The sequence below is a fragment of the Streptomyces sp. UF-297 genome (assembly GCF_058245575.1).
Genome location: NZ_JBSIBZ010000024.1, coordinates 55,042 through 104,554, shown reverse-complemented (window position 1 = coordinate 104,554; position 49,513 = coordinate 55,042). Strand labels below are relative to the sequence as shown.

Sequence of the window (49,513 nt, the reverse complement as noted above, 5' to 3'; positions counted from 1 at the left end):
GGGCCCCACTGCCCGGCGGGGGGCGCGGGCGGCGCGGCGGGCGCGGCCGGGGGAGCCTGCGGGGCCGCCGGCGCGGCGGCGGGCTCCTCCTCGACGCTCACCCCGAAGTCCGTGGCGATCCCGGCGAGCCCGTTGGCGTACCCCTGGCCGACCGCGCGCACCTTCCAGGCGCCGTTGCGGCGGTAGACCTCGATCACCACGAGAGCGGTCTCCGCACCCAGCTGCGGCGGGGTGAAGCTGGCGATGACGCTGCCGTCGTCGGCGTTGCGGACCGTGCCGGTGGGCTCGGTGCCGGCGAAGGTGGCGCCGGGGGTGTCCAGGCTCGCGGTGACGACGATCTTCTCGATGTCCGCCGGAACGGCGGCGGTGTCGACGGTGATGGTGTCGGCGCCGGCCGCGGAACCGTGCGTCACACCGGGCCCGCTGGGCTGGTTGTAGAACACGAAGTCGTCGTCGGAGCGCACCTTGCCCTGGGCGGTGAGCAGCAGGCCCGACACGTCCAGCCGCACGGGGGCGGTGACGTCCACCGCCACCCGCCGGGCAGAGAGCGGGAGGTTCGAGCCAGGTGTCATAGCGGTCATGCCAGGGGTAACGAACGGCCTGCTTTTACGGTTCCATTACCCGGGCTCTTTACCGCCATCTTTACCGCGGCTTGCCCGCGGCCTCTCCCGCCCCGCCCGTTGCTGCGTCGACCGGCGGCCGTACCGCGGCCGCCGCCCGGCAGCCGCGAGCGTCAGCGCCGCTCGCGGGAGTTGCCGAACAGCAGGCGGTAGGCGATCAGCAGGACCAGCGAGCCGGCGATGGCGGCGATCCACATCGAGGGCTCGAAGAAGTCCTTCGGTATCGGCTTGTCCAGGATCTTGGTGGAGAGCCAGCCGCCGATGAAGGAGCCGGCGATGCCGATGAGGGTGGTGCCGACGAGGCCGCCCGGGTCCCGGCCCGGCAGCAGGACCTTGGCGATGACGCCCGCGATCAGGCCCAGTACGAGCCAGCTGACGATGCCCATGATGCGTTCCTCGTTCCCGAGCAGAAGGTTGGTACGCACTCAAGGACGCCGTGTGGTGATCGAGGGTTGCGTGACGTGGCATGGGCCACGTCACCTTCGGTGACCTGGTGTTTCTGCTGAGGTACGGGCCGGTGTCAGTACGGCCACTGGGGCGGGTCGGTGCAGAACGAGCCGCCGAGGTGGGCGTGTTCCGGGTCGGCCGGGTCGAGGGGGCCGTGGGCGGCGAGCAGTTCGGCGGCGTACCGCTCGGAGTCGTCCTGGGGCTCGTACCCCAGGGCGCGGGCGCTGGACAGGTCCCACCACAGGCGGGTGTTGGCGGAGGAGCCGTAGGCGACGGTGTGGCCCACGCCCGGCGCGGACAGGGCGGCGTGCAGCAGCCGCGCGCCGTCGGCCGGGCTCAGCCAGAGGGAGAGCATCCGTACGGTCGTGGGCCGCGGGAAGCAGGAGCCGATGCGCAGCGAGACGGTCTCGATGCCGTGCACGTTCCAGTACAGGGAGGCGAGGTCCTCGCCGAAGGCCTTGGACAGACCGTAGAAGGTGTCCGGGAGGTGCGGGATGTCGACGGGGAGGGCGGCGGAGCCGTCCGCCGGGCGCGGCGCGAAGCCGACGGCGTGGTTGGAGGAGGCGAGGACGACACGGCGTACGCCCTCCTCCCGCGCGGCCTCGTAGAGGTGGTAGGTGCCCTCGATGTTGGCGCGCAGGATCTTCTCGAACGGGGCCTCCAGGGAGATCCCGGCGAGGTGGACGACGGCGTCGACGCCGCGCACCGCCTCGCGCAGCGCGTCCTTGTCGGCGAGGTCGGCGGTGACGGCGTCCGGCGCGTCCTCGATGGGCCGCTGGTCGAACAGGCGCAGCGCGTATCCGTACGGAGGCAGCAGCCGGCGCATCTGGGTGCCGATGCCGCCTGCGGCGCCGGTGAGCAGGACGGTGCGGGGTGCTGCGGTCATGGGCGGTGCTCCTCCGACGGGCGGCAGGGGGCCGGATGCGCGGCGGTCATTCAGAACCGTGAACTGTGGACGCTGAGGACACCGTAGGGAGCGGTCCGAGAGGCGGTCAAGACGGTTGGCCGGGGGCGGTCGACAGTGGCGGTGGTCGGGTCAAATGCCGTGAGGGGAGCGGGGTTTGGGGCTCTTGACCGGTGGCTCGGGGCTGCTCTAGCGTGGCCGCGTTCAGGAATATGGACACTGATCACAAACGTGCACCCGCATGCCAGGGAGAGCCCGTGACCGGAGCGCCGCCGCTCGCCGAACGCCTCGACGGACTGCTGTTCTTTCCCGTGACCGCCTTCGCGCCCGACGGCGCGCTGGACCTGGACGCCTTCCGCGCCCATGTGCGGGCCGGTGTGGCGGCGGGCGCGGGCGCCGTCTTCGCGTGCTGCGGCACCGGCGAGTTCCACGCGCTCACGCCCGAGGAGTACGCGGCCTGCGTCGCCGCCGCGGTCCGGGAGACGGCAGGCCGGGTGCCCGTGGTGGCGGGTACGGGATACGGCACCGCGCTCGCCGCCCACCTCGCCCGCCTCGCGCAGGACGCCGGCGCCGACGGACTGCTCGCCCTGCCCCCGTACCTCGTCCTGCCCGGCCAGCAGGGGCTGCTGCGCCACTACACCCGACTCGCCGCCGCCACCCGCCTGCCCGTCATCGTCTACCAGCGCGACAACGCCGTCTTCGCCCCGCGCACCGCCGTCGAGCTGGCCAGGACCCCGGGGATCATCGGCCTCAAGGACGGCCTGGGCGACCTCGACCTGCTCCAGCGCATCATCAGCGCCGTGCGCACCCAGGCACCCGGCGTCCGCTTCGGCTACTTCAACGGCCTGCCCACCGCCGAAGTCACCGCCCTGGCCTACCGGGGCCTGGGGGTGCGCCTGTACTCCTCCGCGGTCTTCGCCTTCGCCCCCGAGATCGCCCTCGCCTTCCACCGGGCGCTGACCGGCGGGGACGACACGGCCGTCGCCCGCCTGCTGGACGGCTTCTACCGCCCCCTGGCCGAACTGCGCGCGCAGGGCCGCGGTTATGCCGTATCGCTGGTCAAGGCGGGCGTACGGCTGCGCGGCGCGGACGTGGGCGAGGTACGGCCACCGCTGAGCGAGCCGTCCCCGGACCACATCAAGGAACTGGCGGAGCTGCTGGAGCGCGGCCTGGACCTGGTGGCGCGGGGCCCGCACACCACCGCGGCGGCCCGAGGCGGCGCGTGATGCGCGCGGCCGCCTTCCTCTACCCCTGGGACGTGGCCGGCGACCCGGACGCCGCCCACCGCCTGGCCGCCCTGGGCATCCGGCAGGTCACCCTGGCCGCCGCCTACCACTCCACCCGCGCGCTCACGCCCCGCCACCCCCTGCACCGCGTCGTCACCGCCCGCCACTCCGCGGTCCTGTACCCACCGGACGCCGCACGCTGGGCGGGCCGCGCGCTGCGCCCCTTCCCCCAGGACTGGACCGGCGGCGCCGACCCGTACGGCGAGGCGGCCCGCGCCCTGACGGAGGCCGGCATCGAGGTGCACTCCTGGGTGGTGCTGGCCCACAACTCCCGCCTGGGGGAGGAGAATCCGGCTGTCCGCGTCCGCAACGCCTACGGCGACGGGTACCCCTGGGCCCCGTGCATCGCCCGCCCCGAGGTCCTCGCCTATCTGACCGACCTGGCCGCCGAGGCCGCCGTCCGGCCCGGCACTTGCGGCACCGAGCTGGAGTCCTGCGGCTGGTACGGGTTCGCGCATCTGCACGCCCACGACAAGACCGGCGGGGTGCCGCTCGGCGGCGCGGGCGGGTATCTGATGTCGCTGTGCTTCTGCGAGGTCTGCCGGGAGGGGTACGGCCGACTCGGCGTGGCGGCAGAGGAGTTGAGGAAGGCCGTACTGGCGGCGCTGGAGCCGCTGTGGGCGGGGGCGGGCCCGGGCGCGCCCGGCGGGGACGGCGGCGAAGGCGGGGAACGGGCTCGCGAACGGGCGGACATCCAGGCGCTGTTGGGCCAGGAGCGCTTCGCCGTCGTACGGGCCTGGCGCGAGCGCGCCGCGCGCACCCTGCAGCATGCGGCGGTCGCGGCGGTACGGGCCGCGGCCCGGGACGCCTGCGGCGCGGACCGCGCCTTCCCGGTCCTGCTGCACGCCGACCCCGCGGCCCACCGCTGCGGCGCGGATGCCGGAGTGGATCCGGCGGACGTCCTCGCGCACGCCGACGGCGTGGTGGTGCCCTGCACGGGCGGCGCGGCGGACCGCGCCGACGCGCTGGCCCCCTTCAAGGGCCTGGGCGGCACGGTCGCGGCCAACCTCACCGTCGTGACCGGCCTGGGCGGCAGCCCCGCGACCCTCACCGCCGACTCCGCGCACGCCGCGTCCCTGGGCGCCACCGAGGTCCGCCTCTACCACGCGGGTCTGGCGGGCGCGGCGGACCTGGCGGCCGTCGGCGACGCGCTGCGCGCGGCCCCGCTCGCCTCCCGCGCGCTCGCCGAACGCCGGTGCCGCCGCTTTCGGGAGGGCCGGCCAACGGGCCGGCTGCGGTGAACGGGTGAGGACGGCCCGGCCCCGAGGGGCGCGCCGCGCCGCGTCCTCAGCCCGGCCGTACGAACCCGCACTCGTACGCCGCGATCACCGCCTGGGTCCGGTCGCGCACCCCCAGCTTCGCCAGCACCCCCGCGACATGCGTCTTGACCGTCGCGGGGCCCACCCCCAGCCGCCCGGCGATCTCCGCGTTCGTCAGGCCCGCCGCCATCAGCCGCAGTACCGCCGCCTCGCGCTCGGACAGCCGCGCCCGCAGCGCCCGCGCGCCCTCGTCGGCCGCCCGTTCCCCCGCGTGCCGCGCCGCCAGGGCCCGTACCGCCGCCGGGAACAGCAGTGAATCGCTGCGCGCCACCATCCGTACGGCCTGCACCAGGTCCTCCGCCCCGGCCCGCTTGAGCAGGAAGCCGCTGGCGCCCGCGCGCAGCGCGTCGTACACATAGGAGTCGTTCTCGAAGGTGGTCACCACGATGATGCGCGGCGGCTCGGGCATCGAGGCCAGCACCTGCTCGGTGGCGCGGATGCCGTCGATCTGGGGCATCCGGACGTCCATCAGCACGATGTCCGGGCGCAGTTCGCGGATCAGCGGCACCGCCTCGGCACCGGTGGAGGCCTCGCCGACCACCTCCATGTCCGGCTCGGCGCCCAGGATCGCGCGCAGGGCCGTACGCACCATGCGCTCGTCGTCGGCGAGGACGATACGCAGCGGTGCGGCCTCCTGCGGGCCGCCGCTCTCCCGCCGCTGCCCCTCGTCGTGGCCGGTCATCCGCCGCTCCCCACCGGAATGCGGACGGCCAGGCGCCACACGCCCTCGTGGGGCCCGGACTGCGCGCCGCCGCCGAGCAGCGCGGCCCGCTCGGCGATGCCGCTCAGCCCGTGGCCGCCGCCCGGGCGCGCCGCCCCGGCGCCGGTCATCCGGTTCTCCATGGTGATCCTCAACTCCTTGCTGTGCACGGCGATGGTCAGCTCCACCGGCACCCGGCCGGCGTGCCGCAGGGCATTGGTCAGCCCCTCCTGGACGATGCGGTACGCCTCGCGGGAGGCCACCGGGGGCAGCCGGTCGCGCTCGCCGGTGACCTTCGCCCGCACCTCCACGCCCGCCGCGCGGGTGCGCTCCAGCAGTTCCTCCAGCGCCTGGAGGGTCGGCGCGGGGGAGGCGGGCCCGCGGGCGTCGTCCTGCCGCAACAGGCCCAGCACCGTGTCCAGTTCGGACACCGCGGCCCGGGTGGTCTCCTCGATGGCCGCCAGCGCCTGCCGTACGAACTCCGCGTCACTGTCCAGCAGCCTGCGGGCCGCGCTCGCCTGGAGCGTGACCGCGCTCAGCGCATGGCCCACCGAGTCGTGCAGCTCGCGGGCGAGCCGGTTGCGGGAGGCCAGATCGGCGGCCCGGCGCTCGGCGGCGGCCAGCCGGTCGGCCGGGGTGGGCCCCAGCAGCGCGGGCGCACAGCGGGCCAGCAGCGCCCCGGCGCCCCATGCGGTGCCCACCACCAGCGCCAGCAGGCCGAGCCCGAGACCCGTGACGGCCACGGCGTGCAGATCGCGCACCCAGGCCCACTCCACGTCCCGCAGCGCGGGCACGAAGGGCATCGCCAGCAGTGCCACGGCGGCGGGCGGCGCCGCGAGCGTCATCCCGCTGACGATGCCGCCGGCTCCCAGGTGCAGGACGAACCACAGCGCCGTACGCCGCTTGGCCGCCCACGACTCGGCGGGCCCCTCGGCCAGTTGCTCCTTGGGGGTGCCGCACAGCGACCGGGCCGCGGCCGCCTCCAGGGGCCGCAGTACGGGCGCGAGGGCGGTGACCGCGGCCAGCGGCAGGGCGGCGGCCAGCGCCACGAACTGCAGCGCGGGCTCCTGGAAGGGGTTGGCGTCCGGGAGCGCCAGCGGGATCAGGACCAGCATCAGCAGGTGGTACGGCATCAGCAGCGCGCCGCCCAGGACGAGGTGCACCCAGCGCAGCGCCATGCGCCGCACGGCTACCCCCACCGCACGGCCCCTGGCCCGGCCGGGCGCGCCGCGGCGACGGTGTCGGCGAGCTTCCCCGTGATCATCTGCACAGCGTAGGCCAGCGCGGGGGCGGACGGTCGGGGCGGCGGTCTCATGCGTCCCAGCCTCCCGCCGATGATCACCGGCGGCCTCCTCCGCGCTGAGGATCCGCCTCCGCCGCGCGGGGGAGGGGGGTCCTGCGCAAGGGCGCGCGGGGCGCAAGAGCGCCGTAGGGCAGGTGGGCGCTCTACAGCCGCCGCGTCGCGAGCGTGAGGCGGTCGCGGGCGTCGAAGAGGGCGTCCTTGATCGTCTGCTCGTGGCCGGGGGTGAGGCGGGCCACCGGGACCGAGCAGCTGATCGCGTCGCGGGCCGGGGTGCGGTACGGGATCGCGACACCGAAGCAGCGCAGGCCCAGGGTGTTCTCCTCGCGGTCCACCGCGAAGCCCTGCTCGCGTACCGCGCGCAGCTCCTCGATGAGCTGCTCGCGGTCGGTGATGGTGTTCTCCGTAAGGGAGGTGAGGGTCTCGGGCAGCAGTTTGCGCACCTGCCCGTCGGTGTACGTGGCCAGCAGGGCCTTGCCGAGCGCGGTGGAGTGGGCGGGCAGCCGGCGGCCGACGCGGGTGAAGGGGCGCAGGTAGTGCTGCGACTGGCGGGTGGCGAGATAGACGACGTTGGTGCCGTCCAGGCGCGCGAGGTGGATGGTCTCGGTGGTGTCGTCGGAGAGCCGGTCCAGGGTGGGGCGGGCGGCGGCCACGACCTCGTCGCCGTCGATGTAGGAGGTGCCGACGAGCAGGGCGCGTACGCCGATGCCGTACCGCGTGCCGGTGGCGTCCGTCTCGACCCAGCCGAGGTCGACCAGGGTGCGCAGCAGCATGTAGAGGCTGGACTTGGGGTAGCCGACGGCCTCCTGGACGGAGGCGAGGCTGTGCATGCCGGGGCGCGCCGCGAAGTACTCGAGCAACTCCACCGTACGGACAGCGGACTTGACCTGCGATCCACCACGTTCGGCAGCTGACATCGCCCTTGACCCCCCAGTTCGGACCGCCATAGAGTCCCCGGTGATTCACCAGCCGGGACGGCGTTCAGCATAACGAACACCGGCCGTTCGGCGGCGGCCGGTTCAACCGGCCCGTACGGCCCGCTCAACGCAGGGGATTCGCTCCGTTCGCTCGGTTCCTCGGGAGGAATGCGCGGTGGAAGCAGCACCAGTCTGGAGTGTCGACCCCCGCACCGGGAAGCGGCGCGAGCGGGTTGCCGTGGAGGCCACGCGCCAGGAGGTGGACGCGGCGGTACGCGCGGCGCACGCGGCCCGCGGGGCGCTGGCCGGCCGGGAGGTGCGCGCCGAACTGCTGCGCACCGCCGCCCGCCTGCTGGAGGAGGCGGGGCCGCAGGTCGTGGACAGTGCCGACGCCGAGACCGCGCTGGGGACGGGCCGCCTCACCGCGGAGCTGGCCCGCAGCGCCCACCAACTCCGGTCGTTCGCCGGGGTCGTGACGGACGGCGCCTTCCTGGACATCCGTATCGACCACCCCGACCCCGCGCTCACCCCGCCCCGCCCCGACCTGCGCCGCTACAAGATCCCGCTGGGCGTTGTCGCCGTGTACGCCGCGAGCAACTTCCCGCTCGCCTTCTCCGTACCCGGCGGCGACACCGCCAGCGCCCTGGCGGCCGGCTGCCCCGTCGTGGTCAAGGCGCACCCGGACCACCCGGCCACCTCCGAGCTGTGCGCCGCCCTGCTGCGCCGCGCCGCCGCCGAAGTCGGCATACCCGAAGGGGTGCTGGGGCTGGTGCACGGCTTCGACGCGGGTGTCGCGCTGGTGGGGCACCCGCTGGTCGCCGCCGCCGGGTTCACCGGTTCGGTACGCGGCGGACGCGCGCTGTACGACGCGGCGGCGGCCCGCCCGCACCCCATCCCCTTCCACGGCGAACTGGGCAGCCTCAACCCCGTCGTGGTCACCGAGGCGGCCGCCGCCGAGCGCGCCGAGGAGATCGGCGCGGGGCTCGCGGGCTCGATGACGCTGGGCGCCGGGCAGTTCTGTGTCAAGCCGGGGCTGGTGCTGGCGCCCGAAGGCCCGGCGGGCGACCGGCTGGCGGCCGCCCTGGCCAAGGCCGTCGGCGCCGTCGAGCCGGGCGTCCTGCTGGACCGCCGGATGCGCCGCACCTTCCTGGCGGGCGTACGGGAGCGGGTCCAACTCCCGGACGTGACGGCGCCGGTGATGCCGGGGGCGGGGGAATCCGGTGAGCCGGGGGAGGCGGCAGGGACCGACGCCGCGGACGGGCCGCCCGGCACCACCGTCACGGCCGGGTTCCTCACGCTCCCGGCCGCCCGGCTGGCCGACGGCGACGGGCCCCACGGCCTGCTCCTGGAGGAGTGCTTCGGGCCGGTCACCGTGCTCGCCCGCTACGCCGACGAGGCCGAGGCCGCCGCCGTACTGGAGCAGCTTCCCGGCAACCTCACCGCGACCGTGCACCTGAGCGAGGCGGAGTGCGCGGGCGCCGGCGGGCGCGGGGCGCGGCTGCTGGAGCGGCTCACGGCGCTCGCCGGGCGGCTGCTCGTCAACGGCTGGCCCACGGGCGTGGCCGTCGCGCCCGCCCAGCACCATGGCGGTCCCTATCCCGCCGCCACGTCGACGGCCACGTCCGTGGGCGAGACCGCCATCGAGCGATGGCTGCGGCCGGTGGTGTACCAGGACACCCCGCCCGCCCTGCTACCGCCCGAGCTGCACGAGAACAACCCGCTGGGGCTGCCGCGCCGGGTGGACGGGGCGCCGGAGCCGCATGGCGATGCGGCCCCGCGCCCCTGAAGGGGTGCCGCTCAGCGCCGGCGCCCCCGGATCAGCGCCCCCGCCAGCAGCGCCGCAGCGGTCAGCAGCGCGGCGCTGAAGGCGAAGGCCGTGCGGTAGCCGTCGACGGCGGCCTCGGGTGCCGGGTGGTACAGGGCCAGGCCGTGGGCCGTGACGGCGGTGACGATGGTGGCCAGCAGGGCGGCGCCGAGTGCGCCGCCCAGTTCGGAGCAGACGTTGTAGACCGCGCCCGCCACCTCCGAGTCGCGTGCGGCCACGCCGCGCAGTGCGGTCACCGAGGCGGCGACGAGGGCCGGGCCGATCCCGAGGCTGAGGACCAGCAGGGCCGGGAACACCTCGCCCCAGTAATTGCCCTGCGTACCGATACGGCACAGCAGCACCATCCCGCAGGCGCTCACCAGATGACCACAGGTGATCAGGGCGCGGGCGCCGAGGCGTACCAGCAGCCGCCCGCCGAGCAGGGAGCCCAGCGCCACCCCCGCCGCACAGGGTAGGAAGGCCAGGCCGACGGCCAGCGCGCTGAAGCCCAGCGCGTCGCGGCGCTCGGCGAGGACCCCGCCCCGCGCGAGCTGCTGCGCGCGCTCCTGATGGAGCTGCTCCCGCTGGACGAGGAGCGGCGGATGCGGCACGTGGTCTACGCGGCCTACTTCGTCCGCTTCCTGACCGACCCCAACCTCGCCCCCATCGCGCGCGACGCGCCGCCTGCCCTGGAGAACCTGGCGGCCGCCCTGATCGCCCAGGGCCAGGAGCGGGGCCAGGTCCCCGCGGCCACCGACCCCGCCGTCGAGGCCGAGCTGCTCCTGGCCGCCACCGACGGCCTGCAGACCAAGATCCTGCTCGGCCGGCACACCGCCGAGCAGTCGCTGGCCCTCCTCGACCACCAGCTCGACCGTGTCTTCGGCTGACGGCCCGACGTCCTCGGCCGCGCCCCATGCCCCCGGACGCCCCCGGGCACACCGTGATCCCGAACTCGTGGGCCGCATCCGTAGAGACGGCCGGGGCGGGGAAGCGTAGAAGCATGCACTGGCTTCCCGGCGTCCCCGTCACCATGATCCGTACCGCGACCCCCGACGACCTCGACACGGTCATCGACCTGCATCTGCGCGCCCGTTCGAGCTATTACCGCGGCCGGGTGCCGGACGCGCAGCTGGACAACCCCGCCGAGCGCGAGCGCTGGCGCGAGGGGTGGACGCGCGCGATCCAGCGCCCGGACACGACCGTGCTGTGCGCCGAGCGGGCGGGCGCGGTCGTCGGCGTCGCCTCCTTCCGCCGGGAGGACGGCGCGGCACCGGACCAGGTCATGCTCTACCAGCTGCACGTCGACCCGGAGCAGTGGCGCGGCGGCATCGGCTCGGCGCTGCACCGCGCCTGCCTGGAGAAGTGGCAGGCGGCCGGCTTCGCCGCCGCCCGCCTGGAGGTCTACTGGCACAACCGCGGCGCCCGCGCCTTCTACACCCGGCACGGCTGGCTGCCCGACCAGCGCCGCAGGCCCGGCCCCGACGACACCCACCTCAGTCTCGTACTGCCCCTGGACGAGCGGACTCCGCACGGCGCGCGATGATCTGCAGCCGCTCGACGGTGTGCTGGTCCAGCGTGCCCACGGTGTCCGTGCGCTCCTGCTCGATCACGAAGCCGTGCGCGCGGACCAGCCCGCGCAGCCGCTGCGGCTCGCTGTGCCGGAACACCCCGCCGTCGGGCGTCGCGAAGACCCCGTAGGTGCCGTACGTCCCCTCGTACTCCCGGTAGCGGGCCAGATTCCGCGGGTCGCTCTGCAGCGGCACATCGCTGAGGTAGAGCACCCCGCCGGGCCGGACGAGCCGGGACAGCTCGGCGAGGACGGCGCGCTGGGCGTCGTCCTCGGGTACGCAGGTCAGGACGGCGAAGAGGAGGGCCGCGTCGTACGAGGCGTCGGCGGCCGGGAGCGGCAGGCGCTCGACGTGCTCCAGTACGGCCCGGGGGTGCTCCCGCCGCCCGCGCGCGATCAGCGCGGCCGAGAAGTCCACGCCGCGCACCCGCCCGTATCCCAGCGCGGCCAGCTCGGCGGTCAGCCGCCCGTAGCCGCAGCCGTAATCCAGGATGCTCGCCTCGTACGGGACGCGGGAGCGCAGCAGGTCCTCGTCGAGGGGGTGGGTGAAGGTCTTGGCGGATCCGGCGCTCTCCCAGAAACCGCGGAGTTCTCCAGTCGAGGTCATGTGCGGACGGTACCGGGGGCGGAGGGAATAATGGGGCGATACGGATGCTTGAACTCTCACGTATCTGATTTGCCCTTCCCTTTCGTCCCACGGAGAAAGTTCAGCTCATGCGCGTCGAGATCTGGTCCGACATCGCCTGCCCCTGGTGCTACATCGGCAAGGCCCGTTTCGAGAAGGGGCTGGCCGGCTTCGCCCACCGGGACGAGGTCGAGGTGGTGCACCGGTCCTTCGAGCTGGACCCGGACGCCGCGCCCGCCACCGACGTGCCGGTGCTGGAGATGCTGGCCGCCAAGTACGGGGTGAGCCGCGAGCAGGCCGAGGCGATGGAGGCGCGGGTGGCGCAGGCCGCGGCGGGCGAGGGCCTGGCGTACCGCTCCGACCGCATCCACGGCAACACCTTCGACCTGCATCGGCTGCTGCACCTGGCCAAGGAGCACGGCGTGCAGGAGGCGCTGCTCAGCGCCCTGTACCGGGCGAACTTCGCCGAGGCGCGCCGGCTGGGCGACGTGGAGGTGCTCACCGGGATCGCCCTCGGCGCGGGGCTGCCCGAGGAGGACGTCCGGCGGGTGCTGGCGGACGGGAGTGCTTATGCCGGGGCGGTACGCGCCGACGAGGCCGAGGCCGCGCAACTGGGCGCCACCGGCGTGCCGTTCTTCGTCATCGACCGGCGCTACGGCATCTCCGGCGGCCAGCCCGCCGAGGTCTTCCGCCAGGCGCTGGAGCAGGCCCACGCCGAGGGCGGCGGCGTACGGATCGTGGCGGGCGCACAGAGTGGCGGCGAGGGCGAGGCGTGCGCGGACGGCACCTGCGAGGTGCCCCGCGCCTGACCCGCTCCACCGCGCTGACCTGGTCGGATAAGAGCTTCTTGAGGGTTTGCGAAGGAAATTCGCCATGGACGGCGGGCAGTTCGCCGACCACAGTGGAGCCATGCAGAGCATCGAAGGGCTCGGCGGCGACGAGTTCGCGCCCCGGACGACCTATGTCAACACCGCCTCCAGCGGCCTGCTCCCGGCCACCTCGGCCGCGGCCCTGCGCCGGGCGGTCGAGGAGTCGGCCTCCTACGGCACCATGGGCCGCGACTACTTCGGCCCCGCCGAAGCCGCCAGGGCCGCCTTCGCCCGGCTGGTCCAGGTGCCCGCCGAGCGCGTCGCCGTCGGCGGCTCGGTGGCGGTGTTCTGCGCGCTGATCGCCGCGCAGCTCGCCCCCGGCGACGAAGTGCTCCTGCCCGAGGGCGAGTTCACCTCCCTGGTCACCCCCTTCGCGGCGCGCGGGGACCTCAAGCTGCGCACCGCCCCGCTGGAGCGGCTCGCCGAGGAGGTGCGCCCGGGGACGGCGCTGGTCGCGGTCAGCGCCGTCCAGGCCATGGACGGCCGGATCGCCGACCTGGACGCCGTAGGGGCCGCCGCCCGCGCCCACGGGGCCCGTACCCTCGTCGACGTCACCCAGGCGGCGGGCTGGCTGCCGCTGCGCGCGGGCGACTTCGACTTCGTGGTCTGCGGCGCCTACAAGTGGCTGCTGTGCCCGCGCGGCACCACCTTCCTCGTCCTCGGCGAAGGCGCCGGCCGCCCCACGGCCCTGCACGCGACCTGGGTGGCGGCGGCCGACCCGATGGCGGCCAACTACGGTCCGGTCCGCGAACTGGCCGACACCGCCCGCCGCTTCGACGAACCGCACGCCTCCTACTCGTACGTCGGCGCCGCCCCCTCCCTCGAACTGCTCGGCCGCATCGGCGTCCAGGCCGTGCACGCCCACAACACCGCGCTCGCCGACCACTACCGCGCGGGCCTGACGGAGCTGGGCCTGCGCCCGCTGCCCGCCCCCGGCTCCGCGATCGTCTCCGTCCCCGGCCTCGCCGACGCGGCGGACCGCCTGGCACGGGCGGGGGTGGTCGTCTCCGTACGGGCCGGGCACCTGCGCGCCGCCTTCCACCTCTACAACAGCCGGCGGGACGTGGACCGGCTGCTGGAGCTGCTGGCATAAGGGGATAAGGGGGTGCAGTGCGGTGCGGGGGAGGGCGGGGAATGCGGGACCCCGCTCGCCAACCGCATCGTCATGGCGCCCATGACGCGCAACCGGGCGGCGGGCACCCTCCCGACCCCGGCCACGGCGACGCACTGCGCGCAGCGCGCCTCGGCCGGACTGATCCTCGACCCGGACACCGGGGGCCGGCCGACCGGCCCCCAGGACCTGGCGCTGATCGAGGACGGCACCGCCGATCTGCTCTCCTTCGGCAGGCTGTTCATCGCCGGCCCCGGCCTGCCCCGGCGCCTCGTGCGGGGCGGCCCGTTCGCCGAGGTGGCATGGGCCTCGTACTACGGCGGCGGCGCGGAGGGCTACACCGACTACCCGGCGCCGGCGGGCTGAACGGGCCAGGGGCGGGGCCGGTCCGCGCGGCCCCGCCCCGCGCGGACCGCAGCTCCGCCCCGCCCCGCGCGGGTCACAGCTCCCCGCGCACCATCCTCATCAGCCGCTCCAGCACCGCGCCGTCACTGGTCCGCAGCCCGTCGTGCTCCCACTCGTTGGTCACCCACACCCGCAGGCCCCGTACGGCCCGGGCGGTCTCCAGGGAGTGCTCGGTGTCGACGTACATGTCGTCGAAGTAGACCGCGGCGGCGGCCGGCACCTCGTTGGCGGCCAGCCGCGCGGGGTCGTACAGATCGGGCCAGTCGGTGCGCTCGGCCAGCGCCTGCGCGGTCTCCTTGAGCGGGCGCAGCGCCGGGTCGGTGTCGAACAGCCAGGGCAGGATCATCTCGCCGGTGAAGTGCAGCGGCCTGCCGCTCTCCAGCGCCAGGTCCACATCGAAGTCGGGGAACTGCGCACGGACCCGCTCGGCCGCCCAGCCCGTGCCGCTCGCCGCGACCGAGCGCTGTGCGTAGATCGCCTCGTGCAGGACGGCGTACAGGGGAGCGGCCGCGAAGGAGAGATGGCCCTGCACCGACTGCAGGAAGGCGTCGGCCAGTTCACGTCCCGAGGGCCCCGTCACCCACGCCTCCTCGATGAGGTGGTGCAGTACGTGCGACCCGCTCCCGGTGCCCAGCAGGATGCCCAGTGCCTGGAACGCCTCGGCCGTCAGATGTCCGCCGCCGGGCAGCACCACCTTGTGCTCGCGCAGATGGGCCGCGATGCGCCGGGCGCCCTCGATGTCCTGCGGATAGCGCTGGTAGTGCGCGGCGTTCTTGCGCGCCACCCGCGGATAGGCCGCGCGGTAGACCTCCTCCGCGCTCGTGCGCAGCCCGGCCAGCCCGCCCGTCACAAAGGCCTCCCGCAGCCCCTCGGGGGCCTGCGAGAGATACGTCAGCGTGCAGAAGCCGCCAAAACTCTGGCCCAGGACGCTCCAGCGGGTGTCGGCGCCGAAGGGCGCGCCCGAGTCCGGGCCGAGCAGATGGCGGCGCAGCAGTTCGGCGTCCCGCACGATCGAGTCGGCGCGGAAATGCGCCAGGTACGCGGCCTGTTCGCGCGGCCCGCCGCGCAGCGCGAGGGTCTGCCGGTTGGCCGGTGTCGAGCGGCCCGTACCGCGCTGGTCCAGCAGCAGCACGCGGTAGTGGTCGAGAGCGGGTACGAGCCAGGAGTCCCGGCCCAGCGGGCGCGGCGCACCGTGGCCGGGGCCGCCCTGCAGGTACACCAGCCACGGCAGCGCCTCCCGCTCCCGCCCCACGGCCACCACCTCGCGCCCGTAGATGCTGATGTGCTCGCCGTCCGGCGCGCTGTGGTCCAGCGGCACCTGAAGGACGTGGTCGGTCAGGACGACACCGGGCTGCCGGTACACGCTCATGGAACTCCTCGGCCCTCTCGGCCGGCCGGCGCCGCCACGGCCGGGCGCCGTCCGGTGACTGATCCGGGGCCGTTCGTGCCGTGTGTCCCGGCCCCCTGGGCAGCGTAGCCGGGCGGATGTCCCCGGCAATTCGGCGGGCGGACGCCTACCGCATGTCTGAGCGGGCGGCTAGGAATGGCATCACACACTCACGAGGTGGTGCCGGTGGACGGGACAACCAGGTACCCGCCGCGCGACGAACAGTTGCACCGGCGGCTGGTGTACGGCGACGAGTCCGCGCTCGGCGAGGCGTACGACGCCTTCGGCGGGCTGGTGCGCTCCGTCGCCCTGCGGGTCAGCGGCAATGTCCCCGCCGCCGAGGAGATCACCCGCGAGGTCTTCACCTATCTGTGGGTCTGCCCCTACGCGTTCGTGCCGGGGCGCGGTTCGCTGCGGACCCGGCTGAGCATGCTCGCCCACCGGCGCGCCCTGACGCGGGTGCGGGCCGCGGAGCCGGAGGCGGGCGCCGCCGACGCGCGCCCGGATGCCGCCGATGCCGGATCGGGCGCAGCCGAGGTGAACCACGCGGCGCCGGAGCGGGCCGTGCCGACGCCCGAACTGCGGCTGCACCGCGCGCTGGCCGCGCTCCCGCTGCCCCAGCAGGAGGCGACGCATCTGGCGTGTTTCGCCGGACGGAACTACCGTCAGATCGCTGTGGAATTGGGCATTCCGGAGGACATGGCCAGGTTCCGGCTGCGTTCGGCCCTGCGCGGTCTGACCGACCGGCTGGCCGAAGCGGGTCACCCTGGCGGACCGGCCGGTCCACCGGAGCCGCCCGGCCCGGCCAGACCGGGCCAGTCCGGTGGGAGGAGCGCGGGATGACCGCGGACGAGGGCAGCGGGGAGCACGGGCCGAAGGGCCCGGACGAGAGCGGGAGTGCGCACGGCGAGGACGGCGGCGGGGCAGGTGCGCAAGGGACTCCGGCGGAGTCCGGCGCCGGTTCCGGGCCAGGTCGCACGGCCGGGCACGAGGCCGCGGACGAGGCGGGGCACGAAGAGGTGAGCCGCCTGCTCGCCGCCTGGGCGCTGGGCGCCGCCATGCCCGGCGACGACGCACGGGTACGGGCCCACCTGGCCGGCTGCCGGCCGTGCGCCGCGGAGGCGGAGCGGCTGGCCGCGACCGTACGGCTGCTCGCGGGACCGGCCGGGGGCACCGCCAAGTCCCCCGCGCGCAAGGGCAACGCCGGGCTCGCCCGCGGCCGGCTGATGGCCTCGGCCCGCGCCGCCCGGCCGGGCCACGGCCCGCTGGCCGCGCACGCCGCCCCCTACTCCGGCGCCGTCGCGGGCCTGGAGGCGCTGCTGCGCGAACTGGACGACTCCCCGGCGCGCTGGGGCACCCCCGTCGTCCACGACTGGGACGTCCAGGGGACCCTGGCCCATCTCATCGCCGCCGACGAGGTGCTGGCCGAGCGCCTCGGCCTGGCGCCGGTCACCGGAGCGCGGCCCAGTTCGGCGGGCGCGGGCGCCCCGTGGGAGCTGCGCTGGGTGGCCCGTACGGACGAAGTGGTGGCCTACGAGCACACCCGCCCGACGGCCGAGACCTTCGAGGCCTGGCGCACCCAGGCGCACGGGCTGCTCGCGCTGCCCGAGTCGGCCGACGAGCAACTGGCCGCCGCCGCAACGACGTTGATGGGCCTGCGGCTCCCGGTCGCCGACCACTATGTGATCCGGGCCTTCGAGACCTGGGTGCACACCCGGGACATCGGGCGGGCGCTGGGGGTGACCGTACCGCCGCCGCTGCCGACGCATCTGCAGCGCATGGTGGGCCTGGCGGTACGCATCCTGGACCTGGCGCTGGGCCCGATGGCCCGGCCCGTGCTGCTGTCGGTGGAGGGCGAGGCGGGCGGCGACTGGGTGCTGGGCTCGGACGCCGAGCCGATCGCCGCCGAACTGGTCCTGGAGGCGGTGGACTTCTGCCTGCTGGTCGGCGGCCGGCTGGAGCCGGGCGAGATCCCGCGCGGACACGCGGGCGACGCGGTCGCCTCACAGCGGGTGCTGGAGACGGCCGCGTCACTGGCGTGGCTCTGAGGGGCTACTGCACGGGCGTGAAGTCCTCGCTCCGATGCCGTGTTCTCCGGGGGCGGCCCCCGGACCCCGGCCGGGAGGGGCTCAGCGCACCGGCGTGAAGTCCCGCGCCCCGATGAACTCGGGGCGCCGCACCGGGGCCGCGAACGGCTCCACCGCGGTGTTCTCCACGCTGTTGAAGACGATGAAGACATTGCTGCGCGGGTACGGCGTGATGTTGTCGCCGGAGCCGTGCATGGCGTTGCAGTCGAACCACGTCGCCGAGCCGGCCTTGCCGGTGAACAGCTTGATGCCGTGCGCGTCCGCCATCTTCGTCAGCGCCTCGTCCGAGGGCGTCCCGGCGTCCTGCATCTGCAGGGACTTCTTGTAGTTGTCCTTGGGCGTCTCGCCCGCGCAGCCCAGGAACTGCCGGTGTGAACCCGGCATGATCATCAAGCCGCCGTTGGTGTCGTGGTTCTCGGTCAGCGCGATCGAGACCGACACGGTGCGCATGGCGGCCAGGCCGTCCTCGGCGTGCCAGGTCTCGAAGTCGGAGTGCCAGTAGAAGCCGCTGGCGCCGAAGCCCGGCTTGACGTTGATCCGCGACTGGTGGACGTACACGTCCGAACCGAGGATCTGGCGGGCCCTGCCCACCACCCGGGGGTCGCGGACCAGCCGTGCGAAGACCTCGCTGATCTTGTGCACCTCGAAGACGGACCGTACGTCCTGGGACGTGGGCTCCACGATCGAGCGCTCGTCGGCGCGGATCGCGGGATCGGCGATCAGCCGGTCCAACTCGGCGCGGTAGACCGCGACTTCATCCGCCGTCAGCAGTTCCCCGATGGCGAAGAAGCCGTCGCGTTCGAAGTCGCTCAGCTCGGACGGGGCGAAGGGCCCCTGGCTTCCGGGCCGCGACCACACCACCGGGTCCTGCCGCGGGGTGATCACCTCGGTGGCCCCACGGGTCGGGTACAGGTCGGCGGTGTGCTCGGGTGCGGTGGTCATGGTGTTGCCTTCCTCTCCTCTCGTACGTGCTGTCCTGGGCGGTGACGGCGCCTCAGTTCTCGCCCTGTTTCAGGCGGTTGCCTCGATCTCCGGCTCGGTGAGCAGGGGGTAGACGCCGTTCTCGTCGTGGTCCTCGCGGCCGGTGACCGGCGGGTTGAAGACGCACACGCAGCGGAAGTCCTCCTTGATGCGCATGGTGTGCTTCTCGTGGCCGTCGAGGAGGTACATCGTGCCCGGCGTGATGAGGTGCTTCTCGCCGGTCTCGTCGTTGGTCAGCTCGGCCTCGCCCTCCACGCAGAGCACGGCCTCGTAGTGGTTGGCGTACCACATCGAGGTCTCCGTACCCGCGTACAGGACCGTCTCGTGCAGGGAGAAGCCCACCCGCTCCTTGGCGAGCACGATGCGCTTGCTCTCCCAGGTGCCGGACTTGGCCTTGACGTGGCGGTCGGTGCCCTCGATGTCCTTGAAGGATCGGACGATCACGGTGAGTTGCTGCCTTTCTGTGGTACGGGTTCCCGGCGGTACGGGAGGTGGTCAGGCGGTCTCGCGGACCGCGCGGGCGAGGGTGCGCAGCCCCTCGTCCAGCTCCTCGGGCGTGGTCGTCAGAGCCGGGAGCAGCTTGACGACCTCGCTCTGCGGGCCGGAGGTCTCGATGAGCAGACCGAGCTCGAAGGCGCGCTTGGCGATCCGTCCGGCCCGCTCCTTGTCGGCGAACTCGATGCCCCACACCAGGCCGCGGCCGCGGAACTCGACGATGGCGCGCGGGTGTTCCTCGGCGATGGCGCGCAGGTGCGACTCGACCAGCTCGCCGCGGGCCAGGGTCTGCTTCTCCATCTGGCCGTCGGCCCAGTACGTGTCCAGGGCGGCGGCCGCGGTGACGAAGGCCGGGTTGTTGCCGCGGAAGGTGCCGTTGTGCTCGCCCGGCTCCCACACGTCCAGCTCCGGCTTGAACAGGGTCAGCGCCATGGGCAGCCCGTAACCGCTGATGGACTTGGAGACGGTGACGATGTCCGGCACGATGCCCGCCTCCTCGAAGGAGAAGAACGCGCCGGTGCGCCCGCAGCCCATCTGGATGTCGTCGACGATCAGGAGCATGTCGCGGCGCTTGCACAGGTCGGCGAGCTGACGCAGCCACTCGGCGCGGGCGACGTTGATGCCGCCCTCGCCCTGCACCGTCTCCACGATGACCGCGGCGGGCTGGTTCAGGCCCGAGCCCTGGTCCTCCAGCAGCCGCTCGAACCACAGGAAGTCCGGGGTGCGGCCCTCCAGGTAGTTGTCGAAGGGCATCGGGGTGCCGTGCACCAGCGGGATGCCGGCGCCGGCCCGCTTCATGGAGTTGCCGGTGACCGCGAGCGCGCCCAGCGACATGCCGTGGAAGGCGTTGGTGAAGGACACGATCGACTCGCGGCCCTTGACCTTGCGGGCCAGCTTGAGCGCCGACTCCACGGCGTTGGCGCCCGTCGGGCCCGGGAACATGACCTTGTAGGGCAGATCGCGCGGCCGCAGGATGATGTTCTGGAACGACTCCAGGAAGGCGCGCTTGGCCGTGGTGGACATGTCCAGGCCGTGAGTGACGCCGTCGCGCTCGATGTAGTCGATCAGGGCGCGTTTGAGTACGGGGTTGTTGTGGCCGTAGTTGAGCGACCCCGCACCGGCGAAGAAGTCGAGGTAGGTGTGGCCGTCCTCGTCGTACATACGGCTGCCCTGGGCGCGGTCGAAGACGGTGGGCCAGCCGCGGCAGTAGCTGCGCACCTCCGACTCCAGGGTCTCGAAGACGCTCAGATCCGGCTGGGTGATGGTCACAGCATGCTCCTGGGAGATGTGGGGTGTGACGGGCGGGGAGAAAGTGAAGGTCGGGGGGCCGGGCGGGGCCGGCCGGGGGTGACCGGCGGGCCGGTCAGGGACGTCGCGCGCCGGGCGCGCCGAACGGTCCGATGCGGTTGAGCACTTCTGGTTCGTGGCCCTGCTCGGGGAACAGCCCGGCGTCGAAGAGGACTTCGCGGCGGTGCGGCGCCCCGTGGCGCTCGGCGAAGGAGGAGAAGAGCCGGTTGGAGGCCGCGTTGTCGTCGGTGATCGTGGTCTCCAGATGGCGTACGCCCTGTTCCCGCGCGGTACGGGAAGCCAGCCCGTCCAGCAGCGCGGCGGCCAGCCCCCGGCCGCGGTGCGCGTCGTCGACGGCGACCTGCCAGACGACGAGCGTGTGCGGGCGCTCGGGGCGGATGTATCCGGTGATGAAGGCGGCCGGCTCGCCCTCCGGGTCGCGGGCGACCACAGAGGTGGCGGCGAAGTCACGACACCACAGCAGATAGCTGTAGGACGAGTTGAGGTCCAGGTTCCCGGAGTCGCGGGCGATGCGCCAGATCGCGGCTCCGTCCTCCACACAGGGGGTGTCGAGCTCGAAGCCCTCCGGCATTTCTTTGGTGGCTCTGCGCTGTTCGCTTCGGGCACGTGCATGTTCTGCTTGTGCGGCGGTCATGCGGATTGAATTTACCGAGGGAAAAAGGAAATTGCATCGGGGGGAGGGGTTACGTGGCGGGATGTCGTTGTGTTATCGCGCGGGTGCGCCCGAGCGCGCGACCACCCCGCTGGATGTGCTGTTTTGCCCGGAAAATACGGGGCGAATCGGGCGGCTTGTGGGGTCGGTCACAGCTGCGTAACGCCGTCGGTACGCGTCCGAATTACGACCTCGATCACTAGCGAAATCTTGGCGTTTGAGCTGCGGAAAAGCGGGCAGAAGAATACGGGAAGCTGCGCTTCTTAGGAATTGGGAATTTGCCGGTAATGGGCTTTCCGTAAAGCGTTTCGTAACGGCGTTGTTAAGGCGTCGGCGGGGCGTTGGCGGGGTGCCGGCCGGTGAGGGTTTCGGTGAGGGCTTTGGTTTTGGCTAGGGCTTTGGTGAGGGTTGCGGGAAGTGTCCGGATGGAGTGTCCGGGCGGAGTGTCCGGTTAAGGGCCTTCGGGGTGGTCCGGGGTAAGCGTTGTGGGATATCGCGGGGGAAGGTGGGGGTGTCGGGTCGGCTTGGTTCTGCTCGGCTTCTTCCGTTGTTGGTCCGGTCCGGTTCGGTCCGGTCCGGTCCGGTCCGGTTCGGTCCGGTCCTGGTCTGGGTCGGTCCCGGGCTGGTCCCGGCCTCGGTTTCGGTGCGGGGCGGCCGCGGTGGCGGTACGGGGCGGGGGCGACCGCGGCGGCGGATCTCCGTACAGTGCGTCCATGAGTGAGAGCGCGGTGCTGCACATCAAGGGGAGGGTCCTGACCGGGCCGCAGGAGGCTCGCGACGAGCTGTGGGTCGTCGACGGGCGGGTGACCTGGCAACGGCCGGTCGGGGCACGGGACATCACGACCCTTCAGGGCTGGGCGCTGCCGGGCCTGGTCGACGCCCACTGCCATGTCGGCCTGGACGCGCACGGCCCGGTCGACGACGCCACCAGCGAGAAACAGGCGCTGACCGACCGTGACGCGGGAACGCTGCTGCTGCGGGACGCCGGTTCACCCTCCGACACCCGCTGGATCGACGACCGCGAGGACCTGCCGCGGATCATCCGGGCCGGCCGCCACATCGCCCGTACCAAGCGCTATATCCGCAACTACGCGCACGAGATCGAGCCGGAGGACCTGGTCGCGTACGTCGCGCGGGAGGCCCGCCGCGGGGACGGCTGGGTCAAGCTGGTCGGCGACTGGATCGACCGCGAGAGCGGTGACCTGGCGGCGTGTTGGCCGCGCGGTGCGGTCGAGGCGGCCATCGCGGAGGCGCACCGGCTGGGCGCCCGGGTCACGGCGCACTGCTTCGCCGAGGAGTCCCTGGCGCCGCTCGTCGAGGCGGGCATCGACTGCATCGAACACGCCACGGGGCTGACGTCCGAAACCATTCCGCTCTTCGCGGCCCGCGGTGTCGCGATCGTGCCGACGCTGGTCAACATCGCTACCTTCCCTGCGCTCGCGGAGGGTGGCGAGAAGAAGTTTCCGCGGTGGGCGGGGCACATGCGGCAGTTGCACGCCCGTCGGTACGACACGGTGCGGGACGCGTACGACGCGGGGATCCCGATCTACGCCGGTACGGACGCGGGGGGTTCGCTCGCCCACGGGCTGATCGCCGACGAGGTCGGGGAGCTGTGCCGGGCGGGGGTCCCCGTTCTTGACGCGTTGTCAGCCGCGACGTGGGGGGCGCGGGCCTGGCTGGGGCGGCCCGCGTTGGCCGAGGGGGCTCCGGCGGATCTGGTCGTGTACGACGCGGATCCGCGCGAGGACGTGCGGGTCTTGGGGGCGCCGCGGTGGGTGATCTTGCGGGGGCGGGTGGTGCGGTGACCCTCGGCGCCGTTTCGCCTGCGGCGGGCCGTTGTCCGCTGCGCGGGGCTGTCGGGTGCGGTGGTGGGTGGTGAAAAGGCAGGTAGGTGGACCCATCTCGCGTCAGGGGCCGGGGCAGTTGGTTGGGGCGCGGGGAACGGCGCAAGCTTTTAGGGGCGCGGGGAACTGCGCGAACGGCCACCGGCGGCCCGCAGCCGACGCATCGAGTCCGGCCGCCCCGGCCCCACCCCGCGCCGCCGCGCCATCCACGCGGCAACCACCGCCCCGGAGACGTTGTGCCAGACGGAGAACACGGCGGCGGGCAGTGCCGCGGCGGGGCTGAAGTGCGCCGTGGCCAGCGACGCCGCGAGACCGGAGTTCTGCATGCCGACCTCGAAGGCCATCGCCCGGCTCGCCGGCGCGCCGAGATGGGCCAGCCGCCCGGACGCGTAACCCAGCGCGAGCCCCAGCCCGTTGTGCAGGACGACCGCCAACAGCACCAGCGCCGCCGCGTCCTTGATGCGCGCGGCGCTGCCCGAGACGACGACCAGCACGATGGCGGCGATGGTGACGGCGGAGATCCACGGCAGCGCCCGTAGCGCCTTGTCGACATAGCGGCCCGCGAGGGTACGGACCACCAGCCCGGCGATCACCGGCAGCAGCACCGTCTTGAGGATGTCGCCCACCATGGCCCCCGCGTCGACGTCCAGGAACTGCCCGGCCAGCAGCAGCGTCAGCGGGGGAGTGATGAGCGGGGCCAGGAGCGTGGAGACGGTGGCGACGGAGACGGAGAGCGCGACGTCCCCGCGGGCCAGGTAGGTCACGACGTTGGAGGCGGTGCCGCTGGGGGCGCAGCCGACCAGGATCACACCGGCCGCGAGCTGCGGCGGCAGGTCCAGCGCGGTCGCGATCAGCCAGCCCAGGCCCGGCATGATCACGTAGTGCGCGACCAGGCCCAGGCCCACCGCCCAGGGCCGCTTGGCCACCGCTGCGAAGTCCGGCGGGGTGAGGGTGAGTCCCATGGAGAACATCACCACGCCGAGCAGCCAGGGCACCGCGGGTGCCCAGCCGGTGAAGTTCGACGGCCACAGCAGGCCGACCACTCCGGCGGCGATCACCAGCAGCGGGAAGAGCGTGACGGCGCGGCGGGCCGCGCGGTCGGAGGAGGGCAGCTCGGACGGGGGCGGCGCGGCGGGCGCGTCGCTGTCCGGCGACGGCCCTGTGGCTATCGGGCCGTCGCCGGCCCGCTCGGCGCTGTGGCGCGAAGGCTTGGTCGACACGGCGGCACCCTAACCGCCGTCTCCCTGTACGGGACAACTGATTTCGTATGGCGGACAGAGGTGGGCGGGCGGTGTCAGTTCCGCTCGGGTCGTGCCAGGCCGTCTAGGTGGCGGCGGAGGGCCGTTCGCATCGTCTCGGGCGTGACCCGCTCCGGCCACAGCGCCGCCTGGAGCGCGAGTCCGTCCAGCAGCGCGTACAGCCGTACGCTCTCGACCTCGACGTCCAGATCCTCGGCCAGCCCGCCGGCCCGGCGCATCTCCGTGAGCACATGCGTGGTCAGGCCCAGCATGCCGTCGTACAACTCCTGTGCGCGGGGGCGCAGTTCGGGGCGTGTGCGGGAGGCGGTGGTGAACGCCAGCCACAGGACGGTCTCCTCGCGGCGCGTCTTGTCGAGCGGCAGGAACTCGGCGAGCAGCTCCTCCGTGCCGGCCCGGCGATCGGTGCCGCCGGCCGGGTCCAGGATCCGCTCGGCGTGGCCGCGGATGCGTTCCTCGACGCGGCGTGACATCTCGTCCATCGCGAAGAGCACCAGCTCGGTGTGGCCTGCGAAGTAGTGGCGGACCGAACCGATGGCCAGTCCCGCCTCCTCGGCGACGTTGCGCAGTGAGGCGTGCTCCAGGCCCTCCCGTGCGATGACGCGCAGCGCGGCTTCGGCCACGGCCCGGCGGCGGGCCTCGGGGTCGACGATCTTCGGCATGTTGTCTTTTATAGCACGGGCGCGCTAAATTGATTTTTTAGCACGGCCGAGCCATAAAAAGGGGTGTGGAAGTGAACGGATGGCTGCTCGCGGCGATCATCGCTGTCGTTGTCGTCGTGGTGGTGATCAAGCGGCTCCGGGGGGAGCCGGTCAATCTCCGTGAACTGCTGGCGACGCCCGTCATCCTCATCGGAGTTGGGGTCATGTCCCTGGTCAAGGCCGAGGATGTCGTCGGTGCCGACTACGCCTGGGCCGTTCCCGGTGCCGTCCTGGGCCTCGTGCTCGGTGCGGCGCGCGGTGCCACGGTCCAACTCTTCGAAAAGGGAGGAGTGTTGTGGCAGCGCTACGTCGCCCGGACCTTCCTCGTCGTCCTGGCCTCGCTGGTCGTCGTGGGCGGATACGGCGTCCTCGCCGTGAAGATGGGCATGCACGAGAGCGCCCGGCCCGCGCAGCTGAACATCGGCATCAGCTTCCTCGGCGAGGCGCTGATGGTCGCCTGGCGCGGCCGTGCCACCGGGCTGCCGTTCGCCCCGCGGAGCGCCGGTCCGCTCGACAGGCTCGACGAAATCATCCGCCGCTGAGGGGGCGGGTGGGGCGCGGGCGTAGTGGTGTGCCGCAGGAATCGAAAGCGGGCGCGGAAATAGCCCGATGGGATGAACTCGCCTCTCGTGGCTGACCGTTGGTGCCCGGTGTGGACACGATGTGCGGGTCGAGGTCGTCGGCGTGCGTGATGTCCCCCATGGGCGCCGCCGGCGGCTCCATTCCACTTGTGGGGGTTCCACTCACGTGTCCACCAGCTCCACCGCCGCCTCCTTCGGCATGCCCGCACGCCGCCGCGCCCCTGGCTGCCGCCTGGCCGCTACCCTCGCGGCTTCGGTCCTCGCGGCCGGACCCGGGGCCCTGTGCGCGGCCTCGCCCGCGTCCGCGATCGGCGGCGGCAGTACCGGCTCCGAGGGGCGCTCCGGCGCGGTCGTCCTGCGTACGACCCTGGACGTGGGCCTGCTGAACAAGGCCGTGAGCGTCCCGCTGAAGGCCACGCTCAACGAGGTCAACGCGCCTGCGAGTGCGGGCGGTACGGCACTGACCGTCAATGTCGACAGTGTCGACCGGGGCAGGCCGCTGAGTGTGCTGCGCGCGCAGGTGGCCACCGCGCGGGCCACGGCCGACGGGCGTACGGCCGAGGGGCGTGTCGAGGTGGCCCGCGCCACGGTCCACGTCCCCGGGCTGCCGGGGCTCCCCCTCGTCGAGGTGGCGAAGGTGACCTCCCACGCCGTCTGTGCGGCGGGCCGTCGGCCGCGCGCCGAGTCCAACGTGCTGGGCGCCGTGCGCGTACTGGGCAAGAAGGCCACTGTGAGCGCGGGCGGCACCACGAAGGTCGCGGTGCCCGGCGTCGGCGAGGTCCGCCTGGACCTGTCCCGGCGCACCACGACCCGCCTCGCCGCCGCGGCCACCGCCCTGGACCTCTCGGTCTCGGTCAACCCCCTCCACCTCAACGTCGCCCAGGTCTCGGGCCGCATCACCCTCGCCGAGTCCACCTGCTCGACGCCCTCGGCGCCGGGGGAGGGCGGTACGGGCGGCGGTACGGGAGGCAGCGGGGGTAACGGGCCGGGAGGCGGCGGCACTTCGGGCGGCTCGGGCGGCTCGGGGGGTGATGATGGTGCCGGGGACTCCGGTGGGTCCGGTGGTGCGAACGGCTCGGGTGGCTCGGGTGGGGCGAACTCTTCGGCTGGTTCGGGCGGTTCGGCGGGCTCGTCCGGTTCCGGGGGCCCGGGTGCGTCCAGTGGCTCGGGTGGGTCCGAGGGGCCGAACGGTGCTTCCTCCAGCGGAACTTCGGCCGGAACCGGCTCCAGCAGCGGCGGCGCAGCCCGTCCCCCCGCTGCCGCCGGCACGGAGGTACGAGCCCAGACCGCCCGTAACGCCCGTACGGGAGACCTGGCGGAAACCGGCAGCGGGACGTCCATGCCCTACCTCCTGGGCGGCGCCGCACTGGCGATCGCGGCGGGCGCCGCCTCACTCGCGCTCTCCCGCCGACGCCGGGCACCCGTACGCCACGAAGGCCGCGAGTGACGAGCCCGCAGACTCCGTGCGCTGCGCCGGTGCCGTGGGGGCGCCGGCGCGGCGCACGGTTCGATGCGGCCGTGCCCCCAAAGGGGCGCGGGGAACTGCGCGACCGGCCACGACGCGCCCGCAGAGCCCCGCCCTTCGCGCGGACGGTTGCAGACGCGGGCTGCTGGGGGCGGCTACGCCTCCAGCGCCCGCCCCAGCGCGACCGCGAAGCGGTCCGTCGTGGCGCGGTCCCGTACGGCCAGCCGGAGCCACTCCGGGCCCAGGCCCGGGAACGTGTCGCCGCGCCGGGCCGCGAAGCCCAGGGCCCGCAGGCGCTCGCGTACGGCGGCGGCCTGTGCCACCCGGATCAGGACGAACGGCCCGGCGGCCGGGCCCGCGACCCGGATCTGTTCGAACTCGCCCAGCCGGGACAGGAGATGGGCACGGTCGGCGGCGATGGCCTCGGCCGCCGCCGCGGCCTCCGCGAGCGCGGCGGGCGCGCTGCACGCCTCGGCCGCGGCCAGCGCGGGCGCCGAGACCGGCCACAGCGGCTGCGCCCGCGCCAGGTCCGCGATCGTCCCGGGCGCGGCGAGGACATACCCGATGCGCAGCCCGGCCAGGCCCCAGGTCTTGGTGAGGCTGCGCAGCACGACCAGGCCGGGCAGGTCCGTGCGCGAGGCCAGCGACTCGTGTTCGCCGGGGACCGCGTCCAAGAAGGCCTCGTCCACGACCAGGGTGCGGCCGGGGCGCGCCAGCCGGGCTATCCCCTCGGCGGGGTGGAGGACGGAGGTGGGGTTGGTCGGGTTGCCGATGACGACCAGGTCGGCGTCCTCGGGCACGGCGCCCGGCGTCAGCCGGAAGCCGTCCCGCTCGGCGAGCAGCACCCGCGCCACCTCGTGTCCCGCGTCGCGCAGCGCGGCCTCGGGCTCGGTGAACTGCGGGTGCACCACGACAGGGCGGCGGGCCCGCACGGCACGTGCGATCAGCACGAAGGCCTCCGCGGCGCCCGCCGTGAGCAGTACATGATCGTCCGGGAGGCCGTGCCGGACGGCGACCGCGTGCCGGGCCGCCCGCCCGTCGGGGTAGGCGGCGAGCGTGTCGAGCGAGGCGGCGATGCGGGCCTTGAGCCAGGCCGGGGGAGTGCCGGACCGGACGTTGACCGCCAGATCGGTCAGTCCGGCGGTACCCCGCACCTCGGCGTCGCCGTGGTGCCGCAGGTCCGGTTCGGGCGCGGTGTGCGGGGCCCGGGGCGGGCGGGCGCTGAGCGAGGTGTTCATCTCTGCCGTGGTGACCACAGCAACTCCTTGGTGCGTACGGGGAGATCGGGGAGATCGGGGAGCGAGGGCGAGGGCGCAGGTCGCCGTCGCCGGGCGGCCTGCGGGCGCCGACTTCCGCTTGCCCAGGACGAGTTCGCCGCCCGGGCCCGCGGCGGTGAGCGCGGCGGCCTCGGCGACACTCGGCGTCCCGGTGGCGGACAGCGGCGCCGCGGACGGCTGCGGCACCTCCACCGCGGCCAGTACGGCGGCCGGGTAGGTGCGCAGGGGGACGCCGAGCCGGGCCGCGGCCTCGACGAGCGCGGGCTCACCGGCCTTGGCGTCCAGCGTCGCCACCGCGCACACGGAGCGCGCGGTGCGCCCCGCCTCGGCGAGCGCGGCCTCGATCAGCGCGAAGACCTCCCCGGCCGGTGCCCCGCGACGTGCGCCGACACCGACGAAGAGCGCCTCGGCGAGGGCGCCTCGCTCGGCCACGGCGCCGGTCCCGGCCGAGCTGTCGATGCTGTCCGCGCCGTCCGCTCCGGCCGTCCCGCCGCCGGGCCGTCCGGTGAAGAGCTCAGCCGTCATCGCGACGGCTCCTCTCCCGGGCGGCGGGCGGGCGGCCGGGGGAGGGTGGAGGGGAGGGCGGGACCCTGCGGAAAGGGGTTGGACCGTGCCGGTGGCCATTGCGCTGGGCGCCTTGGTGATGACGCTGTTCGGCGGCTGGGTGGCGCACCGCGTCACCGACCGCCGGCATCTGATTCTGGGCCTGGCCGGCGGTCTGATGCTGGGCGTGGTCGGCCTGGACCTGCTGCCCGAGTCGCTGCACGCCGCGGGCCAGGAGGTCTTCGGCGTCCCCGCCGCCCTGCTCTGCTTCGTCCTGGGCTTCCTGGCCGCGCACGCGGTGGAACGGCTGCTCGCGGTCCGCAAGGCGGCCCACGGCATGGACCCGGACGAGCGGGTGCCGCAGGTCGGGCTCACGGCGGCGGCCGCGATGGTGGGCCACAGCGTCATGGACGGCTTCGCGATCGGCCTGGCCTACCAGGTCGGCCAGGACATGGCGGTGGCCGTGGCGCTGGCCGTCATCGCCCATGACTTCGCGGACGGCTTCAACACGTACACGATCACCAGCCTGTACGGGAACGCCCGGCGCAAGGCACTGGTGATGCTCGGCCTGGACGCCGTGGCCCCGGTCGTCGGCGCCGCCTCCACGCTGCTGTTCACTCTTCCGGAGCAGTGGCTCGGGATTTACCTGGGCTTTTTCGGCGGCGTACTGCTCTATCTCGCCACCTCCGACATCCTGCCGGAGGCGCACCACGACCACCCCGCCCTGTCCACGCTGGGCTGCACGGTGGCCGGGGTGGGCTTCATCTGGCTGGTGGTCGGCATCGCGAGCTGACGAGGCCGACGAGGGCGAAGAGGAAGCGGGGGAGGTCATGGCGCGCCGTCTCCCGGCCCCGCGAACAGGCCGTCGGAGAGCGTGACGGGGCCGTTCCTGCCCTCCAGTACGGCGGTGAGGGCGGGGGTCGCGGCCCGTACGACGGGCAGGGAGGCGCCCACCGCGGTGAGCCCGGCGCGTACGGACTCCGGGTCGGGGTGAGCGCCGCGGAAGGTGAGCAACGGCAGTGCGGGAAGGCCGCGCGCCGCCGGGTGCCGGGTGGTGCCCCAGTCGATCAGGAAGGGCACCGGACGGACCCCCGGTGCCGACGGTCCCGACGGTGCCGCGCCCAGAGGCGGGGTCAGTCGCCAGGACATGGACTGGCCGTCGGGGGTACGCCGGGCCATCGTGGCCGGTTCGCCGGGGTCGTAGCCCTGGGCTCGGGCGCTCGCCACGTGGTCGTCGATGCCCTGGACGCGTGCGGCCCAGTGGACCAGCCGCGGCCCGTTCAGCGCGTCGATCCCGAACCAGCGCGGCCCGTCCGGCGCGGGCTGCTCCGGGTCGGGGCCGACGATCTCCAGATAACCGCCGCCCGGTGAACCGTCCAGCCCGACAAGGAAGTTACGGGTTCCCCGGCCGGGGTGCGCACCGCCCGCCACCGGATCCACGCCGGTCAGCCGGGCGAACTCGGCAACCGTCCGCGCCACATCCGGCGTCGCCAGCACCAGATGGTCCAGCGCGGCCCCGCGATCCAGGGCGGCGCCACGATCCGGCGCGGCAGCGGAATCCGGCACGGCGCCGCCCGCGGCCCCCGCCGGGCGGCCCCCGCCCGCGGCGCTCATCGCGGTCCCTCCCGCAGCGCCGCGGCCGCGCGGTCGGTCAGCCGGCGGGCCAAGGACGGTTCGGCGGCCCAGTGGACGTGCAGATAGGAGGCGTGCACCGCGTCCTGTACGAAGCCCTCGACGCGGCGCTCGGGGCGGGTGAAGCCCCAGGCGGGCCGCTCGCCCGCGCCTGGCTCCAGGGCCGTGCGGTGGAACTCGTGGCCGCGCACGCGGGTGCCGGCCGCCGCCAGCGCGCTGTCGTGGACGGCCACCGCCTCCCGGTATCCGAGCGTGAGCCGCTCCGACATCCGGGCCTCGGCGGGCAGCACCCCGCACATCGGCTTGCCGTCGATCGACCGGGACAGATACAGCAGCCCGGCGCACTCGGCGGCCACCGGCGCTCCCGAGGCCGCCAGCGCGGCGACCTCCTTGCGCAGCGGCTCGTTCGCGGACAGCTCCGGTGCGTACACCTCGGGGAAGCCGCCGCCGATCACCAACCCGGCCGTCCCCGGCGGCAGTTGCTCGTCCCGCAGCGGGTCGAACACCGCCACGTCGGCGCCCGCCGCGGTCAGCAGCTCGGCGTGCTCGGCGTAGGAGAACGTGAACGCGGGGCCTCCGGCGACGGCCACCACGGGCCGAGCGCCGGGCCGTGCCCTCTCGCGCTCGCCGGGCACCTCCCGGCCCTGCCCGGCGGGGCCGCCCCCGCCGTCGATCTCTCCTTGCGCATCCCACGCCGGCCCCGGCAGATCCGGCGCGCCGCGCGCCACCGCGAGCAGCGCGTCCAGGTCGCAGCCGCTGCGGACCTGCTCGGCCAGCGCCCGTACCGACTCCACCGCCTCTGCCTGGCGCTCGGCGACCGGGACCAGGCCCAAGTGCCGCGACGGTGTGCGCACTTGGCGGACGCGGCGCAGCGCGCCCAGCACCGGGACGCCGGATTCGTCCAGCGCCTCGCGGAGCAGCTGCTCGTGCCGGTCCGAGGCGACCTTGTTGAGGATCACCCCGGCCAGCCGGACCTCGGGGTCCCAGGAGGCGAAGCCGTGCACCAGGGCCGCCACCGACCGCGACTGCGAGGAGCCGTCCACCACCAGGACGACGGGCGCCCGCAGCAGCTTGGAGACCTGGGCCGTGGAGGCCACGTCCCCCTGCCCCGCGGCGCCGTCGTACAGCCCCATCACGCCCTCGACGACCGCGAGGTCCGCGCCCGCCGCGCCGTGCAGGAACAGCGGGGCGATGCGATCCGGGCCGCAGAGGTAGGCGTCCAGATTGCGGCCGGGGCGCCCGGTGGCGAGGGCGTGATAGCCCGGGTCGATGTAGTCGGGGCCCACCTTGTGGGGGGAGACCGTGAGGCCGGCGGCGGCGAAGGCCGCCATCAGCCCCGTGGCGACGGTCGTCTTGCCGCTGCCCGAGGAAGGCGCGGCGATGACCAGCCGCGGCAGTCGTACGCTCACCACTCGATGCCCCGCTGGCCCTTCTGCCCCGCGTCCATCGGGTGCTTGACCTTGGTCATGTCGGTGACCAGATCCGCGAACTCGCACAGCTCCTGAGGGGCGTTGCGGCCGGTGATGACCACATGCTGGGTCCCGGGGCGGTCCCGCAGCACCGAGATCACCTCTTCGGTGTCCACCCAGCCCCAGTGCATCGGATAGGCGAACTCGTCCAGCACGTAGAGCTTGTAGGTCTCCGCGGCGATGTCCCGCTTGACCTGCTCCCACCCCTCGCGGGCCGCCTCCTCGCTGGAGGCGATGTCGCGCTGGACCCACGACCAGCCCTCGCCCATCTTGTGCCATGCGACGGTCCCCCCTTCGCCGGTCTGGCCGAGGACGCGCAGCGCGCGCTCCTCACCGACCTTCCACTTCGCCGACTTCACGAACTGGAATACACCGACCGGCCACCCTTGGTTCCATGCCCGCAGCGCGAGCCCGAAGGCCGCGGTGGACTTCCCCTTGCCGGTTCCGGTGTGCACGAAGACCAGCGGCCGGTTGCGGCGCTGGCGAGTGGTGAGACCGTCGTCCGGTACGACGGCCGGCTGTCCCTGCGGCATTACGCGGCCCTCCGATTGCCCGGGTTGCCCCGGTTGTCGCGGTTACTTCCCTGAACAGTGCGTACGAGCGCCGAGACGCTGTCGGCCCGCAGCTCGTCGAGCGTGACGGCACTGCCGTGCAGCTCGCGGGCCAGCTCACCGGCCAGCCCCAGCCGTACGGGCCCGGCCTCGCAGTCCACGACCACCGACGCCGTCCCCTCCGAGGCCAGCAGCCGCGCCGCCCGGGTGGCCCGGCCGAACGCGTCCGGGCCGCCGGTCGCCCGCCCGTCGGTGACGACCACCAGCAGCGGCCGCCGCGAGGGGTCGCGCATCCGCTCCACCCGCAGCACCTCATGGGCCTTGAGCAGCCCGGCGGACAGCGGCGTACGCCCGCCCGTCGGCAGCTTCTCCAGCCGCGCGGCCCCCGCCTCCACCGACGAGGTCGGGGGCAGCGCCACCTCGGCCGCCGACCCCCGGAACGTGATCATGCCGATCTTGTCGCGCCGCTGATAGGCGTCCAGCAGCAGCGAGAGCACCGCGCCCTTGACCGCGCTCATCCGCTTGCGCGCCGCCATCGACCCGGACGCGTCCACGGCGAACAGGACGAGATTTCCCTCCCGCCCCTCGCGCACCGCCTCGCGCAGATCGTCCCGGCGCACCACCAGGCCCGTGCCGTGCCGCCCGCGCGCCTTCTGGTGCGGCGCCGCGGCCTGCACGGTGGCGGCCAGGTGTAGCTTGCCCAGCGTGCCGTGCGGACGCCGCGCCCCGGTCGTACGGCCGTGTGCGGTACGGGCCCTGGAGCGCCGCCCGTCGGCGCCCTCGCCCAGCCCGGGCACGTCCAGACGCCGCGTCGTGAAGGGCTCGGCGGAGCCCACGGCGGCCTGCTCGCGGCCGCCCTGCCCGGCAGGCGTGGGGCCGGAGGCCTCGGACGGGTCGGCGTCGGGCGTCTCGCCCCGCGCGTCCTGCGGCCCCGCGGGCTCCTCCTGCCCCTGCTGGTGCGGGAGTTCGGGCTGCGGGGACTGCGGCGTCCGCCCGTCGTCGGGGCCGTCACCGGGACCGCCGCCGGGGCCGCCCTCGGGCCCGCCGTCCGGCCCGTCCGGCTCGGGATCGTCGTCCCCGCCGAACTCCTCCAGCGTCTGGTCGAGCTTGTCCTCGTCCAGGCCCGGCGCGTCGAAGGGGTTGCGCCGCCGCCGGTGCGGCAGCGCCAGCAGCGCGGCCTGCCGTACGTCCTCGGCCAGCACCTCCGTGCGCCCCGCCCACGCCGCCAGAGCGGTCGCGGTGCGCGCCATCACGATGTCCGCGCGCATCCCGTCCACCTCGAAGGCGGCGCAGGTCGCGGCGATCTGACGCAGCGCGGCGTCCCCCAGCTCGACGGCGGGCAGCAACTGGCGCGCCGCCGCGATGCGTTCGCGCAGCGCGCCCTCCTCCGCCGCCCACCGCGCGGCGAAAGAAGCGGGGTCGGCGTCGTACCCGAGGCGGCGGCGCACCACCTCCACCCGCTGGTCGGGCTCCCGGGAGGCCGCCACCTCCACCGTCAGCCCGAAGCGGTCCAGCAACTGCGGCCGCAGCTCGCCCTCTTCGGGGTTCATGGTGCCCACGAGCAGGAAGCGGGCCGCGTGGCGTACGGAGACGCCCTCGCGCTCCACATAGGAGGCGCCCATGGCGGCCGCGTCCAGCAGCAGGTCCACGAGGTGGTCGTGCAGCAGGTTGACCTCGTCGACGTAGAGGATGCCGCGGTGCGCGTCGGCGAGCAGGCCCGGCTCGAAGGCCTTCACGCCCTCCGACAGCGCCCGTTCGATGTCCAGCGCGCCCACCAGGCGGTCCTCGGAGGCGCCGACGGGCAGCTCGACCATGCGGGTGGGACGGCTCTCCAGGCCCGCGACCTCGTGCGGCCCGTCCGGGCAGGAGGGGTCCGGCGCGGCCGGATCACAGGCGAACCGGCATCCGGAGACCACGTCGACATCGGGCATCAGGGCCGAAAGGGCGCGCACCGCCGTGGACTTGGCGGTGCCTTTCTCACCCCGTACGAGCACGCCGCCCACGGCCGGCGAGACGGCGTTCAGCAGCAGCGCCAGCCGCAGGTCGTCCATGCCGACGATCGCGGTGAAGGGGTACTGCGGGGTCGTTTTGTCAGCGGTGGTCATGCCTCGTCGTCCTCCAGGTCGCGCAGGTCATGCAGGTCACACACATCACGCTGGTCATACACATCACGCGGGCAGCGCAGCTCACGGCGCCCCCGGCGGCACGAACGGCAGCCCCTGGGGCACCCCGTCCTCGATCAGCCGCAGCAGCGCCCCGGTGTCCGCGTGCTCCTCGATCAAGTCGCCGAGCCGGTCCAGCTGCTCCTCGCGCAGCGCCCCGAAGCTGGTGTCCGGCGCCGGGACGAAGGCCCGCCCCGCATCCGCCGCCACCTGCCGCAGGAACGCCCGTCTGAACCCGTCGCTCTCCAGCGACCCGTGCCAGTGCGTGCCCCATACGGACCCGACCCGGCAGCCGTCCAGAGCGCGCCCCCGCTCGTCACGGAAGAACGTCTCCCCACCGAGGACCTCGGCCACTCCGTGGTGGATCTCGTACCCCTGCACCGGCTCGCCCAGCGCCTCACCGGCCGGCCGCGCGAGGGTCTTCTGTGCCGCGAACCGTACGCGTACGGGCAGCAGCCCCAGGCCGTCCACGGCGCCCGCCCGCGACTCGACCTCGTCCTCGATCAGCTCGCCCAGCATCTGGAACCCGCCGCAGATCCCCAGCACCGGGCGCCCCTCGGCGGCCCGCCGCGCCACGGCGTCGGCCAGCCCGCGCTCGCGCAGCCACCGCAGGGCGCGCACCGTGCCGCGGGTGCCGGGCAGCACCACCAGGTCCGCGTCCGCCAGCTCCTCGGCGCGGTCCACGAAGCGCACCACCACGCCCGGTTCGGCCGCCAGCGCGTCCACGTCCGTGAAGTTGGACATCAGCGGTACGGCGGCGACCGCGACCCGCAGGACGTCCGCGCCGTGCGGCGGCGCCACCACGCTCTCGCGCACCGCGCCGCGCAGCGAGACCCGCAGCCCGTCCTCCTCGTCGATGCCCAGCCCGTGCTGGAAGGGCAGCACGCCCAGCGTCGGCCGCCCGCTCAGCTGCCGCATCATCTCCAGCCCGGGCTCCAGCAGCGTCACATCGCCCCGGAACTTGTTGACGAGATACCCCGCCACCAGCGCCTGGTCCTCCTTGGACAGCAGCGCCGTGGTCCCGAAGAACGACGCGAAGACCCCGCCGCGGTCGATGTCGCCGACGACCACGACCGGGATGCGGGCGGCCCGCGCGATGCCCATGTTCACGATGTCGGTACGGCGCAGATTGATCTCGGCGGGGCTGCCGGCGCCCTCGCAGATCACCGCGTCGTGCGTGCGCCGCAGCTCGGCCAGGCACTCGGTGACCGTGTCCAGCAGCTTCTCCTGCCGCCCGCTGTGGTAGCCGCGCGCGCTCAGCTCGCCCACCGGCTTGCCCATCAGCACCACCTGGCTGCTGCGGTCGCTGCCCGGCTTGAGGAGCACGGGGTTCATCAGGGCGCTGGGCTCCACGCGCGCCGCGGCCGCCTGCATGGCCTGCGCCCGGCCGATCTCCGCGCCCTGGCGGGTCACGAACGAGTTCAGCGACATGTTCTGCGCCTTGAAGGGCGCCACCCGCACGCCCTGGCGCACCAGCCAGCGGCAGATCCCCGCGGTGACCACGCTCTTGCCCGCGTCGGACGTGGTGCCGGCGACCAACAGCCCACCGCCGAGCGCCCCTTGCGCCCCCTTGCCGCGTCCGTTCACGCCACTCTCCTCGTCTGTACGGGCACCGGGGCGCCGTCCTCGATCCATCCGCCCGCCGGGGCGCCGCTGTTCCACCCGGACCGGGCACTCACTCCGGCCTCCGCAGAGCCGTACGCGAACCCGCCGTACGCGAACCGGCCGTACGCGAACGGCCGTTACGCGAGAGGGCCGCGCCCACCGCCAGCCGCCCCGCCACGGTCACCGCCAGCGCCAGCGCACCGACCCGGCGCGAGAGCCGTACCGCGCGCTCGATGTCCGCCACCTGCACGGGCCGCGCCGAGCCGTTGAGCACCGGCCGGTGCTCGATCCGGGTGCCGTACGCCAGCGTGCCGCCGAGCCGTACCCCCAGCGCGCCCGCGAACGCGGCCTCCACCGGGCCCGCGTTGGGGCTGGGGTGGCGCCCGCCGTCCTCGCGCCAGGCCCGCCACGCGCCGCGCCGGTCCGGCCCGGCCAGCGTCGCCAGCGCGGCCGTCAGCCGTGCGCCGGGCCAGCCGAAGACGTCGTCGGTACGGGCCGAGGCCCAGCCGAAGCGCCGGTAGCGCGCGGACTTGTGACCCACCATCGCGTCCAGGGTGTTGACGGCCCGGAAGCACACCAGCCCGGGAACCGCGGCCACGGCGCCCCACACCAGCGCGCCCACCACGGCGTCCGAGGTGTTCTCCGCCACCGACTCCACCACGGCACGGGCGATCTGCTGCTGGTCCAGCGAGCGCGGGTCGCGCCCGCACAGGTGCGGCAGCCGCTCCCGCGCCACGGCCACATCTCCCGCTTCCAGGGCGCCGCCGATCGCCCGCGCCTCGCGGCCCAGGGACGTACCGCCGAGGACGGACCAGGTGGCGGCGGCGGTCAGTGCGACGGCGGCGGGGGTACGGCCGCGCGCGGCACGGGCCAGCAGCGCGGCACCGGCCGCGGCGCCGCCCGCGCACAGCACGGCGTGCACGGCCCCGCGGCCGCGGTCGTCGCGCCACAGCCCGCGCTCGACGGCCGCGGCGGCCCGCCCGAACGCGGCCACCGGGTGGCCGCGCCTGGGGTCGCCCGCGATCAGGTCGCCGAGAAAGCCGAGGGCCGCGCCGCACGCGTAAGTGGCGTGTTCGGCAGGCATCGGATCAGACCGCCGCGCCTCGAAGAAGGGCCGGCAGAGCGGGGGAGAGGGGGGTGTGCGGCGCACGGCGCGCCAGGGTTCTCGAACTGCGGCCCGGCATGGCGGTATGTCCTCACTCAGGGTCCGCGCCCTGGCTCGACGTGACCGGCGACGAGAGTCTCCTGGCTCCCCGGATCGGCGCCGCCCCCGGCCTTCCAGCCCGTAATACGGCACGGGCCGTGACCTTCGTTGGAGGAGCGCTCCCCGGTGACAGTGGCGGGACCGCGCCGGATTCTCACCGGACTTCCTCATCTGTCGCCGAATGGCTCCGGCAGTCCACCACGCGCCGCGAATGCCCGTCAACTCACCGTTGACCTGCGGCGCAGTCCCGTCACACCGGCTGTGGCCAAAGCCACAGGGCGGCAGTGGGGGCACGCGCCAGGCGCCCGGCGCACACGGCTGCTGCCGTGCGCTTCCGGGCGCCTGGTCCAAGCGGTTTGCGCGGGGCGCGGGAGGGGGCCGGCCGTCAGCCGGCCACGATCAGGTAGATCCCGTACGCCACCGCCGCCGCGCACAGCGCGAAGCAGGCGTACGCGCCGATACGGGCCGGCGCGGAGGCGGCGACCGCCTCGCCGGTCTCCTGCTGCGGCTTGCGGGACGTACCGACGATGCCGAGGGTGAACAGGCCCACGATCCCGACCGTCACCAGGAGGCTGACGCCGAAGACCTGGCCCAGAGCTGCCCAGTCGATGTGCATGGTTGAGTTTCCTTCTGGCTCTTGGCTGCGCCGGGAGCGTCAGCCCGTGGCCGTCGCGGCGGCCTTGGCGCGCGCCGCGGGGGCGGGCTCGGACGGGCTGTCGGCCACCGGGGCCGCGGCACCGGCCGGCGGCGGGGCGACGGTCTGCAGCGCGGCGGTGACCACGCCCACCGGCTCGTCGGCCGGCACCTCGTTGACGTTGGTGTGGTCCACCGGCTTGCGGCGCGAGGCCAGCCAGATGGCACCGCAGGCGATCACGGCCAGCACGGCCACCGTCGCCACGCCCCAGTCGCCCTGTCCCGCCAGGTAGGCGGCGGCCGCCGCGACCAGACCCGCGGCCGGCAGCGTCAGGCCCCAGGCGATGACCATGCGGCCCGCCGTGGACCAGCGCACCACGCCGCCCTTGCGGCCCAGCCCGGAGCCCATGACCGAGCCCGAGCAGACCTGGGTGGTGGAGAGCGCGAAGCCGAGGTGGGAGGAGGCCAGGATGGTGGCGGCGGCGCCGGTCTGGGCGGCGAAGCCCTGCGGCGGCTGGATGTCGGTGATGCCCTTGCCCATCGTGCGGATGATCCGCCAGCCGCCCAGGTACGTACCGAGCGCGATGGCGATACCGGCCGAGGCGATGACCCACATCGGCGGGTCGGCCTGCGGGGCGAGCACCCCGCCGGTGATCAGCGCGAGGGTGATCACACCCATCGTCTTCTGGGCGTCGTTGGTGCCGTGGGCCAGGGAGACCAGCGCGGCCGAGGCGATCTGGCCGGAGCGGTAGCCCTTGGCGGTCTCCGCCTCGTCCCGGCCCCGGGCCAGGCGGTAGGTCAGGCGGGTGGCGGCCATCGCGGCCAGACCGGCGACGATCGGCGCGAACACGGCCGGGATGAGGACCTTCATCACCACGGCGCTGCCGTTGACGCCGTCGGTGCCCACCGACACCAGGGTGGCGCCGATCAGGCCGCCGAAGAGGGCGTGCGAGGAGCTGGAGGGCAGCCCGGCGAGCCAGGTCAGCAGGTTCCAGACGATGGCGCCGACCAGACCGGCGAAGATCACTTCAGGTCTGATCCCGGCGGTCTCGTCGATGATTCCCCCGGAGATGGTCTTGGCGACCTCCACGGACAGGAATGCGCCGACGAGGTTGAGGACCGCCGACATCGCCACCGCTGTCTTGGGCTTGAGCGCCCCGGTGGAAATGGTGGTGGCCATCGCGTTGGCCGTGTCGTGGAAGCCGTTCGTAAAGTCGAACACCAAGGCCGTGACGATCACGATCCCGATGAGAAGCGTGATGTGTTCCATTCACCCAGGCAATCAGTTCGATGGGCAGTGACGCACGGGACCGTACGGACGATGGGTGAACGGAAGGTGAACTGGGACGGGCGCGGCGGTGACGCCCCCGCCGAGTTCGTGCGGAGGCGCCGCCGCGATCACCGGACGTTCACCCTCTGGCGAACCGCCTCAGCTCTCGCATCGAGCCGTTCCACTGGTTCTGGTCACCCGGCAGCGAGCCCCCGTTGTCGTACTGCCAGATGCTGTGGAAGTCCCAGCCGCCGGGCAGCGGGCCCGGCGAGCTGTGCCAGTTGGCCAGCCACAGCGGGTGGTGGTTCGCGAAGGAGCGGGCGCCGCCGGTGCAGCCGTTCCACCACCGCGTCGTGGTGTAGATCACGGGCCGCCGGCCCGTCTGGCGCTTCACCTCGTCGCTGAAGTCCCAGATCCAGCGCACCAGCCGCTTCTTGCTCATGCTGAAGCACGGGTGCTTCTTGTCGTACGGGTTGTGCTCGATGTCCAGGGCGGGCGGCAGCGTCCGGCCGTCGCCCGTCCAGCGGCCCCCGTTGCGCAGGAAGTAGCGGGCCTGGGCGGTGCCCGAGGACTGGCTGGGCACCGCGAAGTGGTACGCGCCGCGCAGCAGGCCCGCCTCGCGCGAGCCGTTGTACTGCTGGTCGAAGTAGGGGTTGCGGTAGGTGTCGGACTCGGTGGCTTTCACGTACACGAACCGCGCCCCGGCGGCCCGCGCGCCGGACCAGTCCACATTCTTCTGGTGTGAAGAGACGTCATGGCCGCGAGGCTTGCCCGCGGCCGAGGCGGAAGTGGCCGGAATTGCGGTGAGGGCGGTTGTGCCGAGTGCGGCGACGGCGACGGAGAGCGTGATCATCCGGCGGCGTCGGCGGCGGGAACGTGGGGACGGTGTGCTGTCACGAGCCATATTTCCCCCCAATGGCGACGTGCATGACAAATTTTCCAGAGGGTACTGGAAGATCCCCGGAAGACGGACGATCCCCGGCCAATGTGGAACACCCGCTCATGTATCCCGATATGGAGCAATACCGGAGGGATCAGATCCGGCCTCCCGTCGCCTCTGGGACGCGGCCCCCGGCTGCCCGTACGGTGACGGCCACCGGCCGCGCCGTACCCGCCGCGCCGCCCCGGACAGGAAGGCACCGCATGACGGACCCCGCAGCCCTCGCCAGCGCCTGGCAGGACCTCGTCACCACCGCCCGCCGCACGGTCGCCGACGGCCTGGTCGTCGGCACCTCGGGCAATGTGTCCGTCCGCGTGGGGGACCTCGTCCTGGTCACCCCCAGCGGCGTCCCCTACGACCGGCTGGGCCCCGGCGACCTGACCGCCGTGGACCTTGAAGGGCGCCCGGCCGCCGGCGCGCTGACGCCGACCAGCGAGCTCCCCATGCACCTGGCCGTCTACCGCACCACCGACGCCGCCGCCGTCGTCCACACCCACGCCGTGCACGCCACCGCGGTCTCCGCCCTCGTCCCCGAACTCCCGCCCGTCCACTACATGGCGGGCGCCCTCGGCGGCCCGGTCCGCGTCGCCCCCTACGCCCTGTACGGCACCGACGAACTGGCCGCGCACATGCTCCACGCACTGCGCGACCGCACCGGCTGCCTGCTGCGCAACCACGGCACCCTGACCTACGGCGACACCCTGGACCAGGCCTACGACCGCACCGCCCAGTTGGAGTGGATGTGCCGGCTGTGGCTCACCGCCTCCTGCGTACCCGGCCACGCGCCGTCCCTGCTGAGCCCCGAACAGATCGAGGCCGCCGGCGACAAACTGCGCGGCTACGGCCAGCCGCGCTGACCCCGCCGCGCCCCGGCGCCGTCACCCGGCCGCTGCCGCCCACTGGCCCCGGGCGCCCCGCCTCCCCACACTGAGGAGGATGCGCATGGGTACCGCGGCGGCCGCTGCCGCCACCACCGTGATCGGTGCCGGCGCGGCCGCGGTGGCGGTCGGCCGGTACGCCAGCGACATTGCCCTGAAACCGTCCCCCGACCGGCCCCTGCCGGGTGACTGCCGCCTCACGGTTCACTCCACGGCCGCCGGGCGGGTCACCCTCACGCGCGCGCTGGCGTCCCTGCGCCCCGGCACCTACGGGCTCACCGGCGCGGGCTGCCACGCCGTCCTGGGACCGCTGCTGGACAACACCCCGCACCCCGCCGACACCGTCGTACGCCGCCTGGAGCGGGTCACCCACGGCACGCTCCAGCCCGGCGCCCGGATGCGCATCACCCCCCAGGTCCACATCGGCAACCCGCGCGACGCCCTCGGCATCAGCTGCGCCGACGTCGACATCCCCGGTGAACTGGGCGCGCTGCCCGCCTGGTTCGTCCCCGGCGTGCGCGATACCTGGGTGATCACCGTGCACGGCCTGGGCACCACCCGCGAGCACCCGATGGTGGTCCTGCCCTTCCTGCACCGTCAGCGGCTCCCCGTCCTGGACATCGCCTACCGCAACGACCCCGGCGCCCCGCACACCGCCGACGGCATCAGCCACCTCGGCGACTCCGAGTGGCGCGACCTGGACGCCGCGATCCGCTACGCCATGCGCTACGGCGCCCGCAAGGTGATCCTGCACGGCTGGTCCACCGGCGCCACGATGGCCCTGCACGCCGCCGCCAACTCCGCGCTGCGCGAGCGCATCAGCGGCCTCGTCCTGGACTCCCCGGTCCTGGACTGGCAGGCCACCGTCCGCGCGCTGGCCGCCGCCCGCCGCACCCCGCGCCCGCTGCTGCCGCTGGCCGTACGGGCCGCCGAGGGCAGCACAGGGCTGCACTCCGACCGCCTCACCGAGGCCGGCGACCCCGGCCTCCTGGCCGTCCCCACCCTGCTGTTCCACGGCCCCGAGGACACCGTGGCCCCCTGGGCCGCCTCGCGTGAACTGGCCGCCCGCCGCCCGGACCTGATCACCCTTCACCCGGTCCCGCACGCCCCGCACGCCGCCATGTGGAACGCGAACCCGGCCGGTTACGAAGAGGCCCTGCGGCGCTTCCTGACGCCGCTGATGTAGCCGCGGCACACCCGCCTTCTTTCGCGGCCTCGCGTCCGCGGGGCGCTCGGGAGGGCGTACGTGCCCGCGTACGGGACCTGACCCACACGGCCGGCCGTACGGGCCCGGCGTCCGGCCCGGCTCACGGGCCCGTGGACGGGGGCCGGTACGCGCCGCACCTGGGGGTCCGTGCCCGTCCCGGGGCGCGGCACGGTGGGGGCGGACCGGCGGGGCGGACCGGCGCCGGACGGGGCGCGAGGCCCGCCCGCGCTCGCACGGGACGCTCCCGCACCCCCCGTACCCGCGAATGTCCCGCGGATGAAGGGCAGGCGGCCACCGGCACCCGCCGCCTGGAATGCGCAGAGCGGGTTCCGATTGGGTTTTCGGGCCGTCAGCAGCAAGACTGCTCCTTGTGACGTCCCGTACTCCGCGCGACTCCCGGCTCCGACTCGTCCCCCGTCAACCCATTGCCGCCGCCCGCCGGGCGGTGCGCACCCGGGCTGCCCGACCGGCGCCCCGCCCGCCAGAGGGCACTCCACCGCCCGCCGAACTCGCACGGCAGGCACGCGAGGGTCTGGCCTCGTCCGTACGGCTCGCCCGCTGGGCCGACGGCGCCGGGCTGCGGGCCCGCGAGGACGGCGCACTGCCCGACACCGCCGCTGATCACGCCGCGGCCGCACTGGGGTTGACGGCCCGCCAGGTCCGTACGGACTGGGACCGCGCCCGGCTCGCGGGGCTCGTCGAACTGCACGGCGGGGCGGCCCGCCCCGGCTGGCGGCTGCGCGCCTGGGACCGCGACGACGCGGCCGCGCTGCGCGGCTGGGTCGCGCTCTTCGACGCCTGGTCCCTGGCCCTGCCCGCGCCCTCCGGCGCCGGCCTGACCGCGGTCGGCGAAGTGGTCGAGGCCGTACCGCAGTTGCTGTCCCTGCTGCACCTGTCCGCCGGGCCGGTCCGGCTGCCCGTCCTGCTGGACATGCTGGAGCAGCGGGTCGCCGAACTGCGCACCGAGCGCTGCGAGGTGCCCTACTGCCAGGAGCCCGCAGACCCCGCAGTCCCCGCCGGCACCCACGGCGCTCCCGCGCCGGACGGCACCGTGAGCGACGGCGCGGGGGCGTCGCTGACCGCGCTCCTGGACTGGGCACTGGACGGCCTGGCGGCCGTCGGCGCGCTCGTCCTGGGCGACGGCGGCGAGCGCGGAGCGCCCGAGGACCGCGAGGCCCAGCTCACCCCCCTCGGCAACTGGTCGGTGTGGGTCAAGCTGGAACAGATCTGCGTCGCCGCCCAGAGCCCGGCGGGCAACATCGAGCAGGCCGCCGAGGCGATGCTGCGCGGCTGCGCCGATCTGACCCCCGGCCCGGCCCGCGCCGAATACCGCGCCTGGCTGGCCGCCCGCCCGGTCGGCAGCGCCGTCGGCGAGCTGCTGGAGGTCGCCCGCGGCGACGACGCGCTGCTGCGCGGCCTGGCCTTCGAAGCGCTGCGCGCGGTCGGCGCCCCCGCCGAGCCCGCCGTACGCGCCGCCTCCGACGAACCGGGCCTGAGGCCCTACGCCCTGCTGTGGCTCGTCGAGCACGAGGGCGGCGACCCGGAGACCGCCCCGGACGTGCTCACCCGCGAGGAGTCGACCTGGCTGTGGGTGGACACCGCGGCGGCCGTCGCCGACCACGGCGAGAGCAGTCTGCTGGTGCGCCACCTCGACTCGGCCGTCCAGGGCTCGGTGCCGCGCCTCCTGGAGGAGGTACGCGCCGTCGGGCACCCCCGTACCGTGCAGGTCCTGGTCGCGCTGGCCGCGGCCCACCCCGACCCGGCACTGGCCAAGGCCGTGCGCCGGGCCGCCCTCCAGGTCCACACCGGCGGGGCCTGAGCCGCGCCGCCGGGACCGCGGACGGGCCGCCGGGTGTCAGCTCGCGGGGCGGCCGGGCGCGTAGGTGCCGAAGCTCCATATGTTGCCTTCGGCGTCGCGCGCCATGTAGTCCCGCGAGCCGTAGTCCTGGTCCGTGGGCGGCATCAGGATCTCCGCCCCGGCCCGCTCGGCCTGCTTGAAGTGCGCGTCGGCGTCCTCGACGACGACGTACACACCGGCCGGGCCGCCCTCGCCCATCGCGGTGTCGAAGGCCCCGCCGTCGCCCTTGGTGCCCAGCATCACCGTGCCGTTGCCGTAGGACAGTTCGGCGTGCAGCACCGTGCCGTCCTCGGCCTTGTAGACCGCGCCCCTGACGAACCCGAAGGCCTCGGTCAGCTGCTCGATCGCCGCCCTCGCGTCCCGGTAGCGAAGCGTCGGACAGACCGAGGGTGCGCTCTTTTCCGTACCGGCTGCCGCGTTGGTCATCACGCTCACCGTTCCTCTCCGCCGGTGCGGACACCGGCGATTCGAGATCTGTGTCACAGTCTGCCAGCGGCGTCTGACAACGCCCTCTGACCTGGTCGTATCGCTCGCCGTCCCACCCGCCGCCCGCTCAGCCGAAGGTGTCGCAGCGCGCCATGTCGCCGGAGCGGTACCCCGTGGAGAACCACTGGCGGCGCTGGTCGGCCGAGCCGTGCGTCCAGTTCTCCGGCGTGATTCGGCCCTGGAACTTCTCCTGGATCCGGTCGTCGCCCACCGCCGCCGCGGCGCTGAGCCCGTCCTGGATGTCGGCCTCGGTGAGCCGGGTGATCAGCGGCCGCCCCGTGGAGCGCTGCGGGGTGCTGGTGGCGTGCCGCGCCCACACCCCGGCGTAGCAGTCGGCCTGCAGCTCGACCCGGACGGCGTTGCTGTTCGCGCCCTGCCGCCCGTCCTGGGCGCGGCCGAGCGTGCCCATCAGGTTCTGCACGTGGTGCCCGTACTCGTGCGCGACCACGTACGCCTGCGCGAACGGCCCGCCACTGGCCCCGAACGTCGTCCGCAGCTCGTCGAAGAACCCCAGGTCCAGATAGACCTTGCGGTCGCCGGGGCAGTAGAAGGGCCCGACCGCCGAGGTCGCCGAGCCGCACGCGGTCCCCACCCGCTGCGCGAAGAAGACCGTCGGCGCCTGCTGATAGCCGCCCCCGCGCCGCCGGAACTCCTGCTGCCAGAAGGCCTGGGCGCTGTTGACGACCGCCACGATGCGGCAGTCCTCCTTGGCGTTGGCGTCCTGCCCCGTACGGCAGTGCTGCTCGACCTGCCCGGCCGAGGAGGCGTACGCGTCCGGCGCCCGCCCGGAGTCCGACAGGCCCAGCTGGCCGGGGCCGATGCCGAAGAAGAGCCCCAGCGCGAGCGCGACCAGCCCGACCAGGCCGCCGCCGATGGTGTACCCGCCCCCGGGGACGCGGCTGCCGCGCACGTCCTGGACCTGCGAGGTGTCCAGATCGGCGTCGTCGTCGAACTGCATGGGCCCACCACCCTCTGTCGCGCGGCCGCTGCGTGACCGGCGCCGCGGGTTCCGGGCCGCCGTGTCCCCACAGCCCCATCCAGCCCCGCCGGCCGGACCGGTGCGACCCCGGGGGGCCGAACGGGCGAACCTGCCGCCCGTCCCCGCCGCGTCGCCCGGCCGCACCCCCCGGCCCGCCGGAGCCACGACTACGCTCGCCGACTGATCTGTGCCTGTTCGGGGCACTCCAGGAAATATCAGGAAACAAGGGGGGATGTACGTGGTCGTGTCACCCGCCGCGGGCCGCCGGGCCACCCGGCTGATCCTCCCCCTGGCCGCCGCCCTCCTCGCCCTGCCCCTGGCCACCGCCGCCCACCAGGCCCGCCCCGCTCCCTACGGCGACCGCCTCACCGTCGACGCGCCGGCCTCCGCGGCCGGACCGGCCGCGGACCGCATGCCGCCGCGCCTGGTCCCCTCCGGGCACGCCGTGCGCGCCTACGCCCCCGCCACCGGCGCACTGCGCTGGACCTACACCCGGGCGGGCCACCGCCCCCTGGCCACCCACAGCGCCCCGGGCCACGCCGTGGTGCTGTGGAGCGACGGCATGGTCACCGACGTCGGCCGCCTCCCGGGCCGTGCGGTGCGCTGGCACCGCGCCATCCCCGAGGCCGCCGGCTGGCTGCGGACCCCGGCCGCCCGCCGCGGCGCCGGCGTCCTGCAGCCCCTGGACGGCCGTACGCGGATGCTCGCCGTCGTCACCCCGCGCCGCATCGCCGCCTACCGCACCGCCGACGGCGATCTGCGCTGGGTGCTGCCCGCCCGCCCCGGCTGCGCCTTCGAGCCGTACCGCCACGCCCGCAGGGCCGCCGCCCTGCTCGTCGCACAGCCCTGCGCGGGCCGGGGCGGAGAGGGGGAACCGGTGCCCTGGAGCGCGCAGCTGGTGGCCATCGACGCCTTCGGCAGGATCGTCCCGCACCGCACGCCGCTGGGGAACGCCATCGGTGACCGTCCGGAAAAACTGGTTGCACGGCACCGCTAGACTGATTCCCATGGCTCTCATGGCAATTCTCCTCGCGCATTAGACGGCGTCGGCCGACCTCCTCCGTCTGTCCGCCCTGCCCGCCGTCCACCCCGCCCAGGAGTTTTTCCGTGATCACCGCTTCCGGCATCGAGCTGCGCGCCGGCGCCCGAGTCCTCATCGAGTCCGCGTCCTTCCGCATCGCCAAGGGCGACCGCATCGGCCTGGTCGGCCGCAACGGCGCGGGCAAGACCACCCTCACCAAGTGCCTCGCGGGCGAGGGCATCCCCGCGTCCGGCACCATCACCCGCTCCGGCGCGGTCGGCTATCTGCCGCAGGACCCGCGTACCGGCGACCTCGACGTGCTCGCCCGCGACCGCATCCTCTCCGCCCGCGGGCTGGACGAGGTGCTGCGCAAGATGCGCGAGAACGAGGACCGGATGTCCAACGGCAAGGGCGCCACCCGCGAAAAGGCGATGAAGAAGTACGAGCGCCTGGAGACGGAGTTCCTGACCAAGGGCGGGTACGCCGCCGAGGCGGAGGCCGCGACCATCGCCGCCAGCCTCGGCCTGCCCGACCGCATCCTGGCGCAGCCCCTGCACACGCTCTCCGGTGGTCAGCGCCGCCGCGTGGAGCTGGCCCGGATCCTGTTCTCGGACTCCGACACCCTGCTCCTGGACGAGCCCACCAACCACCTCGACGCCGACTCCATCGTCTGGCTGCGCGACTATCTCAAGACCTACCGCGGCGGCTTCATCGTCATCTCCCACGACGTCGACCTCGTCGAGACGGTCGTCAACAAGGTCTTCTACCTGGACGCCAACCGCTCCACGATCGACGTCTACAACATGGGCTGGAAGCTCTACCAGCAGCAGCGCGAGGCCGACGAGAAGCGCCGCAAGCGCGAGCGCGCCAACGCCGAGAAGAAGGCCGCGGCGCTGAACTCCCAGGCCGACAAGATGCGCGCCAAGGCCACCAAGACGGTCGCCGCGCAGAACATGGCCAAGCGCGCCGACAAGCTGCTCGCCGGTCTGGAGGCCGTACGCGCCTCCGACAAGGTCGCCAAGCTGCGCTTCCCCGAGCCCGCCCCCTGCGGCAAGACCCCGCTCACCGCCGAGGGCCTGTCGAAGTCCTACGGCTCGCTGGAGATCTTCACCGACGTCGACCTGGCCATCGACAAGGGCTCCCGCGTGGTCATCCTGGGCCTGAACGGCGCGGGCAAGACGACCCTGCTGCGGCTGCTGGCCGGCGCGGAGAAGCCCGACACCGGCGCGGTCACCCCCGGCCACGGCCTCAAGCTCGGCTACTACGCCCAGGAGCACGAGACGCTGGACCCGGACCGCACGGTCCTGGAGAACATGCGATCCTCCGCCCCCGACCTGGACCTGGTCGAGGTCCGCAAGACGCTGGGCTCCTTCCTCTTCTCCGGCGACGACGTCGACAAGCCCGCCGGGGTGCTTTCCGGCGGCGAGAAGACCCGGCTCGCGCTGGCCACCCTGGTCGTCTCCTCCGCCAACGTCCTGCTCCTGGACGAGCCCACCAACAACCTCGACCCCGCCAGCCGCGAGGAGATCCTCGGCGCGCTGCGCACGTACAAGGGCGCCGTGGTGCTGGTGACCCACGACGAGGGTGCGGTCGACGCCCTGGAGCCGGAGCGGATCATCCTGCTGCCGGACGGCGTGGAGGACCTGTGGGGCCCCGACTACGCGGACCTCGTCGCGCTGGCCTGACCTCTGTGGGGCGGGCCCGGGCCTTGTGGGCCGGGCCCTGACCCCTGCGCGCCCGGACTGATCAAGACCGTATGGATCATTCGGCCGACGCGTGATCCATCATCTGAGTGAGAACGGCTCGTACACCGGCGAGCCTCGCTGAACCGGCGCCGCCCCAGCCGCCCAGCCGTCACCTTTTCGGCCTTGCGCCTCCTGACCTGCCTCTTCTCGTTAACGACCGGTAACAACCGGTGTCTTTCCCGTGCGGAATATGGCATTCCGGTGTGTGGTGATCCATGACGGGCGCTCAACGATGTCTCACGGACCTTGCCGAATGGGTGGCCAGGAAGCGCGGGAGGGGTGATCATGAGAGTCCAGAGCGCACTTCCCATGAGGAGGCACGGGTGGCCGAGACTCTGAAGAAGGGCAGCCGGGTTACCGGCGCCGCGCGCGAGAAGCTCGCGGCAGACCTGAAGAAGAAGTACGACTCCGGTGCGAGCATCCGGGCGCTGGCCGAAGAGACCGGCCGCTCCTACGGCTTCGTACACCGGATGCTCAGCGAATCCGGCGTGACCCTGCGAGGTCGTGGCGGAGCCACGAGGGGCAAGAAAGCCGCATCCGCCTGACGAGGCGGATGTGACCTTGGGAGCCGACGGTGCCACCCGGTCGATCGATCTGACGGCCGGGTGGTTACTGTTCAGTCACTTACGCACTGAGGTGCGGCAGGCTGACTCGGAGGCGCCCCATGACTCTGCTCGACAAGGACGGCGTGCGGCTCACCGTTGACGACGCGATCGCCACGGTGACCCTCACCAACCCGGCCAAGCGCAACGCTCAATCCCCCGCCCTGTGGCGGGCGTTGGCCGAGGCGGGCACGCTGCTGCCGGGAGATGTGCGCATCGTTGTGCTGCGCGGCGAGGGCAAGTCCTTCTCCGCGGGCCTGGACCGGCAGGCCTTCACCCCTGAGGGCTTCGACGGCGAACCGTCCTTCCTGGACCTCGCGCGCGGTTCGGACAGCGAACTCGACTCCGCCATCGCCGAGTACCAGGAAGCGTTCACCTGGTGGCGGCGTACGGACGTGGTGTCCATCGCGGCCGTGCAGGGGCATGCGATCGGCGCGGGCTTCCAGCTCGCCCTCGCCTGCGATCTGCGGGTGTGCGCGCAGGACGCGCAGTTCGCGATGCGCGAGACCAGCCTGGGGCTGGTCCCCGACCTCACCGGTACGCATCCGCTGGTAGGACTGGTGGGTTACGCCCGGGCGCTGGAGATCTGCGCCACCGGGCGCTTTGTGCATGCCGAGGAGGCCGAGCGCATCGGTCTGGCCAACCTGGTGGTGCCGGGCGCCGAACTCGACGCCGCCGTGGCCGACTTGGCGGCCGCGCTCACCGCCGCGCCGCGCGATGCGGTGATCGAGACGAAGGCGCTGCTGCGGGGCGCGACCGAGCGCACGTACGAGGAGCAGCGCATCCAGGAGCGGGCCGCGCAGGCCCGCCGGCTGCGGGA

Annotated in this window: 48 protein-coding genes and 1 riboswitch (1 of these 49 cut by a window edge); of the genes, 21 read left to right on the top strand and 27 right to left on the bottom strand. The window is 73.9% G+C overall.

Going from position 1 to position 49,513, the window contains the following annotated elements; all coding sequences use genetic code 11:
* The 3 genes from AC4IJH_RS16855 to AC4IJH_RS16845 form a co-directional block, all read right to left on the bottom strand.
* On the bottom strand, positions 1-572 hold a 572-nt coding region (locus AC4IJH_RS16855; protein WP_490852527.1), incomplete at its 3' end, for a TerD family protein.
* 161 nt (positions 573-733) lie between these two features.
* A complete protein-coding gene (locus tag AC4IJH_RS16850; protein WP_490852532.1) occupies positions 734-1,006 on the bottom strand; it encodes a GlsB/YeaQ/YmgE family stress response membrane protein in 273 nt (90 codons plus the stop codon).
* A gap of 134 nt (positions 1,007-1,140) precedes the next feature.
* A complete protein-coding gene (locus AC4IJH_RS16845; RefSeq protein ID WP_490852526.1) occupies positions 1,141-1,953 on the bottom strand; it encodes an NAD-dependent epimerase/dehydratase family protein in 813 nt (270 codons plus the stop codon).
* 230 nt (positions 1,954-2,183) lie between these two features.
* On the opposite strand from AC4IJH_RS16845, the gene AC4IJH_RS16840 reads away from it, so the two are divergent.
* Together AC4IJH_RS16840 and AC4IJH_RS16835 are read left to right on the top strand one after the other, a co-directional pair.
* A complete protein-coding gene (locus tag AC4IJH_RS16840; RefSeq protein WP_490852525.1) occupies positions 2,184-3,197 on the top strand; it encodes a 5-dehydro-4-deoxyglucarate dehydratase in 1,014 nt (337 codons plus the stop codon).
* Positions 3,197-4,498 carry a hypothetical protein gene (locus AC4IJH_RS16835; protein ID WP_490852524.1) on the top strand — a complete coding sequence of 434 codons (1,302 nt, stop codon included), beginning with the start codon at positions 3,197-3,199 and terminating at the stop codon, positions 4,496-4,498. Before AC4IJH_RS16840 ends, AC4IJH_RS16835 begins: the two co-directional genes overlap by 1 nt.
* Positions 4,499-4,544: 46 nt before the next feature.
* Here the strand turns inward: AC4IJH_RS16835 and AC4IJH_RS16830 are convergent, their stop codons facing one another.
* From AC4IJH_RS16830 to AC4IJH_RS16820, 3 genes are all read right to left on the bottom strand, one after another.
* On the bottom strand, positions 4,545-5,258 hold the full coding sequence (locus tag AC4IJH_RS16830) for a response regulator transcription factor (protein WP_490852523.1): 714 nt from the start codon (positions 5,256-5,258) through the stop codon (positions 4,545-4,547).
* Entirely contained in the window at positions 5,255-6,454 is a 1,200-nt protein-coding gene (locus AC4IJH_RS16825; RefSeq protein ID WP_490852531.1) for a sensor histidine kinase, read from the bottom strand. Before AC4IJH_RS16825 ends, AC4IJH_RS16830 begins: the two co-directional genes overlap by 4 nt.
* 268 nt (positions 6,455-6,722) lie before the next feature.
* Positions 6,723-7,493, bottom strand: a complete 771-nt coding sequence (locus AC4IJH_RS16820) for an IclR family transcriptional regulator (protein ID WP_490852522.1) — start codon at positions 7,491-7,493, stop codon at positions 6,723-6,725.
* Positions 7,494-7,668: 175 nt separating this feature from the next.
* Here AC4IJH_RS16820 and AC4IJH_RS16815 point away from each other — a divergent pair, with 175 nt between their 5' ends.
* Positions 7,669-9,279 (top strand): aldehyde dehydrogenase family protein, encoded by a 1,611-nt coding sequence (locus tag AC4IJH_RS16815; protein ID WP_490852521.1) that lies wholly within the window; start codon positions 7,669-7,671, stop codon positions 9,277-9,279.
* 11 nt (positions 9,280-9,290) lie between these two features.
* Here AC4IJH_RS16815 and AC4IJH_RS16810 read toward each other — a convergent pair whose 3' ends face one another.
* On the bottom strand, positions 9,291-9,908 hold the full coding sequence (locus AC4IJH_RS16810) for an MFS transporter (RefSeq protein ID WP_490852520.1): 618 nt from the start codon (positions 9,906-9,908) through the stop codon (positions 9,291-9,293).
* On the opposite strand from AC4IJH_RS16810, the gene AC4IJH_RS16805 reads away from it, so the two are divergent.
* Positions 9,900-10,184, top strand: coding sequence for a TetR family transcriptional regulator C-terminal domain-containing protein (locus AC4IJH_RS16805; protein WP_490852519.1), 285 nt, complete (start codon positions 9,900-9,902; stop codon positions 10,182-10,184). The genes AC4IJH_RS16810 and AC4IJH_RS16805 overlap by 9 nt on opposite strands.
* A gap of 113 nt (positions 10,185-10,297) precedes the next feature.
* Positions 10,298-10,840 (top strand): GNAT family N-acetyltransferase, encoded by a 543-nt coding sequence (locus AC4IJH_RS16800; protein WP_490852518.1) that lies wholly within the window; start codon positions 10,298-10,300, stop codon positions 10,838-10,840.
* On the opposite strand, the gene AC4IJH_RS16795 is transcribed toward AC4IJH_RS16800, so the two are convergent.
* Positions 10,791-11,471, bottom strand: a complete 681-nt coding sequence (locus AC4IJH_RS16795) for a class I SAM-dependent methyltransferase (protein WP_490852517.1) — start codon at positions 11,469-11,471, stop codon at positions 10,791-10,793. The two genes, AC4IJH_RS16800 and AC4IJH_RS16795, sit on opposite strands and share 50 nt — an antisense overlap.
* 107 nt (positions 11,472-11,578) lie before the next feature.
* On the opposite strand from AC4IJH_RS16795, the gene AC4IJH_RS16790 reads away from it, so the two are divergent.
* The 3 genes from AC4IJH_RS16790 to AC4IJH_RS16780 all read left to right on the top strand — a co-directional run bounded on the left by AC4IJH_RS16790 (position 11,579) and on the right by AC4IJH_RS16780 (position 13,835).
* Positions 11,579-12,298 carry a DsbA family oxidoreductase gene (locus AC4IJH_RS16790; RefSeq protein ID WP_490852516.1) on the top strand — a complete coding sequence of 240 codons (720 nt, stop codon included), beginning with the start codon at positions 11,579-11,581 and terminating at the stop codon, positions 12,296-12,298.
* 64 nt (positions 12,299-12,362) lie between these two features.
* The gene (locus AC4IJH_RS16785; protein ID WP_490852515.1) at positions 12,363-13,451 is read left to right on the top strand and encodes an aminotransferase class V-fold PLP-dependent enzyme; all 1,089 of its coding nucleotides are present in this window, start codon (positions 12,363-12,365) and stop codon (positions 13,449-13,451) included.
* Positions 13,452-13,532: 81 nt separating this feature from the next.
* Positions 13,533-13,835 carry a hypothetical protein gene (locus AC4IJH_RS16780; protein ID WP_490852514.1) on the top strand — a complete coding sequence of 101 codons (303 nt, stop codon included), beginning with the start codon at positions 13,533-13,535 and terminating at the stop codon, positions 13,833-13,835.
* A 73-nt stretch (positions 13,836-13,908) separates the two neighbouring features.
* Here AC4IJH_RS16780 and AC4IJH_RS16775 read toward each other — a convergent pair whose 3' ends face one another.
* The gene (locus AC4IJH_RS16775; protein ID WP_490852513.1) at positions 13,909-15,243 is read right to left on the bottom strand and encodes an alpha/beta fold hydrolase; all 1,335 of its coding nucleotides are present in this window, start codon (positions 15,241-15,243) and stop codon (positions 13,909-13,911) included.
* Positions 15,244-15,417: 174 nt separating this feature from the next.
* Between AC4IJH_RS16775 and AC4IJH_RS16770 the strand changes: the two genes are divergently transcribed.
* Complete coding sequence (locus tag AC4IJH_RS16770) at positions 15,418-16,104, top strand: sigma factor (RefSeq protein WP_490852512.1); 687 nt, start codon at positions 15,418-15,420, stop codon at positions 16,102-16,104.
* On the top strand, positions 16,101-17,309 hold the full coding sequence (locus AC4IJH_RS16765) for a maleylpyruvate isomerase family mycothiol-dependent enzyme (protein WP_490852511.1): 1,209 nt from the start codon (positions 16,101-16,103) through the stop codon (positions 17,307-17,309). Before AC4IJH_RS16770 ends, AC4IJH_RS16765 begins: the two co-directional genes overlap by 4 nt.
* 81 nt (positions 17,310-17,390) lie before the next feature.
* Here AC4IJH_RS16765 and thpD read toward each other — a convergent pair whose 3' ends face one another.
* The 4 genes from thpD to ectA form a co-directional block, all read right to left on the bottom strand.
* Entirely contained in the window at positions 17,391-18,290 is a 900-nt protein-coding gene (gene thpD, locus AC4IJH_RS16760; protein WP_490852510.1) for an ectoine hydroxylase, read from the bottom strand.
* A gap of 69 nt (positions 18,291-18,359) precedes the next feature.
* The gene (locus AC4IJH_RS16755; RefSeq protein ID WP_490852509.1) at positions 18,360-18,773 is read right to left on the bottom strand and encodes an ectoine synthase; all 414 of its coding nucleotides are present in this window, start codon (positions 18,771-18,773) and stop codon (positions 18,360-18,362) included.
* A 51-nt stretch (positions 18,774-18,824) separates the two neighbouring features.
* Positions 18,825-20,093, bottom strand: coding sequence for a diaminobutyrate--2-oxoglutarate transaminase (gene ectB / locus AC4IJH_RS16750; RefSeq protein ID WP_490852508.1), 1,269 nt, complete (start codon positions 20,091-20,093; stop codon positions 18,825-18,827).
* 94 nt (positions 20,094-20,187) lie between these two features.
* Positions 20,188-20,766 carry a diaminobutyrate acetyltransferase gene (gene ectA / locus AC4IJH_RS16745; protein WP_490852507.1) on the bottom strand — a complete coding sequence of 193 codons (579 nt, stop codon included), beginning with the start codon at positions 20,764-20,766 and terminating at the stop codon, positions 20,188-20,190.
* Positions 20,767-21,497: 731 nt separating this feature from the next.
* Here ectA and AC4IJH_RS16740 point away from each other — a divergent pair.
* Positions 21,498-22,589 carry an amidohydrolase family protein gene (locus AC4IJH_RS16740; protein WP_490852506.1) on the top strand — a complete coding sequence of 364 codons (1,092 nt, stop codon included), beginning with the start codon at positions 21,498-21,500 and terminating at the stop codon, positions 22,587-22,589.
* A gap of 149 nt (positions 22,590-22,738) precedes the next feature.
* Here AC4IJH_RS16740 and AC4IJH_RS16735 read toward each other — a convergent pair whose 3' ends face one another.
* The gene (locus tag AC4IJH_RS16735; protein ID WP_490852530.1) at positions 22,739-23,740 is read right to left on the bottom strand and encodes a bile acid:sodium symporter family protein; all 1,002 of its coding nucleotides are present in this window, start codon (positions 23,738-23,740) and stop codon (positions 22,739-22,741) included.
* A 182-nt stretch (positions 23,741-23,922) separates the two neighbouring features.
* Positions 23,923-24,546, bottom strand: coding sequence for a TetR/AcrR family transcriptional regulator (locus AC4IJH_RS16730; RefSeq protein WP_490852505.1), 624 nt, complete (start codon positions 24,544-24,546; stop codon positions 23,923-23,925).
* Between the two features lie 65 nt (positions 24,547-24,611).
* Here AC4IJH_RS16730 and AC4IJH_RS16725 point away from each other — a divergent pair, with 65 nt between their 5' ends.
* Positions 24,612-25,127, top strand: a complete 516-nt coding sequence (locus tag AC4IJH_RS16725) for a DUF1453 domain-containing protein (RefSeq protein WP_490852504.1) — start codon at positions 24,612-24,614, stop codon at positions 25,125-25,127.
* Positions 25,128-25,332: 205 nt separating this feature from the next.
* Positions 25,333-26,613 carry an SCO1860 family LAETG-anchored protein gene (locus AC4IJH_RS16720; RefSeq protein ID WP_490852503.1) on the top strand — a complete coding sequence of 427 codons (1,281 nt, stop codon included), beginning with the start codon at positions 25,333-25,335 and terminating at the stop codon, positions 26,611-26,613.
* Positions 26,614-26,786: 173 nt separating this feature from the next.
* Here the strand turns inward: AC4IJH_RS16720 and cobC are convergent, their stop codons facing one another.
* The gene (cobC, locus tag AC4IJH_RS16715) at positions 26,787-28,433 is read right to left on the bottom strand and encodes an Rv2231c family histidinol phosphate aminotransferase CobC (protein ID WP_490852502.1); all 1,647 of its coding nucleotides are present in this window, start codon (positions 28,431-28,433) and stop codon (positions 26,787-26,789) included.
* 85 nt (positions 28,434-28,518) lie between these two features.
* Here cobC and AC4IJH_RS16710 point away from each other — a divergent pair, with 85 nt between their 5' ends.
* Positions 28,519-29,244 carry a ZIP family metal transporter gene (locus AC4IJH_RS16710; protein WP_490852501.1) on the top strand — a complete coding sequence of 242 codons (726 nt, stop codon included), beginning with the start codon at positions 28,519-28,521 and terminating at the stop codon, positions 29,242-29,244.
* A gap of 35 nt (positions 29,245-29,279) precedes the next feature.
* On the opposite strand, the gene AC4IJH_RS16705 is transcribed toward AC4IJH_RS16710, so the two are convergent.
* From AC4IJH_RS16705 to AC4IJH_RS16665, 9 genes are all read right to left on the bottom strand, one after another.
* Positions 29,280-30,065: a VOC family protein gene (locus AC4IJH_RS16705; RefSeq protein WP_490852500.1), complete on the bottom strand. Its 786-nt coding sequence runs from the start codon at positions 30,063-30,065 to the stop codon at positions 29,280-29,282.
* Positions 30,062-31,492: a cobyrinic acid a,c-diamide synthase CobB gene (locus AC4IJH_RS16700; RefSeq protein WP_490852499.1), complete on the bottom strand. Its 1,431-nt coding sequence runs from the start codon at positions 31,490-31,492 to the stop codon at positions 30,062-30,064. Before AC4IJH_RS16700 ends, AC4IJH_RS16705 begins: the two co-directional genes overlap by 4 nt.
* On the bottom strand, positions 31,489-32,085 hold the full coding sequence (gene cobO, locus AC4IJH_RS16695; protein WP_490852498.1) for a cob(I)yrinic acid a,c-diamide adenosyltransferase: 597 nt from the start codon (positions 32,083-32,085) through the stop codon (positions 31,489-31,491). Before cobO ends, AC4IJH_RS16700 begins: the two co-directional genes overlap by 4 nt.
* The gene (locus AC4IJH_RS16690) at positions 32,085-34,208 is read right to left on the bottom strand and encodes a putative cobaltochelatase (protein WP_490852497.1); all 2,124 of its coding nucleotides are present in this window, start codon (positions 34,206-34,208) and stop codon (positions 32,085-32,087) included. The genes cobO and AC4IJH_RS16690 overlap by 1 nt, the downstream gene beginning before the upstream one ends.
* Positions 34,209-34,289: 81 nt before the next feature.
* Entirely contained in the window at positions 34,290-35,852 is a 1,563-nt protein-coding gene (locus AC4IJH_RS16685) for a cobyric acid synthase (protein ID WP_490852496.1), read from the bottom strand.
* An 88-nt stretch (positions 35,853-35,940) separates the two neighbouring features.
* A complete protein-coding gene (locus tag AC4IJH_RS16680; RefSeq protein ID WP_490852495.1) occupies positions 35,941-36,954 on the bottom strand; it encodes a cobalamin biosynthesis protein in 1,014 nt (337 codons plus the stop codon).
* Positions 36,955-37,089: 135 nt separating this feature from the next.
* Positions 37,090-37,289: riboswitch (cobalamin riboswitch) on the bottom strand.
* A gap of 170 nt (positions 37,290-37,459) precedes the next feature.
* Positions 37,460-37,690 carry a hypothetical protein gene (locus tag AC4IJH_RS16675; protein WP_490852494.1) on the bottom strand — a complete coding sequence of 77 codons (231 nt, stop codon included), beginning with the start codon at positions 37,688-37,690 and terminating at the stop codon, positions 37,460-37,462.
* 39 nt (positions 37,691-37,729) lie between these two features.
* Complete coding sequence (locus AC4IJH_RS16670) at positions 37,730-38,977, bottom strand: inorganic phosphate transporter (RefSeq protein WP_490852493.1); 1,248 nt, start codon at positions 38,975-38,977, stop codon at positions 37,730-37,732.
* A gap of 139 nt (positions 38,978-39,116) precedes the next feature.
* Positions 39,117-39,881 carry a lysozyme gene (locus AC4IJH_RS16665; RefSeq protein WP_490852492.1) on the bottom strand — a complete coding sequence of 255 codons (765 nt, stop codon included), beginning with the start codon at positions 39,879-39,881 and terminating at the stop codon, positions 39,117-39,119.
* Between the two features lie 239 nt (positions 39,882-40,120).
* Here AC4IJH_RS16665 and AC4IJH_RS16660 point away from each other — a divergent pair, with 239 nt between their 5' ends.
* From AC4IJH_RS16660 to AC4IJH_RS16650, 3 genes are all read left to right on the top strand, one after another.
* Positions 40,121-40,774: a class II aldolase/adducin family protein gene (locus AC4IJH_RS16660; RefSeq protein WP_490852491.1), complete on the top strand. Its 654-nt coding sequence runs from the start codon at positions 40,121-40,123 to the stop codon at positions 40,772-40,774.
* A 79-nt stretch (positions 40,775-40,853) separates the two neighbouring features.
* Positions 40,854-41,981 (top strand): alpha/beta hydrolase, encoded by a 1,128-nt coding sequence (locus AC4IJH_RS16655; protein ID WP_490852490.1) that lies wholly within the window; start codon positions 40,854-40,856, stop codon positions 41,979-41,981.
* A gap of 391 nt (positions 41,982-42,372) precedes the next feature.
* Positions 42,373-43,821 (top strand): hypothetical protein, encoded by a 1,449-nt coding sequence (locus AC4IJH_RS16650; RefSeq protein WP_490852489.1) that lies wholly within the window; start codon positions 42,373-42,375, stop codon positions 43,819-43,821.
* A gap of 36 nt (positions 43,822-43,857) precedes the next feature.
* Here AC4IJH_RS16650 and AC4IJH_RS16645 read toward each other — a convergent pair whose 3' ends face one another.
* Both AC4IJH_RS16645 and ypfJ read right to left on the bottom strand, forming a co-directional pair.
* Positions 43,858-44,286, bottom strand: coding sequence for a VOC family protein (locus tag AC4IJH_RS16645; protein ID WP_490852488.1), 429 nt, complete (start codon positions 44,284-44,286; stop codon positions 43,858-43,860).
* 127 nt (positions 44,287-44,413) lie between these two features.
* Positions 44,414-45,304: a KPN_02809 family neutral zinc metallopeptidase gene (gene ypfJ / locus AC4IJH_RS16640; protein ID WP_490852487.1), complete on the bottom strand. Its 891-nt coding sequence runs from the start codon at positions 45,302-45,304 to the stop codon at positions 44,414-44,416.
* A gap of 259 nt (positions 45,305-45,563) precedes the next feature.
* Between ypfJ and AC4IJH_RS16635 the strand changes: the two genes are divergently transcribed.
* The 4 genes from AC4IJH_RS16635 to AC4IJH_RS16620 all read left to right on the top strand — a co-directional run.
* The gene (locus AC4IJH_RS16635) at positions 45,564-46,322 is read left to right on the top strand and encodes a hypothetical protein (RefSeq protein ID WP_490852486.1); all 759 of its coding nucleotides are present in this window, start codon (positions 45,564-45,566) and stop codon (positions 46,320-46,322) included.
* Positions 46,323-46,432: 110 nt separating this feature from the next.
* Positions 46,433-48,031, top strand: coding sequence for an ABC-F family ATP-binding cassette domain-containing protein (locus tag AC4IJH_RS16630; protein ID WP_490852485.1), 1,599 nt, complete (start codon positions 46,433-46,435; stop codon positions 48,029-48,031).
* Between the two features lie 383 nt (positions 48,032-48,414).
* On the top strand, positions 48,415-48,636 hold the full coding sequence (locus AC4IJH_RS16625) for a helix-turn-helix domain-containing protein (RefSeq protein WP_030021347.1): 222 nt from the start codon (positions 48,415-48,417) through the stop codon (positions 48,634-48,636).
* A 119-nt stretch (positions 48,637-48,755) separates the two neighbouring features.
* Positions 48,756-49,513 carry the 5' portion of an enoyl-CoA hydratase/isomerase family protein gene (locus AC4IJH_RS16620; RefSeq protein ID WP_490852484.1) on the top strand. It continues 22 nt past the right edge of the window, so 758 of the gene's 780 nt are visible here — the first part of the coding sequence; it begins with the start codon at positions 48,756-48,758; the stop codon falls past the right edge of the window.

What these genes read in the sequence shown, in the direction of transcription:
- AC4IJH_RS16775 (WP_490852513.1), bottom strand. Translation starts at nt 15,243, where the DNA reads ATGAGCGTGTACCGGCAGCCCGGTGTCGTCCTGACCGACCACGTCCTT.
- ypfJ (WP_490852487.1), bottom strand. Translation starts at nt 45,304, where the DNA reads ATGCAGTTCGACGACGACGCCGATCTGGACACCTCGCAGGTCCAGGAC.
- AC4IJH_RS16780 (WP_490852514.1), top strand. Translation starts at nt 13,533, where the DNA reads ATGACGCGCAACCGGGCGGCGGGCACCCTCCCGACCCCGGCCACGGCG.
- AC4IJH_RS16740 (WP_490852506.1), top strand. Translation starts at nt 21,498, where the DNA reads ATGAGTGAGAGCGCGGTGCTGCACATCAAGGGGAGGGTCCTGACCGGG.
- AC4IJH_RS16845 (WP_490852526.1), bottom strand. Translation starts at nt 1,953, where the DNA reads ATGACCGCAGCACCCCGCACCGTCCTGCTCACCGGCGCCGCAGGCGGC.
- AC4IJH_RS16820 (WP_490852522.1), bottom strand. Translation starts at nt 7,493, where the DNA reads ATGTCAGCTGCCGAACGTGGTGGATCGCAGGTCAAGTCCGCTGTCCGT.
- AC4IJH_RS16670 (WP_490852493.1), bottom strand. Translation starts at nt 38,977, where the DNA reads ATGGAACACATCACGCTTCTCATCGGGATCGTGATCGTCACGGCCTTG.
- AC4IJH_RS16830 (WP_490852523.1), bottom strand. Translation starts at nt 5,258, where the DNA reads ATGACCGGCCACGACGAGGGGCAGCGGCGGGAGAGCGGCGGCCCGCAG.
- AC4IJH_RS16690 (WP_490852497.1), bottom strand. Translation starts at nt 34,208, where the DNA reads ATGACCACCGCTGACAAAACGACCCCGCAGTACCCCTTCACCGCGATC.
- ectA (WP_490852507.1), bottom strand. Translation starts at nt 20,766, where the DNA reads ATGACCGCCGCACAAGCAGAACATGCACGTGCCCGAAGCGAACAGCGC.
- AC4IJH_RS16680 (WP_490852495.1), bottom strand. Translation starts at nt 36,954, where the DNA reads ATGCCTGCCGAACACGCCACTTACGCGTGCGGCGCGGCCCTCGGCTTT.
- AC4IJH_RS16770 (WP_490852512.1), top strand. Translation starts at nt 15,418, where the DNA reads ATGGCATCACACACTCACGAGGTGGTGCCGGTGGACGGGACAACCAGG.
- AC4IJH_RS16790 (WP_490852516.1), top strand. Translation starts at nt 11,579, where the DNA reads ATGCGCGTCGAGATCTGGTCCGACATCGCCTGCCCCTGGTGCTACATC.
- AC4IJH_RS16835 (WP_490852524.1), top strand. Translation starts at nt 3,197, where the DNA reads ATGCGCGCGGCCGCCTTCCTCTACCCCTGGGACGTGGCCGGCGACCCG.
- AC4IJH_RS16825 (WP_490852531.1), bottom strand. Translation starts at nt 6,454, where the DNA reads ATGGCGCTGCGCTGGGTGCACCTCGTCCTGGGCGGCGCGCTGCTGATG.
- AC4IJH_RS16675 (WP_490852494.1), bottom strand. Translation starts at nt 37,690, where the DNA reads ATGCACATCGACTGGGCAGCTCTGGGCCAGGTCTTCGGCGTCAGCCTC.
- AC4IJH_RS16840 (WP_490852525.1), top strand. Translation starts at nt 2,184, where the DNA reads ATGGACACTGATCACAAACGTGCACCCGCATGCCAGGGAGAGCCCGTG.
- AC4IJH_RS16660 (WP_490852491.1), top strand. Translation starts at nt 40,121, where the DNA reads ATGACGGACCCCGCAGCCCTCGCCAGCGCCTGGCAGGACCTCGTCACC.
- cobC (WP_490852502.1), bottom strand. Translation starts at nt 28,433, where the DNA reads ATGACGGCTGAGCTCTTCACCGGACGGCCCGGCGGCGGGACGGCCGGA.
- AC4IJH_RS16800 (WP_490852518.1), top strand. Translation starts at nt 10,298, where the DNA reads ATGCACTGGCTTCCCGGCGTCCCCGTCACCATGATCCGTACCGCGACC.
- AC4IJH_RS16850 (WP_490852532.1), bottom strand. Translation starts at nt 1,006, where the DNA reads ATGGGCATCGTCAGCTGGCTCGTACTGGGCCTGATCGCGGGCGTCATC.
- AC4IJH_RS16805 (WP_490852519.1), top strand. Translation starts at nt 9,900, where the DNA reads ATGCGGCACGTGGTCTACGCGGCCTACTTCGTCCGCTTCCTGACCGAC.
- thpD (WP_490852510.1), bottom strand. Translation starts at nt 18,290, where the DNA reads ATGACCACCGCACCCGAGCACACCGCCGACCTGTACCCGACCCGTGGG.
- AC4IJH_RS16785 (WP_490852515.1), top strand. Translation starts at nt 12,363, where the DNA reads ATGGACGGCGGGCAGTTCGCCGACCACAGTGGAGCCATGCAGAGCATC.
- AC4IJH_RS16645 (WP_490852488.1), bottom strand. Translation starts at nt 44,286, where the DNA reads ATGACCAACGCGGCAGCCGGTACGGAAAAGAGCGCACCCTCGGTCTGT.
- cobO (WP_490852498.1), bottom strand. Translation starts at nt 32,085, where the DNA reads ATGCCGCAGGGACAGCCGGCCGTCGTACCGGACGACGGTCTCACCACT.
- AC4IJH_RS16705 (WP_490852500.1), bottom strand. Translation starts at nt 30,065, where the DNA reads ATGAGCGCCGCGGGCGGGGGCCGCCCGGCGGGGGCCGCGGGCGGCGCC.
- AC4IJH_RS16795 (WP_490852517.1), bottom strand. Translation starts at nt 11,471, where the DNA reads ATGACCTCGACTGGAGAACTCCGCGGTTTCTGGGAGAGCGCCGGATCC.
- AC4IJH_RS16665 (WP_490852492.1), bottom strand. Translation starts at nt 39,881, where the DNA reads ATGGCTCGTGACAGCACACCGTCCCCACGTTCCCGCCGCCGACGCCGC.
- AC4IJH_RS16765 (WP_490852511.1), top strand. Translation starts at nt 16,101, where the DNA reads ATGACCGCGGACGAGGGCAGCGGGGAGCACGGGCCGAAGGGCCCGGAC.
- AC4IJH_RS16655 (WP_490852490.1), top strand. Translation starts at nt 40,854, where the DNA reads ATGCGCATGGGTACCGCGGCGGCCGCTGCCGCCACCACCGTGATCGGT.
- AC4IJH_RS16730 (WP_490852505.1), bottom strand. Translation starts at nt 24,546, where the DNA reads ATGCCGAAGATCGTCGACCCCGAGGCCCGCCGCCGGGCCGTGGCCGAA.